Below are 55966 nucleotides of genomic sequence, written 5' to 3' on the forward strand. Positions count from 1 at the left end.
GGTCTCGCCGGGCAGCGCGAACTCCGGGTCGACGGGCCGTCGGTGGGCCGGGTCGTCCATGTGGACGAGGCGCACCTCGTTCTCCAGGTAGGCGCTGAACCAGGCGTGCGCGGCCGGATCCGCCGGGACGGCCTCGACGAGGGTGCCGAAGATCTCCACCGTGATCGTGCCGTCGGGCGCCGAGAGCTCGGGCACCTCGACGGTCAGCGGTTCGAGGCCGGGCGCGGACAGCGTGATCCCGCCGTCCGGCAGCAGCTCCGCGGACGCCAACGCCAGCCGCGCGTGCTGGCGTTGGGTCACGATCCTGCCCGCGGTGTCCACGACGACATAGCGACGGTCACCGGCCAGTCCCCATGGCTCGACCTCCGCCTCGGCGGGGGCGAAGCCGCGTAGTGCCTTGACCGGGTGGACATGGACGGAGCGCAAGACAGGAATCGACATGACGCCATCCTGCCAGTCGCCGTGCCGCCCCAGAAGGGCGGTCCCGTCCGCTCCCGTCAGTACCCGCGGCCCTGGTAGGGGCGGTTGTACGGGTCGTCGTACGGCGCGGGCGCGGGCGCCGGAGCCGGTCGCGGGGCGGCCGGGCGCATCGCCTCGTACCCGGTGGCCATCGGGCGCGGCGGCTGCGGCGCCTGCGGGGCCGGGTAGCCGCGCGGGGCGGCGGGCTGCTGCGGGATGTACGGCGCGGGAGCGTGCTGGAGCGGTACGGGCGCCATCAGCTGCGTCGCCGGGGCCATCTGCGCGGCGGGCGACATCTGCGGGACCGGTGCCGGGGCCATCTGCGGGGCGGCGGGCTGCGGGTAGCCGTAACCGCCGCTGTTGCCGTAACCGCTGTTGCCGCCGTAACCGCCGTTGCCTCCGTAGGACGGGGCGGGCGGCTGCGGGGAGGGCGCCGCCGGGAGGGCGGGCAGGGCCGCGGGCAGCGCCGGCAGGTACCCGCTGCTTCCGGAGAAGCCGTTGTTGGTGTCGTACGCGGAGGGCACTCGGATCGGGGCGATCTGAGGCGTGCCCCGCTCTGCGACGAGGGAGTCGTAGATCGGGGTGTCGGGGAACGACGGCGCGGTGTGGTAACCGCCTCCGTAGGAGGAGCGCGGGGAGGTCATGGCCATAAGTTAAGCCCACAATGTGCTGTGTGGGGAGTCCGGTAAGAGGGTTGTTTGACGGGTTCGTTGAGACCACCGAACGGCAATGTGAGCGAATCTGACAAAATCGGTCGCGCCGCAGGTCAGCGATCTTGAAAAACCCGAGTTCGGAAGGGGTTACCCACGGGTTGCAGAGGGTGACCGTGATGCCCGTTCCCTGTTTCCGCGTAAAGGAATCCTGACGCGTCGGCAGACGCGGTGCGCGGGAAATTGGCCTGATGTTCAAGAACGCGGATCTTCGAGAACGCGATGTTCAGGAACCCGGGTGAGTACCGGGCGCGGATTCCGGGCGGGCGTACGTCCGTCCCTTCCAGGCCGCACCCCGGCCCTGGTAGTGCCGCACCGCCGAGTCCACCGTCATGAGCAGATACAGCAGCGCGGTGAACGGCAACAGCGGTGCGAGCCGGAGCGGCTGACGGTAGTAGCGCAGCATCGGCAGGTACGTGAACGACATCACCGCCCACGCGGCCCCGCCGGCCCACGCCGCCGCGGCGTCCTCGCCGAGCAGCCCGGCCGCCAGCGTCACCGGCGGCGCCAGATAGACGAGCGCGAGCCCCGCGACCGTGCCGAGCAGCAGCAGCGGGTTGTGCCGCAGCTGCGCGTACGCGCTGCGCGCCACCATCCGCCACAGGCCGGCGAGACGCGGATACGGACGGATGCTGTCCACCCGGTCCGCGAGCCCCAGCCACACCCGCCCGCCCACCCGCCGGACCGCCCGGGCCAGCGACACGTCGTCGATCACCGCCTGCCGGATCACCTCCGGCACCCGCGCCCGCTCCGCCGTCTCGGCCCGCAGCAGCACGCAGCCGCCCGCCGCCGCCGTGGCCAGCGGGCGCCGCCGGTTGATCCAGCGGAAGGGATAGAGCTGGCAGAAGAAGTAGACGAAGGCCGGCACGATCAGCCGCTCCCAGCCGCTCGCCACCCGCAGCCGCGCCATCTGCGACACCAGGTCGAGCCGGTGCCCGGTCGCGGCGGTGACGAGGAGCCGCAGACTGTCCGGCTCGTGCGCGATGTCCGCGTCCGTCAGGAGCAGGAAGTCGGGCACGCGCGCGCGTGCCAGCGCCATCCCGTGGCGCAGTGCCCACAGCTTGCCCGTCCAGCCCGGCTCCGGCTCGCCCGGCCGGACCACGGTCAGCGGCAGCCCGCGCCCGCAGGCCGCCAGCTCCTTCGCGAGCCGCCCGGTGCCGTCGGTGCTCCCGTCGTCGACGAGGATCACCTCCGCGGGGCCCGGATAGTCCTGGGCGAGCAGCGACGGCAGGCTCAGCGGCAGCACCTCGGCCTCGTCGCGCGCGGGGACCACCACGACGACCCGGGGCCACTCCTCGGGCGGCCTCTCCGGGCGCGGCAGGCGCTGGTCCGTGCGCCAGAAGAATCCCTGGCCGAGCAGCAGCCAACCCCAGACGGCCAGGGAAGCGAACGCGATCCAGGCAAGCGGGCTCATTCGCCGCAGTCTGCCCCAGATCGCCGGGTAATCAAGGGTGGTCGGCTAGGGTGACCGGGTGAAGATCGCACTGATGGACTCCGGAATCGGCCTGCTCCCGGCAGCGGCGGCCGTCCGCCGCATGCGGCCCGACGCCGATCTGGTGCTCTCCTCCGACCCCGACGGCATGCCCTGGGGCCCGCACACCTCCGAGAAGATCGTCGAGCTCGCCCTCGCCGTCGCCCGCGCCGCCGCCGAGCACCGGCCCGACGCGCTCATCGTCGGCTGCAACACCGCCACCGTGCACGCCCTGCCGGCACTCCGCGCCGCGCTGGAGCCCCGCATCCCGGTGATCGGCACCGTGCCCGCGATCAAGCCCGCGGCCGTCGGCGGCGGCAAGGTCGCCATCTGGGCCACGCCCGCCACCACCGGCAGCCCCTACCAGCGCGGACTGATCGACGACTTCGCGAACGGCGCCGAGGTCACCGAGGTGCCCTGCCCCGGCCTCGCCGACGCCGTCGAGTACGACGACGAGGACGCCGTGCGCCGTGCCGTCGCCGCCGCGGCCGCGCTCACGCCCCCGGACGTCCGGGCCGTCGTCCTCGGCTGCACCCACTACGAGCTGGTCGCCGAACTCATCCGGGCCGCCCTGGACCGCGGCGGCGAACACCCGCCCGTCGTTTTGCACGGCTCCGCCGGGGCAGTCGCCGCACAGGCGCTGCGGCGGATCGGCGCCGGGGCCGACCCGGCCGCGGCCCCGACCGGCGGTCTGACCGTCCTCCTGAGCGGCCGGACCGGCGAGCTGTCGAAGGCCGCGCTGAGCTACGCCGAGGGCCGCTCCCTGGCGGCGGCGACCGTCACCGGCTGAGCCTCGCGGGGTCCCACCCCGATGGCTGCGCCGAGAGGCGTGACAACGGAACGTGCGTAGGCTGTCACCATGAGGGACCACTCTGTGAACCAGGGTCCCGAGGGACCCGCACCCCCGGTCTGGACCGGACGCGCGACCAACCGGATGCAATGGCTCCCGGCCGTCGCCGGGGTCGCCTGCATGGCGCTGGGCATCGCGCTCGCCGTCAGGTCGTCCTGGACGACCGGCATCGCACCGCTCCTCATGGCCGTCATCGGCTGCGTCGCCGCCGGACTGCTCGTGCTGTTCGGCACGCTCGCCTTCGTGCACGTCGCCGTCCGCGTCGACCAGCGCGGCATGGAGGTCCGCTGCGGCCACATCGGCGTACCGCGCCGCCGCATCCCGCTCTCCCACGTCGTCGACGCCGACTTCGCGCCCTCCGTCACTCCGCGCCAGTGGGGCGGCTGGGGCTACCGCTGGCGTCCCGAGAAGGGCACGGCCGTCGTCGTCCGCCGCGGCGAGGCACTCGTCCTGCGCCTCGGCGACGGCCGCACCTTCACCGTCACCGTCGACGACGCCGAATCCGCCGTCCGCGCCATCCGCGCCCTCCTCCGCCCGGCCGGTCCGCCGGCGCCGACGGGCCACGCGAGCGCCTGAGCAGGGGCGCGGGCGCGCGGGCCGGCGGGTGTGCGGGCCCGGGGCGCTCGGGCGGCCGGACCGGAGGGCAGCTTGAGGCCGCCCGGAGGGTCGAGGAGGACGCGTGAGGGGTACGCGCCGGGCTCGCGTTCTGCCGCGGAGGCGGGAGTCCGCGCGCCGGCCGGGCCGGCGGAGGGCCGGCCGAGCCGCACGGTGCTCGCGGGCCGGGGCGTGAGGGGCGCGACCGAGGGGCTGGTTCCGGACATTGCAGGACCGCGCGCGACGCCCGGCCCGGCGGCCCTTCGGCCCGGGGCGCCCCGCCCCGCGCGGGAGGCGCCCCGCCCCGCGCGCGGCGAGGGGGCGCGCGAATTCGCACCGCGCTCCTGCCGGGCGCGCCGCGCGCCGTAGACTCCGGCACGTGAGCACCACCATCGCCCCGGCCGACGTGCCCGAGTCCCCCGTCCCCGCCGCAGCTCGCGCGCGGGGCCGTGGCCTGCGGCGCCTGCTGCGCCCGGGCGCGGCCGCGCTGTCCGGACTGCTGCTGTTCCTGAGCTTCCCGCCCCGGCCCCTGTGGTGGCTGGCCCTGCCCGCCTTCGCGCTGCTCGGCTGGACGCTGCGCGGCCGCCGGCTCCGGGCCGGCTTCGGCCTCGGCTACCTGGCCGGCCTCGGCTTCCTGCTGCCGCTGCTCGTGTGGACCGGCGAGGAGGTCGGACCGCTGCCGTGGCTGGCGCTGTCCGCCGTGTCGGCGCTGTTCATCGGGGTCGTGGGCCTCGGCATCGCCGCCGTCTCGCGGCTGCCCGCATGGCCGGTGTTCGCCGCCGCCGTCTGGATCGCCGGCGAGGCGGCACGCGCGCGCGTGCCGTTCGGCGGCTTCCCCTGGGGCAAGATCGCCTTCGGCCAGGCGGACGGCTTCTTCCTGCCGCTCGCGGCCGTCGGCGGCACCCCGGTGCTCGGCTTCGCCGTCGCGCTGTGCGGCTTCGGCCTGTACGAGGTGCTCCGCCAGGTCCTGGCCCGGCGCGCCGCCGCCCCGACGCAGGAGCCGGCCCCGGCCCCCCGGCCGCGCGGTCCGCTGCTCGCCGCCGCCCTCGCCGTCCTCGTACCGGTCACCGGCGCGCTCGCCGCGCTGCCGCTGGTGTCGGACGCGCCGGAGGACGGCACCGCCACCGTCGCCGCCGTGCAGGGCAACGTGCCCCGCCTCGGCCTCGACTTCAACTCCCAGCGCCGCGCGGTCCTCGACAACCACGCCAACCGCACCAAGGAACTCGCCGCCGACGTCAAGGCGGGCCGCAAGCCGCAGCCCGACTTCGTGCTCTGGCCGGAGAACTCCTCCGACATCGACCCGTACGCCAACCCCGACGCGTTCGAGGTCATCAGCGAGGCCGTGACGCAGATCGACGCGCCCACGGTGATCGGCGCCGTGATCGCCCCGCCGACCGGCCCGCTGCGCAACACCCTCATCGAGTGGGACCCGAAGAAGGGACCGGTCGCCGAGTACGACAAGCGGCACGTGCAGCCCTTCGGCGAGTACATCCCGATGCGGTCCTTCGTGCGGATCTTCAGCAGCGACGTCGACCGGGTCCGCCGCGACTTCGGCCCCGGCCACAAGGTCGGCGTCTTCGACCTCGCCGGTACGAAGGTGGGTCTCGCCACCTGCTACGAGGCGGCCTTCGACTGGGCCGTCCGGGACACCGTCACGCACGGCGCCCAGATGATCACCGTGCCCAGCAACAACGCCACCTTCGGCCACAGCGAGATGACCTACCAGCAGCTCGCCATGTCCCGGGTGCGCGCCGTCGAGCACAGCCGCAGCGTGGTCGTGCCGGTCACCAGCGGCGTCAGCGCGGTCATCCGGCCCGACGGGACGATCGTCGCGCAGACCAAGCTGTTCACGCCCGACGTGCTGGTTGAGAAGGTGCCCCTGCGGTCCTCGCTGACCCCGGCGACCCGGATGGGCATCCTGCCCGAGATGCTGCTCCTCCTGGTCGCGGCGGGCGGCCTCGGCTGGTCGGTGACGCGCTCCGTGCGCGCCCGCCGGAGCCGCACCGCCTGACCGGCCCGAGCCGCCTGAACCGTCCGATCCGCCTGACCGGGCCGATCCGCGTGACCCTCAGATCCGCCCGGCTCGATACGTCCGGCCCGTCCGGCCCGTCCTGCCCGTCCGGGCCGCCGGTCCGGGCGACGGGTCCGGCGACGGGTCCGATCCGGGCCCCGGCGGAGATGATCTAGGGTCGAGTCATGGGCACCCCTGACTTCATCCGCGACCTGCGCGTCTCCGCCGGCCACCAGCTGCTCTTCCTGCCCGGCGTGTCCGCCGTCGTCTTCGACGACTGCGGACGCGTGCTGCTCGGACGCCGCGCGGACACCGGGATGTGGGCCGTCGTCGGCGGCATCGTCGAGCCCGGCGAGCAGCCCGCCGCCTGCGCCGTCCGCGAGGTGTACGAGGAGACCGGCGTGCGCTGCGAGGTGGAGCGGATCGTGCTCGTCCAGACCCTGCGCAAGCCCGTCGTCTACCCCAACGGCGACCAGTGCCAGTTCATGGACGTCTCCTTCCGCTGCCGGGCCGTCGGGGGCGAGGCGCGGGTCAACGACGACGAGTCCACCGAGGTCGGCTGGTTCGAACTGGACGCGCTGCCCGAGATGAAGCGCTTCTCCCACTTCCGGATCGAGCAGGCCCTCAAGGACGAACCCACGTGGTTCGACACCACGGCACTGGGCTGAACTGTGTGTCCGGCGCACATCGGTCGGGGGTGAGCGGCTCCCTAAGGTGCGGAGCATGAGCGCCCCCATCACCACAGGCCCCGCGCCGGACCCGGCCCCCGCGCCCCGGCCCGCCGCCCGCACCGTCCCCGGGTCCGACGGCCCCGACCTCTCCGGGCGCACCGCGCTCGTCACCGGCGCGGCCGGCGGCATCGGCCGCGCCTGCGCGCTGCGGCTCGCCGCCGCCGGGGCCCTCGTCAGAGCCGTCGACCGGGCCGCCGAAGGACTCGACGCGCTGACCGAGGCCGCCCGCGGACTGCCCGGCCGGGTCGAGCCACGGCTGCTCGACCTCACCGACCTCGACGCCGCCGAGGCCAGCGCCGCCGGCACCGACATCCTGGTGAACAACGCCGGACTCCAGCTCGTCCGCCCCATCGAGGACTTCCCGCCGGACGTCTTCCACACCGTCCTCACCGTGATGCTGGAGGCACCGTTCCGCCTCATCCGGGGCGCGCTGCCCGGGATGTACGAGCGGGGCTGGGGCCGGATCGTCAACATCTCCTCCGTCCACGGACTGCGCGCCTCCGCCTACAAGTCGGCGTACGTGGCCGCCAAACACGGACTGGAGGGCCTGTCGAAGACCGCGGCCCTCGAAGGCGCCCCGCACGGCGTCACCTCCAACTGCGTCAACCCCGGCTACGTGCGCACGCCCCTCGTCGAACGGCAGATCGCCGACCAGGCCGCCGCCCACGGCATCCCCGCCGACCGGGTCCTGACCGACGTGCTGCTCAAGGACTCGGCGCTGAAGCGGCTGATCGAGCCCGAAGAGGTCGCCGAGGCCGTGCTCTACCTCTGCGGCCCGCACTCCTCCTTCGTGACGGGCGCCTCCCTCACCCTCGACGGCGGCTGGACGGCCCACTGACACCCGGACGCCGCCGCGATCCCGGCCGACGCCCCTCCCCGTTGTCCACAGGCGGTTGTCCACAGGGCTGGTGCGACCCCCCGTACGACAGGTATCCCTGTGACCATGACCCACGAACAGGCCGCCTACCTGGAGCTGCTGGCCCGCGGCGCCCCGACCGAGGCGTACGACCGCCCCGTGCTGCTCGCCCGCGCGGGCGGCGCGGGGCCCGCGGAGCTGGCCGAGCTCGAGCGGGCCAAGCAGCTCGCCCTGCGGGTCCGGGCCGAGCTGGAGGGCCGGCGGCGGCGCGAGGCCGAGCTCTCCGCGCTCTTCGAGACCGCGCACGACCTCGCGGGCCTGCGCGACCTCGACGACGTGCTGCGCGCCATCGTGCAGCGCGCCCGCTCCCTGCTCGGCACCGAGGTGGCCTACCTCAGCCTCAACGACCCGGTGCGCGGCGACACCTACATGCGGGTCACCGAGGGCTCGGTCTCGGCCCGCTTCCAGCAGGTCCGGCTCGGCATGGGGGAGGGGCTCGGCGGACTCGTCGCCCAGACCGCCCGGCCCTACGTCACCGACGACTACTTCCAGGACGGCCGCTTCCAGCACACCGAGGCCATCGACAGCGCCGTCGGCGACGAGGGCCTGGTCGCCATCCTCGGCGTCCCGCTCACCCTCGGCAGCCAGGTCATCGGCGTCCTCTTCGCCGCCGACCGGCGCGCCCGCGTCTTCGAACGCGAACAGGTCGCGCTGCTCGGCTCCTTCGCCGCGCACGCGGCCGTCGCCATCGACACCGCCAACCTGCTCGCCGAGACCCGCTCCGCCCTCGCCGAGCTGGAGCGGGCCAACGGCATCATCCGCGAGCACAGCGGCGTCATCGAGCGCGCCTCCGAGGTTCACGACCGGCTCACCGAACTGGTGCTGCGCGGCGGCGGAGTGCACGACGTGGCCGCCGCCGTCTCCGAAGTCCTCGGCGGCGACGTCCAGTTCGCCGAGGAGCGCCCCGGCCCCGCCCGGATCTCCGCCGGGCACGCCACCCGCGACGGCGACGACTGGGTGGCCGCCGTCTCCGCCGGCGGCGAGACCTTCGGCGCCCTCGTGCTGCGCGAGCGGCCCGACCTCGACCCCGTCGACCTGCGCACCCTGGAGCGTGCCGCCCTCGTCACCTCCCTGCTGCTGCTCGCCCGCCGCTCCGCCGGCGAGGCGGAGCAGCGGGTCCGCGGCGAGCTGCTCGACGATCTCCTCGACGCGCCCGATCGCGACCGGCGCCTGCTGCGCGAGCGCGCCGCCCGGCTGCGCACCGACACCGACGCTCCGCACGTGGTGCTCGCCGCCCGCATCGACCGGGCCGGCGCCGGGACGGAGCCGGACGCCGGGGGCCGGGAGAGCGCCGACCGGCAGCGGCTGCGCTCGGCCGCCTCTCATCTGGCCGCCACCCGCCAGGGCCTCGCCTCGGCCCGCGACGGCGGTACGGTCCTGCTGCTGCCGCTCGGCCCCGGCGAACGCGCCGCCGATCTGGCCCGGCAGACCGCGAGGCACCTGGGCGGCGCGCTGCGGGAGCCCGTCACCGTCGGCGCCTCCGCACCCGTCACCGCACCCCTCGCCCACCCCGAGCGGGTCGCCCCCGCCTACGCGGAGGCCCGCCGCTGCCTGGACGCGCTGCGCCTGCTGCACCGTCAGGGCGAGGGCGCGGCCGCCGAGGACCTGGGATTCCTGGGCCTGCTGCTCGCCGACGCCCGCGACATCGAAGGCTTCGTCGAACGCACCATCGGCCAGGTCGTCGCCTACGACCGGCGCCGGGGCACGGACCTGGTGCGCACCATGGACGCCTACTTCGCGAGCGGCATGAGCCCCGCCCGCACCAAGGACGACCTGCACGTCCACGTGAACACCGTCGCCCAGCGCGTCGACCGGATCGGCCGGCTGCTCGGCCCCGACTGGCAGTCCCCGGCCCGCGCCCTGGAGATACAACTCGCCCTCCGCCTGCACGCCCTGTCGGACGCCGTCATACGCTGAACCGGCGTGTGAAGGGCCTGGCGGCGCCGCACCCCGGCTCCCGGAGCCCGCATCGCCCCCGCACCGCCCATGGAAGGCCGCCCCGTGAACGCACCGCCCGCGCAGCCCGCACAGGATCCGCTGCCGCTCGCCGGCATCACCGTCGTCAGTCTCGAACAGGCCGTGGCCGCCCCCTTCGCCACCCGCCAGCTCGCCGACCTCGGCGCCCGCGTCATCAAGGTGGAGCGCCCCGGCGACGGCGACTTCGCCCGCCGCTACGACACCACGGTGCACGGCGAGTCCAGCTACTTCGTGTGGCTCAACCGGTCGAAGGAGTCGATCACCCTCGACCTGAAGACGGACGGCGGGCGCGCGGTCCTGGAGGAACTGCTGGGCCGCGCCGACGTCTTCGTCCAGAACCTGGCACCCGGCGCCGCCGACCGTCTCGGCCTCGGACCGCAGGCCCTGGCCGAGCGGTTCCCCTCGCTGATCACGGCGGGCCTGTCCGGCTACGGCACCAGCGGGCCGTGGTCCCGGCGCAAGGCGTACGACCTGCTCGTGCAGTGCCAGACCGGTCTGGTGTCGCTGACCGGCAACGAGCACGGCACGGCCCGCGCCGGGGTGTCGGTCGCCGACATCGCCGGCGGGATGTACCTGTACAGCGGCATCCTCACCGCCCTGTTCACCCGCGCCACCACCGGCGTCGCCCGCGCCGTGGAGGTGTCCCTCTTCGAGGCGCTGGCCGAGTGGATGCACCAGCCCGCCTACTACACGCGCTACGGCGGCACCCAGCCGCCGCGCATCGGCACCCGGCACGCCACCATCGCGCCCTACGGGGCGTTCACCGCCGCAGACGGCAAGGAGGTGCTGTTCTCCGTCCAGAACGAGCGCGAATGGGCCGCCCTGTGCGGGCGGTTCCTGGAGCGGCCCGAGCTGGCCGACGACCCGCGCTTCGCCACCGGCTCCGACCGGGTCGCCCACCGCGACGAGCTCGACGCCCTGGTCGCCGAGCGCTTCACCCGACTCGACAGCGCCGCGGCGGGCAAGCTCCTCGACGAAGCGGGCATCGCGAACGCGGGCGTGAACGACATGGCGGAGTTCCTGGCGCACCCGGTGCTCGACGCCCGCGAGCGCTGGCGGGACGTCGCGATACCCGGCGGCGCCCAGGTGCCCGCCCTGCTGCCGCCGGCCGACCTGTCCGGCACCGCCCCGCGCATGGAAGCCGTGCCCGCCGTCGGCGAGCAGACGGAGAGCATCCTGGCGGAGCTGGGCCGCACGGCCACCGAGATCGACGCCCTGCGGGCCGCCGGAGCGATCTGACCGCCGGTCCCGTGACCGGGCCTGGGCTCGCGCTCGTCCCGGCCCGGCCCGTCAGGCCGTGCGGTACAGGCGACCGCGCCGGGGTTCCCGCTCGTCCCGGCGCGGCCCGTCAGGCCGTGCGGTACAGGCCGGTGAGCAGTTCGATCACCGCCTGGGTGGCCGGGTGCGGGTCGTCGCGCCACCAGGCCAGGCGCACCGCGACCGGCTCGGCGTCGCGCACCGGGCGGTAGACGACACCGGGCCGGCGGTACTGGTTGGCGGTGGCCTCGGCGCTCATGCCGATGCGGCGGCCCGTGGAGATCGCGGTGAGCCAGTCGTCCACGTCGTAGGTCTCCTCCGTCGCCGGCCGGGCGTCGGGCGGCCACAGGTCCGGGGTGGTGGTGCCGGTGCGCCGGTCGATGAGCAGCGTGTGCCCGCTCAGATCGGCGAGCCGTACGGAGCGGCGCCGGGCCAGCGGATCGTCGGCGGCCATCACGCACAGCCGCCGCTCCAGGCCCACGATCGCCGAGTCGAACCGCCGGTCCTCGACCGGTCTGCGCAGCACGGCCAGGTCGCAGGAGCCTTCGGCGAGCCCGGCGCTCGACGTGTTCACCCGGACCAGCTGCACCTCCGTGCCGGGGTGCGCGACGGCCCACAGCCGCTGGAACGCCGGGGTGTGCCGGCCGAGCGCCGACCAGGCGTAGCCGATCCGCAGCGCGGGCTCCCCGGACGTGGCCTCGCGGACCAGCTCGTCCGCCTCGGCCAGGACGCGCCGGGCGTGCGCCACCACCCGTACGCCCGTGGCCGTCGGCGTCACCGAACGGGAGGTGCGGCGCAACAGCCGCACGCCCAGCGCCCGTTCGAGAGCGGCCAGGGTCCGGGACACGGCGGCCTGGGACACGCCGAGCGCCAGGGCGGCATCCGTGAAGGTGCCCTCGTCGACGATCGCGACCAGACAGCGCAGCTGCCGCAGTTCCACATCCATACGTCAAGCGTATAGATGTCTTCCGCGCATGCATTTTGTGCAAGGGGGAGGCGGGAGGACGATCCTGGACATGCCCACAGCCCCCACCACCGCCACCGGGCCGGTCACCACCGCCGGACACCCGCACCGCACCTCCCCGGCCGGTGTGGCCGCCATGCTCGGCAGCGGCCTGTCCACCCAGATCGGCGCCGCGACCGGCTCCCTCGCCTTCCCCGTGCTCGGCCCGGTCGGGGTCGTGGCGGTCCGCCAGTACGTCGCCGCGATCGTCCTGTTCACCGTCGGCCGCCCCCGGCTGCGGGAGTTCACCCGGCACCAGTGGCGGCCCGTGCTCGCCCTCGCCGTCGTGTTCGGCACCATGAACCTCTCCCTCTACACGGCCATCGACCGGGTCGGCCTCGGCCTCGCCGTGACCCTGGAGTTCCTCGGCCCGCTGGCCATCGCGCTCGCCGCCACCCGCCGCCGGGTCGACGCGTGCTGTGCCGTGCTCGCCGCCGCCGGGGTCGTCACCCTCATGCGGCCGCAGCCCACCACCGACTACCTCGGCATGGGCGCCGGTCTCCTCGGCGCCTGCTGCTGGGCCGCGTACATCCTGCTCAACCGCACCGTCGGCAGCCGTATCCCCGGCGCCCAGGGCAGCGCCGCCGCGGCCGGGATCTCCGCCGTGATGTTCCTGCCCGTCGGCCTCGTCGTCGCCCTGCGCCACCCGCCGACCGCCGCCTCCCTCGGCTACGCCGTCGCCGCCGGCGTGCTCGCCTCGGCCGTCCCCTACCTCGTGGACCTGTTCACCCTGCGGCAGGTGCCCCCGGCGGCCTTCGGCCTCTTCATGAGCGTCAACCCGGTGCTCGCCGCGCTGGTCGGCTGGATCGGCCTCGGCCAGCACCTCGGCTGGGCCGACGCGGCGGCCATCGGCGCCGTCGTCACCGCCAACGTCGTCAGCATCGCCACCTCGCCACGCTGAGCGGTCCTCCCGGAGGACCTCTAGGAGGACGTTAGGAGGACTCGTCCTCCGGGCCCTCCGCCGGGCGTTCCTCCGGGCCCTCCGCCGGGCGTTCCTCCGGGCCCTCCGCCGGGCGTTCCTCCGGGTCCTCCTCCTCGGCACCGTCGTCCGACTGGCCGGCGGCGTCCTCGGCCAGGGCCCGTTCGGCGGCACGGGCATCCCGCAGGGCGGTGTACGCCGACCACACCACCGACACCATGGGCACCGCCACCACCGCGCCCACGATGCCGGCCGCGATCGTCCCCGCGACGACCGAGATCGCCACCACCAGCGGGTGCAGCCGCACCGCCCAGCTCATCACCAGCGGATGCAGCAGATGCCCCTCGATCTGGCCGATCACCACGATCAGGACGATCACGATCGCCGCCACCAGCGGCCCCTTCGACGCCAGCGCGACCACGGCCGCGACGGCGAGCGCGACCGGCGAACCGAACAGCGGGACGAACGCCGCCACGAACTCGAGCAGCGCGAGCGGTACGGCGAGCGGCACCCCGAGCACCCACAGCGCGATCCCGACGAGGAGTGCGTTCGTCGCCGCGACGAGCACGATCCCGTGCGTGTACCCGGTGAGCGTCCGCCACGCCGCCCGCGCCCCCAGGTCGGCCCGGCCCTGCACGGAAGCCGGCAACTGGTCCCGGAACCACGCCCACTGCCGGTCACCCGAATGGATGAAGAACACCGAGGAGAAGAGCGCGAGCACGAGCGTGGCCAGCACGGCGATCAGCCGGCTCGCCCCGCTCAGCGCCTGGCTCAGCAGCGTCGCGCGGTGCGACGACAGGAACTCCCCGATCCGCGACTGCACGTCGGAGAGCGCCCGCGGATTGAGGCGGAACGGGGGCCGCTGCAACCAGTGCTCGATCCGTCCCACACCGTCCCGGAACTCCCGCGCCAGCGTCGTGCTCTCGCCCGCCACCGCCTCGCCCACCAGGGTGAGGATCCCGAGCACCAGCGCGATGCTGCCCAGCAGGGTCAGCGCCACCGCGAACGGGCGCGGCAGCCCCTTCGCGACGATGTCGGCGACCGGACGGAGGAGTGCGGTGATCACCAGGCCAAGGAAGAGCGCCACCCCGACCTCGTGGAACCGCCCGAGGATCGCGAACAGCGCGTAGAAGAGCACGCCGACGACGAGCAGCCGCCACGCGTACGCGGCGGCCGTACGGAGGAACGGGGCGACCGCGGGAGGAGTGCCTGGCTGCATGGCCTCGACGTACCACCGGGACGCGCCCGCCCCACGCCCCGGCCCCGACATTCCCCCGACCGGGTCGCGCCCCCACCGGCGTCCGGCCGGGGCTCGTCCGCTACACCCAGCGGTAGGTGGCGTCCGTGACGGCGGGCAGCGCCGCGTCGGTCACGGTGGTCCGGGGGCCGAGCCGGGCCAGTCGCGGCCCGATCGGCGGGAACAGCGGCAGCTCCGCGACCGTCCGGTGGTCGCGCCACACGATGTGCCCGGTCTCGTACGAGCCGTCCGGCAGCTCGTCCAGCTCCTCCGTGGCGAGCCCGGCCCGCACCTCCGGGCCGATCCGCAGCCGGTAGATCAGATGCAGCTTGCGCGGCGGGGGTGTCGGCCCGGGCCGGCTGACCCGCTGGTCGCCCGTCCACACCAGCTCGCCGCCCTGTGCCCGCCCGACGTCAAGGCCCAGCTCCTCCCGGAGTTCGCGGGCGAGCGCCGCGGGCAGCTCCTCGCCCGGCTCGACGTTGCCGCCCGGCAGGGTGAAGTGGACGGAGCCGGCGCGGTCGCGGCGGATGAGGGCGATGTCGTGGCCGCAGTAGACGAGGGCGGCGACCCGCAGCTTCAGCCGGGTGAAGGGTGTCATCCGGTCACCGGCCCGGGGCCGCGGCCAGGTCCGACGGGTCGGTGTTCGCGCCGCAGAGGACCACGCACACCTTCTCGCCCGGGGCCGGGCGGTAGTCCGGGCCGGGGGCGGTGAGGGCCGCGTAGGCGGTGGCGGCGGCGTGCTCGACGGCGAGGCGGTGGGTGTCCCAGAGGGCGCGGCGGGCGCGGACGATCTCGGCGTCCGGGACCAGGACCGAGTGGACGCCGGAGCGGCGGGCGGCGTGGACGGCCGCGGCGGACGCGCGGCGGGCGCCGAGGGAGTCGGCGGCGACGGAGTCCACGGGCACGTCCACGGGCCCGCCGGCGGCGAGCGCGGCGTGCAGCGCCCGGCAGTTCTCCGGCTCGACCGCCACCGTACGGACGCCGTGGTGTCCAGCGGCCGCCGCGACGCCCGCGAACAGCCCGCCGCCGCCCACCGACACGACGACGGTGTCGAGACCGGGGACCGCCCGGTGGATCTCCTCCATCAGGGTGCCGGCGCCGGCGGCGACGAGCGGATGGTCGTACGCGTGTGAGGCGAGCGCCCCGCTGCCGGCCGCGAACGCCTCGCAGGCGGCCAGCGCCTCCGCGTACTCCGTGCCGACGAGCCGGACGTCCGCCCCGTAACCGCGCAGCCGGTCGACCTTCACCCGAGGCGCGGTCTCGGGCAGGAAGACCGTCGCCCGCACGCCCTGCTCCCGCGCCGCCCAGGCGCAGGCCAGGCCCGCGTTGCCGCCCGAGGCGATGGTCACGCCGGCTTCCGGCAGGGTGCCGGACTCGGCGTGGGCGCGCAGGAAGTTCCGCGCGCCCCGGGCCTTGAAGGAGCCGGTGTGCTGGAGGAACTCCAGGGCCAGGAACACCTCCGGTCCGTCGCCCGCGTCCGCCGCGGGCACGACGGCGACGCGGCGGACGAGACCGGCGATCCGCTCGGTGGCGCGCCTCACCTCGTCGTATGTCACAGGCGTCACAGGCGTCACAGGCGTCACAGGCGTCACGGACGGGACGGTCCGGGGCTCGGTGTGCACGGTGTTCCTCCCGGGAGGGCTGGGGACGGTCGCTCGGTTCGTGCCGGTCCAGGACGTTGATCATGTCACCGCCCCCGTCTCGACAACCACCCCGACCGTTGCGGTCGCACACACGATTCGGCCGATCAAGCCACCTGACGAGGGGAGTTGCACTATCTTCCTCTCCCGTGGACCAGTTGACCGCCGAAGATCCCACCCGCATAGGCCCCTATCGCCTCATCGCCCGCCTGGGCGCCGGCGGCATGGGCCTGGTCTACCTCGGACGCTCCGAGGCCGGGCGCACCGTGGCCGTGAAGGTCGTCCAGGCCGAATACGCGGGGAACCCCGAATTCCGCAGACGTTTCGCCCGCGAAGTGGCCGCCGCGCGGCTCGTGGGCGGCGCGTGGACGGCGGCGGTGCTCGACGCCGACCCTGAGGCCGCCGTGCCGTGGGTCGCCACCCAGTACATCGCGGGACCCGACCTGCACAGCGTCGTGGCCGAGGACTTCGGTCCGCTGCCCGAGCCCTCCGTGCGCGCCCTGGCCAACCGGCTCGCCCTCGCGCTCGGCGCGGTCCACGCGGCCGGCCTGATCCACCGCGACCTCAAGCCGTCCAACGTCCTGGTCACCGTCGACGGCCCGCGCGTCATCGACTTCGGCATCGCCCGCGCCATGGACAGCCTCGCCGGGGACAGCCTGCACACCCACACCGGCATGCTGATCGGCTCGCCGGGCTTCATGTCGCCGGAACAGGTCCGCGGCCTCGAACTCACCCCCGCCAGCGACGTGTTCTGTCTCGGCGCGGTCCTCGTGTACGCGGCGACCGGCCGCCATCTGTTCGGCGCCACCGACACCGGGCTCAACGCCCACCTGTTCCGCGTCGCGGAGGAGGAGCCCGACCTCACCGGCGTACCGGAGTCGCTGCTCGACCTCGTACGGGCCTGCCTGGCGAAGGACCCGGCCGCCCGGCCGACGCCCCGGGAGGTGGCCGAGCGCACGGCCGCGCAGCTGCCGGCGGAATGGCTTCCGGACTCGGTGCTGGCGCAACTCGGCCGCCACGCGGCCCAGTTGCTGGACTTCGCGCCGCCGGTGCCGCCGGGCGTCCCGGCGCAGCCCGACCCGCGTCTCGCGCTCGCGCAGCAGCAGCCGGTGCCCGCCGTGCCCCCGCCGCCCGCGTACGCGCCGACCGCCCCGGGGTACGGCGCGGCCGCCTACGCCCCGACGGCTCCCGCGTACGGCGCCGCTCCCGGCGCCGGCTGGCAGCCGTACGACGCCGAACCGCCCTACCCCAGGCGCTGGTGGGCCCTGACCGTGGCCTGCTTCGTGACCTTCCTCGTGCCCTTCGAGGCGACGCTGCTCAACATGGCCTTCCCGAGCATCCAGAGCGACCTCGGCCTGGCCTCCGGGGGCATGAACCTGATCTTCTCGGTCTACGCCGTCGTCCTCGCCGGGCTGCTGCTGCTCGGCGGGCACCTCGCCGACCTCGCCGGGCGCAAGGCGATCCTCGTCGTCGGCCTCGCCGGGTTCATGGTGGCCTCGGTGCTCACCGGCGCGGCCGTCGGCGAGGGCATGCTGATCGCGGCCCGCGGTCTCCAGGGCGCTTCCGCCGCGCTCCTGAGCCCGGCCGCGCTGTCCCTGGTCGTCGCCGCCTTCCCCGACGGCAGGCCCCGCCGGACGGCCTTCGGCGTGTACGGGGCGGTCGTCGGCACCGGGGCGCTGGTCGGCTCGTTCACCGGCGGCACGTTCCTGGAGCTGGCCTCCTGGCGGCTGGCCGAGTACGTGGGCGTCCCGCTCGGCGTCCTCGCCCTCGTCGGCGTGTTCACCCTGGCGCCCGAGCGCCCCGCGCCCGGCGGCGGCGCCCGTCTCGACCTGCCCGGACTGCTGCTCGGCTCCCTCGGGCTCGCCGTCCTCGTCTACGGTGTCGAAGGCGTCGCCTCGAACGGCTGGACCGACGTCCTCGCCCTCATCCTGGCCGTGGCCGGCGTGGCGCTCCTCGCGGGCTTCCTGTGGCTGCAGACGAGCTCCTCGGTGTCGCTGGTGCCCGCCCAGGTCCTGAAGGACCCGCGGCACGCCGGTGCGCTCGGCGCCCTGCTTCTCCTCGGCGTCGGCCTGCCCGTCATGTACACGGCGCTGCTCTTCCGGCTCCAGGCCGAGTTCGACAACACGCCGATGCAGGCCGGACTCATGGTGCTGCCCGCGGTCGCCACGCAGGTCGTCGCGGCCACGGCCGTCGCCTCCCGCGTGCGGGCCACCCAGGGCGTCCTCGCCGCCTCGGGCGCGGTGCTCACGGCCGTGGCGATCGCGCTGTTCGCGGCCCTCCCCATGGGCTCGGACCTCTTCGTCCTGCCCGTCCTGCTCCTCCTGGGCTTCGGCATCGGCCTCGCCCTCGTGCCGCTGTACGCCGCCGCCACGGAGGACGTCCCGCGCGCCCACGCGGGCGGCGCCGCCGGCGCGGCGGTCGGCGCCGCGCAGGTCGGCAGCTCCCTCGGCGCCGCCGTGACCGGCGCCGTCCTCGCCGCCAGCTTCGCCGGCCTGACGGAGAACGAGGCGGCCTCGGGCGTGATCAGCCGGGTGATCGACGCCCACACCACGAGCCTGTGGTGCGCGGTCGGCGCGGTGCTCCTCGGCGCGCTCATCGGCGGCCTGACGCTGGGCGGCAGCCGGACGCCGTCCGGGTCGGCCGCGGCGGGCGGGCCCGGAGGGCTGCCGACGGGCCGGTGAGGCCGGGGAGCCGGGGCGAGAGGGCGCCGTTGTCCGAGTGCCCCGCGCCCGGCCGCCCCGGAGCCCCCGCGCGACCGTCCCGGAGCCCCCGCGCCCGGCCGCGGCGCCGAGGAGGTCAGGCGCGCGGCCCGTCCCTCAGGCCCTCAGGCTGATCCACGGTCGCGTGCCGTGCTCCGCCGGCGTGCCGTCCAGGATGCGGGCCTCGCGGGTGGCCGGGGTCAGGAGGATCGTCGCGAGGCTCGCCCAGCGGCTGCCCAGCGGGGCCGTGGGAGCCGGTACGCAGGTGACGGGGGGCTCGTCGGGCCCGGTGATCAGCTGGTGCAGCAGTGCGTCGCCGGCCAGGGGCGCCGGCCGGCCGCCGGTGAGCCGGTCGCGCAGGAAGGCGAAGCGTTCGCCGGAGTCGGGCTGGTAGAGCCAGGTCTTCTCGCGGGCGGCCGGGGTCTCGGTGAGGAAGTGGTTGGTGCGGAGGTGGAGGCCCTCGGCGATCCGTGGGGCCTCGAAGACGCCTGCCGGGCTGAGGTCGAGCAGCGCCGTGCCCGACGCGTCGAACAGCATGAACGAACCGGATGACGTGATCGGGGCGGACTCGATCAGTTCCCGCGCGTGCCCGACGCCGTCGGCCTCCTCCAGGACGAGCGCGGCGAGGACGTGCACGGGGATGCCGCCGACGCGGTCGTCGCGGTGGCCCAGGATGTTGAAGTGGAGGGCGAGACCGGCGCTGTTGACGCCTATCTTGGCGACGATGCCGTGCTCGGTGAGGCCCACGTAGCGGTGCCGTGCGCCGCTGGACTCCAGGGTGTGCCAGTACGGGCCGAGCTCGACGTGCCAGTCCCAGGTCTGTACGCCGACGGGGGAGCCGCCGGCCTCGCTGACGATCGTGGAGCACTCGCCCGGCGGCACGGCGGCGGACCGGGCCAGGATCTCGGTACGGGCGTTGAGCGCCGCGATCCGCCACGGCTCGACCGCGGCCCCCTCCGCGAGGCCCTCGATCTGCTCGCGCAGCGCCGGGCGGAACGCGTCGATCGCGTCGAGCGCCCGCCGGGCGTCGTCGCGGACCGCGCCGGGCGTGATGCCTCCGAGGGCGAACAGCCGGTCGTACGTGTCGAGCGCGCCGTTCAGCCTGGCGGCGGCCAGCAGCCGGCCGCGCTCCCGCCCGCGCAGGCGCGGATCGGGGCCGGAGACGGCCACGTGCGTCCGCCGCTCGGGCCGGGGGAAGGGGAAGGGCGGCGGGGAGGACTCGGGGGAGGACTGAGGGGAGGTCACTTCGGGCTCCAGGAGCGGTCGTACGGGGGCGGGGGTGGTAGCCGGTGTCAGTCCCGGGCGGTCAGGGTGGCGGTCGCCGCGGCCAGCGTGCCGAGCGCCCGGGAGAGCGCCCAGTACAGGGCGGCCGAGCCGAGGACACCGACCGGGACGGCGAGATTGAGGCCGTCCATCCGGGCCGAGACGGGGCCGGCCCAGAAGGTGGAGCTGGCGCACAGGGTGGCCGCGCCGGCGCCGAGCAGGGTGGCGAGGACGCCGGCCTGGTTGACGCCGCCGCGGTACCAGAAGGGGCCGGTGCGCCGCTGGTCGTGCAGGGCCTCGCCGTCGTAGCGGTTGCGGCGCAGCAGGATGTCGGTCGCGTACACGGCCATGCAGGGGCCGGTGATGATCACGACGAGTTCCATCATCGCGTTGACGGCGGTCAGGAAGTCGAAGACCAGGATCGCGAAGAGGGTCATGGCGGTGCCGATGAGGCCGACGACGAGCACGGCGGCCACGCGCGGCAGCCGGACGCCGATCGACTGCATGGACAGGCCCGCGCTGTAGGCGGTCATGCCGTTGTCGGCGATGGTGTTGAGGACGACGCCGATGACGAAGACGGGCGCGAACCAGCCCGGCATCAGGCTCTCCAGGGCGCCCTGCGGGTCGCTCATGTCGAGGCTGGTGGCGGCGAGCGCGCCGACGGTCGTGAAGACGACGCTCGGCAGGAAGGCCCCGGCCGCCGTCCACAGGGTGATGGCGGTGCCACTGGTCGTGCGCGGCAGGTAGCGGGCGAGGTCGGGGCTGTTCGCGTACGAGAGCGGGGCCGAGGCGACGATGGTGAAGCCCGACGCGAGCGCGACGAGGTGGCCGAGGCCGGTGAGCGGCTGCTGCGGGGCGTAGGACCAGTCGGCGTGCGTGACGACGAGCGCGGAGACGACGACGAAGACGAGGGTCAGCAGGACGGTGAGGGCCGAGTACAGGCGGACGATCGTGGCGTGCCCGTAGATCGCGACGAGGACGGTCGCGCCGGCGATCAGGCAGATCACGGCCGCGTCGAGGGCGGCGGAGCCGGGCAGGCCGAGCCGCCCGGTGAGGCCGATGCCCGCGACGGAGGCGGCCGACCAGTTGAGCGCCAGGTACAGCGCGGAGATCAGCCAGCCGGTGAGGGCGACCACCACCTTGTTGCCGACGACCCCGTAGATCGCCCGGGAGACCACCGAGCCGGTGGTGCCGGAGGCCTTGCCGCTGACCGCGACGAAGCCGGTGAGCAGCCAGAACAGGTTGCCCGCGACGATCACGGCGAGCGCCTCGCCGAGGGACAGGCCGATCAGGACGAGGGTGGCGCCGACCACGAAGCTCAGGTAGCTGACGTTCGGCGCCGCCCAGATCGCGAAGAGCTCGCGGGCGGTGCCGTGCCGCTCGGCGTCGGGCACGCAGTCGATGCCCCGGGTCTCGACCTGGCCCGCGCGGTCGACTCCCGAGGGGTGGCCGGAGCCGGGGCCGGACACGTCCGGGGAGGTGGAGGTAGGTGCCATGAGGGGTCCTTCGCTGAGACGGGGAGCGGGGGCGTCCTCGCCGCCGCCGTGTCCGAGGAGGTGCGCCGGGTCCTTCGCGCGGTGCCGGGTTCGCCGGTCGTGAGGCGCCGGGCGTTCGCCCGGCGCTATTGGTTGAGAAACCAATAGCTTGTTGGTGCGCCATCCAATAGTCTGTTCGGTGTGACGTCAACCCCCCGAGGCACCCGAATCCGCAAGGCCCCCGCCGAGCGGCGGGCCGAGATCCTCGACGCGGCGGCCCGGCTCGCCCTGGAACACGGCCTGGAGCGGGTCACCATGCAGCAGGTCGCCGGTGAGCTCGGCGTCCGGCCAGGCCTGATCAGCCACTACTTCCCGACGATCGACGGCCTGCTGTGCGAGGCGTTCGCCCGCGCCGTCAGCCGCGAGCGCGCCGCCCTGCTCCCGGCCGCCGAGCAGGAGCAGCAGCCGGCCCGCCGCCTGGCCCGCTTCCTGTGCCGGATCGACGACCCGGGCTTCGCCAATCTCGGCCGCCTCTGGCTCAACGCCCGCCACCTCGCCCGCTACCGCCCCACCCTGCGCGCCGTCGTCGCCGAGCAGGAGGCGGACATGCGCGGCATCCTGACCGCGCTCATCGAGGACGGGGTCCGCACCGGCGACTTCGTCACCGGGGACCCGCTGGAGGCGTGTGTGGTCATCCTGGTGACCATCGACGGCCTCGACTCGTACACGAACGCCGACGAGGCGGCGCCCCACCCCGTCCTCGACACCCTGGTGTGGCGGGTCGCCGAACGGGAGCTGGGAATGGCCCGCGGGAGCCTGCGCGCGGAGCTCTGAGGCCCCGGGGCCCGCGCGGGCCGCAGTCGGGTCAGAGGCCCGGCGGGCAGGCCACGAGCAGCGGCAGCAACGGCGCCGCCAGGGCGAAGGAGACCAGCGAGCCGCGCAGCGCCGGATGCGGCGAGCGGCGCGGGCCGAGGACGCGGCGCATCCGCAGGAGCGCCGTCGGGCCGCCCACCGCGAACGCCCCCTTCGGCGCGCGGGCGGCGGCCATCTCGTACATGGCGGTGGCGACCACCTCGTACGGATGGGAGCGCAGCGAGCGGTCGTCCGCGACCATCTCCAGGAGCACGGCCAGCTCCGCGCGGGCGTGCCGGGCCAGCGGCAGCCACGGGAAGACGGTGGCGAAGGCGTCGGCGAGGGCCAGCGGCAGATGGTGGCGGCCCGCGACGTGCGCGCGCTCGTGCTCCAGGACCGCGTCCAGCTGCTCGTCGGTCAGCAGCCGTACGGCGGCGTCGCTGACCACCACCCGCGAGCGCAGCCCCGGCAGGCACCAGGCCGCCGCCGTGCGGTGCGGCAGCACGGTAGCCCCGAGCCGCGCCGAGCGCACGCCCACCTTGTCCAGGCGGTCGCGGTGCCGGGCGCGCAGCCGGCCGGCGCGGGCCAGCCGGAAGAGGAAGGCGCCCGCGAGGCCGCCGAGCACGGCGAACGGCGCCACGACCGCAGCGAGCGGCGGTGCCGCGACACCGTCGAGCGGGGTGGTGAGGGCGCCGAGCGTGCCGGGATCGGCGAGGCGGTCGAGACCGCAGGCGTGCAGCAGACCGAACAGGCCGGTGTGCAGATGACCGCTGGGCATGGCCAGTTGGGCCGTCACGAGCGCGACCGCCAGCGTGAAGGACAGCATCAGCGCGGTCCACACGGCCGCGCCGAGGGCGGGCGCCCGGTGCGGCCAGGCACTGCGCAGCAGCACCCGCGGGCCCACGAGACCCACACCGGCCGCGTACGCCAGCAGGGCCGGCGCCGCGTTCACCGGGTCACTCCGGGGCCTGGGGCCGGCGGCCGACCGTGCGCAACGCCGTGCGCAGCGCGGCCAGTTCGCCCTCGTCGAGGTTCTCCACGAAGCGGACGAGCGCGGCCGGCCGGTCCTCGCTGGCGTCCAGGCCGTCCTCCATCAGCGCCGCCGCGTACGCCTCGCGGGTGGCCGAGGCCCGGTACACCCAGACCCGGCCGTCGCGGGCCCGGGTGAGATAGCCCTTGTGGAACAGGATCGTGGTCACCGTCGTCACGGTGGTGTAGGCGACGTCCCGGTGCAGGTTGATGTCGTCGACGATCTCGCGCACCGTGGCCGGGCGGTTCCACCGCCAGAAGCGGTCCATGATCTCCGCTTCGAGATCCCCCAGCCGACGCATGGGCCCGTTTTCCTCTCCGCTCCACCGACTTCTCGCGGGGTTCATAGTAGACGCCGCAGCTCAAGGGGGCCGGAGCCGGCCGGGACCGGTCAGCCGATGCGGACGCCCCACATGAAGGGCATGCCGCTGCGCGCGATGGACTCGTAGCGGACCTGGGCGCCGGGCTTCGGCGCGTGCAGGATCTGACCGTTGCCCGCGTAGAAGCCGACGTGGCTCAGGTCCGTGCGCATGATGATCAGGTCGCCCGGCCTGAGGTCCGAGAGGGAGTTGACGCGCGTCCCGACGTTCGCCTGAGCCTGGGACGTCCGGGGCAGGGACACGTTCGCCTGGCGGAAGGCCCACGAGGTCAGCCCCGAGCAGTCGAACGAGTTCGGTCCGCTCGCGGCCCACACGTACGGCATGCCGACCCGGCTCTGCGCGGCGGCGAACGCGGCCGCGGCCCGCTGGGAGGCACTGGCCTCGTTGCCGAGGCTGACGCGCGTGCTCGCCCGGTTGGCCCGGTCCTCGTCCGCCGCGATCCGCTCCCGCTCCTTGGCGGACAGCGTGTCGAGCAGCCGGCGTGCCTCCCGCAGCTTGCCCTGGATCTCGTTCTTCCGGCTCCCCAGCTCCTTCTGCGTGGAGCCGAGGTCGGCCAGCTTGTCGGCGGCCAGGCGGCGCTGCTGCTGCAGCGCCCGCTGCCGGCCGAGGAACTGCTGCAGCACGGCCGTCTGCCGGTCGCCCACCCGGTCGAGCGCGGACGCGCGCTCCAGATACGAGTCGGGGTCGCCGGACAGGAAGAGCTGGAGGGACGGGTCGAGGCCGCCGGAGCGGTACTGGCCCGCCGCCACGGTGCCGATCCGCTCGCGCAGCGCGTTGAGTTCGCCCTGCTTGCGCGCGGCGGCGTCCTGCAGCGCGGCCACCTCCGCGCGCAGCCCGTCCGCCTTCTCCTTCGCCCCGTTGTACTTCTCCGTCGCCTGGGTCGCCTGCTCGTAGAGGCGGTCCACCCGGGCCTGGACGCCCTTCTTGGCGGGGTCGGGCAGCGGGTCGGCGGAGGCCGACTGGGTGGACAGGGCGACGGCGGCGGCAGCGGTGGCGGTGACGACACCGGCGTAGCGGGGGGTGGGCGGCTTGGGGCGGCGGTGGGAAGCCACGGGCGGCGCTCCTTCTGGGTGGGCCGGCGGTCGGCGTGCGGGCGCTGGTTTCGAGGATTCTAAGCTTCTTAGAGAATTAGGCTCAATGGGGGGCCTGGGGCGCGCCCGTGGGTGGGTGTTCGGGGCCGGTTCGGGGTGAGGTCAGGGCCGGTTCGGGGGCCGGTTCAGGACGTCGACTCCCAGGCGGTCAGCAGGCCGTCCAGCCAGGCCGGCGGCAGTTCGGCCGCGTCCCACTCCTCGCGCAGCGGCTCGGGGTCGGTGACCAGGCGCTCCAGGACGGCGATGCTGGTGGGGGAGTGGAAGAGGGTGTAGCGGCCGTGGATCGCGATCGGGCTGCCCGGGCCGAACTCCGCGTACATCCGCTCCACATGGGCGCGGTGCGCCGAGACGAAGCGGGTGAGCCGCCCGGCGTGACCGGCCCGCAGGCGCGGGGTCATCGTGCCGAGGACTGCGGTGAGGATCTGCTCCGAGACCTCGGGGTCGAGGTCGGACTCGGCGGTGAAGGAGAGGTGGAGCGGTCCGACCACCACCTTCGCACGCTCGACCTCCATCCGCGTGACGCGCGAACGGGGTTCGGGGGCGGCCGTGGACGGAGCGGGGCCGACGGTCGCGCCGAGGGTCCGCTCGGCGAGCGCGGCGAGACGGCCGGTGGCGGCGGAGGCGCCGTCGAGCCAGCCGGAGGTGTAGGGCTCGCCCTTGCCTTCGGGCGCGCCGCTGGTGAGTGCGTCGAGCTCGTCGTGGGCGAGCGTGAGCGCGCCGGCCTCGATGAGCCCGATGAGCTGTTCCGCGTCGCCGGAGTAGACCCCTGCCCGGGCGAGCAGTTGGACCAGGGTCTGCTTGGCGTTGAGGACGTCGACCGCGTCCAGACGCTGCTCGGCTTCCTCGGTGGCGTTCATGGGGTCCTCCTCGTCGCATGGGCCGCGCCGCCGTGAGCCTACGTGGCGCCGGGCGGTCAATGTGACGGGGCACACGGTCGGGGCGGGTGCTGGACAGGTTCGGGAGCTATGTCTACCCTCGTGCACACCTATTCAATTTATTGACTACCACTGCACATTGCGGTGCGGAGGCGTTCGAGCGCCTCCGCACCGCCGGACCGGAGCGAGCATGCACCCCTTCCGCAAGGCCGTAGAGGACCGCGACGCCGCCGCCATCGAGGCGCTGCTCGCCGAGAACGTCGTCTTCACCAGCCCCGTCGCCTTCAGGCCGTACCCCGGAAAGGCCATCACCGCGGCGATCCTGCGCGGTGTGCTGCGGGTCTTCGAGGACTTCACGTACGTCCGCGAGATCGCCGACCCCGGCGGCCGCGACCACGCGCTCGTCTTCACCGCCACGGTCGGCGGACGGGCCATCCAGGGCTGCGACTTCCTCCACTTCGACGAGGAGGGGAGGATCGACGACTTCACGGTCATGGTCCGCCCGCTGTCGGCCGCGCAGGCGCTCGCCGAGGCGATGGGGGCGCAGTTCGAACGGATCGCGAGCGAGGCGGCGCGGGCCGGGGAGGCGGGAGCTGCGGGAGCGGCGGGGGAGGCGGGAGCGGCGGGAGCGGCGGGGGAGACTCCGGGTCGGGGCTGACGGGTGGGAAGGCGGATCCCCGGCGTGAACGGAGGACCGCTCCGTAGGCTGGAGTCATGATCACCGACCTCCACGCCTACCTCACCCGGATCGGGGTTCCCGGAGAACACCGCCCCACCGTCGACACACTGCGCGCCGTCCACCGCGCGCACGCGCTGGGCATCCCCTTCGAGAACCTCGACCCCGTCCTCGGCGCCGCGCCCTCGCTGGCGCTGGAGGACCTGGAGGCCAAGCTCGTCCGCGGCGAGCGCGGCGGCTACTGCTACGAGCACAACACCCTGCTCGCCGCGGCCCTCACCGCGCTCGGCTTCCGGGTCACGCTGCTCGCCGCGCGCGTCCTCGTCGGCGCGAAGCCGGGCGAGATCCGGCCCCGTACGCACATGCTGATGCTCACCCACGCACCGGACGAGCCCCTGCCGTTCGTGACGGACGTCGGCTTCGGCAGCATCGGCGCGCTCCTCGAACCGATCCCACTGATCGCCGGCGCCGAACTGTACGACCAGCCGCGCCACCACCGGATCGTCCAGGAGCCGGACGCCGGCCCGCTGGAGCTGTGGAAGCTCCAGGCCCACCGGCCGCTGGACGACACCTGGGAGGACCAGTACTCGTTCACGGTCGAGCCCTTCGAGGCGCCCGACTACGAGGTCATCAACTGGCACATCGCCACCAACCCCCGGTCCCCCTTCGCCCGCGCCGTCTACGCCCAGCGCCCCCTCGCCGACGGCACCCACCTCTCCCTCGCCGGCCGCCGCCTCATCTCGACGGCCCCCGACGGCACGCCGACGGCACGCGAGCTGGCCGACACGCAGGAGGTGCTGCGCGTGCTCCGCGAGGACTTCGGCATCGCCGTGCCGGAGGGAACGCGGCTGCCGGAGTGAGGCCCGGGCGGCCGGGCCGTCAGCGCGCGGTCCGGTACGGCTCCCGGGGCACCGCCACGACCCGCACGTCGTCCTCGTAGACGATCCGGCCCGGATCCGACGACTCGGCGCGCACGCACGGAACCCCGTGCGCGGCGAGCAGGTCCAGACAGCCCGGCACCCGGTCGATCAGGTGCCGGGCGGTCACCCGGCTCCGTTCGGAGCGGCGGCTTCGGGGCGAGTCTGCCGCCCAGGTGAGGCCGGCCGGCAGCGGTGAACGAGGCACCCGATACCCGGGTGAAGAGCAGGTGAAACCCCTGGTAGATTAGTTCTTGTCGCCGCGGGGACAAGAACCCCGCGAACGGCACACACCTAGTCCGGGTGGCGGAATGGCAGACGCGCTAGCTTGAGGTGCTAGTGCCCTTTATCGGGCGTGGGGGTTCAAGTCCCCCCTCGGACACGACAGGTTCGTCTTCGAAGTGGTGGTCGGGTATCGCACCCGCCCACCACTTCGCGTTTTCGGGCCCGGTCAACCCCCACGGCGGCTTCCGCGTCCTTCCCCTCGCGAACCGACCGAGCAGCACCACGACGACCCAGCGAGGAACAGGACCAGCCATGAGCGAGCAGGCCCGCGCCCTCTTCGACGCCCTCGACCTGGAGCGGGACGGCACCCTGACCCGTACCGAGGTCATCCGCGCCCTCCGCGACAAGGGCCCGACGCTCGTCGCCCAGGGCATGATCCCCGCGTGGGGCGTGGGTGACGCCGACGACTCCTCGGCGCTCTTCGACGAGGCCGACGCGAACGGGGACAAGGTGCTGACGTACGAGGAGTTCGCCGCGGTCGCCGACCGCCGCTTCGGCTGGTGACCGTACCGGCCGGCTGAGCCCGCACGCGCCGGCCCACCCGCACCGCGCCGGCCCACCCGCACCAGCGCTGGCCCATTTGCATCGTGCCGGCCCCGCACCGTGCCGGCCCCCGCACCGTACAAGGCCCACCGGCGCCGCGCCGGCCCACCTGCGCAGGCCGGCCCACCCGCGCCGGGCCGTCAGGCCTCGTCCGCCCAGAGCGTGGTGCGGCCGTCCGGCTGGACGTGGATGGTCTGCGACATCTCCCGGTACTCCCACGACGGCGCGTCCGGCATGACCACCCACGCCTTCGCCTGGAAGGCGGTCGCCGGCAGCTTCGGCACGGTGCACGCCGTCAGCGGGCTCGTGATGCTCCGGCCGGGCGCCAGGGTGACCTCCACGCCACCGCCCCACAGACCCGGACAGACGTGGGCGACGCGGGCGCGCACGTACGCCAGCCTGGCCTTGACGGTGACCGGATCCGGCCCGGTGTTGGTCAGCCGTACGGCGAAGGCGAGGCGGGTGGGCTCGGCGAGGGTGCACGGGGTCCAGGCCAGGCCGTTGACGTAGCGGACGCGACCGCACCGGCTGTCGCCGCCGATGCCGGCGGTCTCCTTGCCGCGCGGCGCCGTGCCGGGTGAGGCGGGCCTGACGACCGCGTCCGGCGAGGCGGAGGCGGCCGCGGGATCCCGCGTCGTGAGGTGGCGCGCGCCGAGGCCGAGCCCGCAGACGGCGACGAGACCGGCGACGGCGGCCAGGCCGCGGGTGAGACGCCGGTTGACGGCGCGGCGGGGTGGCGCGGCGAGGGGCGCTGTGCCGGCCGGCGGCGGAGTGGGGGACGGTGTCACGGCCGAAGGGCCGTGGGGTTCGTGAGGTTCGTGGGCCGGATTGTGGTGACGGTTCGCCACAGGGGCCGGGCGTTCGTGGCGGGCCGCTTCCGGGGCCGGAGGTCCGTGGCGGTCCGGTTGTGGGACCGGGGGTCCGTGGCGGTCTGGATCCCGGGCCAGGGGTCCGTGGCGGTCCACGTCCGACGTCCGAGGTTCGTGGTGGTCGGCTTCCGACGTCCGAGGTTGGTGGCGGTGGGCTTCCGGCGCGCGAGGTTCGTGGTGGTCGGCTTCCGGCGCGCGAGGTTCGTCGTGGTCCGCGTCCGGGGACGGAGGCTCGTCGGGTGCCGGTGACGGCGGGGCGAGTTCGGTGCGTACGGCGTCCCAGCGGGCCGTCCAGTCGGCGACCGCGCGCTCGGTCCGCGGCCCGTCGGCCTTCGCGTAGGCCTGGCAGGCCCGTACGTACGCGAGCACCACCTCCAGCGACGGCAGCGTGTGGCCCCGCGCGGCGGTCGAGAAGGTGGTGTCGGAGTACGGGGAGCCGACCTTGCCCGACCAGGTCGCCAGCTCCCGATAGGTCGGCTGCCCGGATCGCGCGCGCAGCCGGCGCAGCTCGATCGCGAACACCGCCAGTGGCCCGTTGGCCGGGTCGATCGGACGTTCCTGGCGTCCCTGCCGCCCGTGGTTGCCGGTCAATCCTCGCTCCTCGCGCCTGTTCTTGATGACCGGTTGGTGACCGGCGGCCTGCAGTGTGGCCGGTCATCAAGCCGTCGGCAAAAGTGCGGTCGTCGAACCGTCCGGCCGCCCGACCGGGCCGCCCGGGACCGGTTCGCTCCTCACGGACGTTCCTCGCGGACGTCCCTCACGGAAGGAATGCCGGTATGAACAACCTCCGCATCGTGGCGCCCGTGGTCGGCGCCCTCGCCCTGCTCGGCACGGGCGCGGTGACCGCCCCGGCGCAGGCCCAGGCGCCGGGCCGGACGCAGGCGCCGGCCGCCGCCTCCCTGGGGCGGGTGTGCATGTTCGAGGCCGAGCGCGGGGCGTACGGGGCGGGGCACGCCGCCTTCGCCGTGAAGGTGCGCGGGGAGAAGAACCACTGGCTGTACGGCTCGTTCGGCAGCAGCAACGACGGGCCGGTGGCCGGCTGGATCAAGGGCGGTACGTGGGAGAAGGCGCACCAGCACTTCGCCGGCGTGCCCGACAAGGACCACGGCGGCGCGAAGTACTACACGCGCTACCGGTGCGTGAACACCCGGGACGGTGACGTGAAGCGGGCGCAGTCCTGGTACGGGGCGGTGCAGAAGCGGGGCTACAACGTGGCCTCCAACAACTGCCTCCACATGTCGCTCGCCGTCTTCAAGGGCTACAGCGAGACGCTCCGCAAGGACACGCGCCTCAAGAGCGCCACCGGGAACACGCCGAACGACTACTACACCAAGGTCCTGCGCACGGCCCGCTGGGAAGGTTCACACCAGGTGTAGTCAACACGCCGGGGCCTCATCACCCGATGGTGAGGCCCCGGCTGCGCGACGCCCGGCGGCCCGGCGGCCGGCCGGGGTCAGTGCTCGATGTGCCGGAGCGTGAACTCGGGCAGCGCGTACGGGCCGGCCTGCGGCGCGGCCGGGTCGGCCGGGAGGTGCGCGTCCGGGACGGCCCCGGCGTGGTGCTCGGCGTCGTCCACGGGGACGTAGCCGAGCACCGACGGTTCGGGCAGCCGCCAGAAGCGGCGCGTGTTGGCGGACACGGCGTACGCCGTGGCGAAGCGGGTGCTCCGCGGGGCGGTCAGCGCGGCCCGGACGAAACCGACGGCGTCGCGCGGGCTCAGCCAGGTCGCCAGATGCCGGGCCTCGCCCGGCGCCGGCTCGAAGCTGCCGATGCGCAGACAGATCACCGAGAGCCCGAACTTGTCCGCGTACAGCTGCCCGAGGGCCTCCAGGGCCGCCTTGCTCACGCCGTACAGCCCGTCGGGCCGCACGGGGTCCTCGGGCCCGGTCGTGTGCCCGGCCGGATAGAAGCCGGTCACCCGGTTGCTGCTCGCGAGGACCACCCGGCCGATGCCGTGCCGGCGGGCGGCCTCCAGGACGTGGTGGGTGCCGAGTACGTTGGCTTCGAGGAGGTCCGGCAGAGGTGCCTCGTCCGGCACGCCGCCGAGATGCACCACGGCGTCGGCACCGGCGAGTGCCGCCGCCACCGCGGCGCCGTCCCGCAGATCGACCGTCCGCGCCTCCTCGTTCGCGGTCTCGGCGCGCAGCGGCACCCGGTCGAGCAGCACCAGCCGGTCCGCCTCCGTCCGCAGCGCCTCCCGCACCACGGTCCCGATCCGCCCCGCCGCACCCGTGATCGCGATGGTCCCGAGATCCATGGCGTCACCCCCCGTTCGTCGACAACCCAGACTTCCCCGGTCCCGGCATTCCCGGTCCAGGCATTCCCTGTCCGGGCATTCCCGGTCCAGGCAACTCCGGTCCCGGCCTTCCCGGTCCAGGCATCCTCGCCGCTGGCGCTCCGGTCATCAAGAAGTACCGGTCGAGGAGCTGGGGCAGATAGTCCGCGCCCGGGCCGAGCCGCTCGGCCGCTGCCGACGACGGTACGAACGCGAGCGCGTCCAGCTCCGGTTCGGCCGCCGCGTCGCCGCCCGGCGCGGACAGGGGCGCGGGCGCGTGGGCGAGGGCCGCGTGCGTGCTGCGGACCAGCGCTTTCGGGAGCGGTGGCGCGAGGAAGTGGAAGCCGAGGCTGCCGAAGCGCCGTCCCCGGGTCAGACCCCACGGTTCCAGTTTCTCGCCCGGCACCTCCACCCCGGTCTCCTCCACCAGCTCGCGCGCGGCGTGGCCGCGAAGTGCGGTCATGTCCAACGCCTGGCCGGCCGGCGGCGGTTCGACCGCCCCGCCCGGCAGCGTCCACCGCCCCGGCGCCGCCGTCGCCGCCGACCCGCGCCCGACCACGAGCCCGACTTCGCCGCCCTCCTCACCGTCGCCCTCGCACGGCAGCAGCACGGTCACGAACAGCGACCCGGGCACCCGCTCGGCCGCCCGCAGCGCCCGCAGGCCCCGCATCCGGTACGGCACGGCCGCCCACCGCACCACCAACGGCCCGGCCGCGTGCCGTTCGACGCCGAGGCTCGCGACCACCTGCCCGTCGAACGCGGCGGGATTGCGCGCCGTCGTCTCCGCCCAGAGCCGGTCCACCCCGGTCCGTTCCCCGGGCGTGAGCACCGGCGCGGGATGCTCGACGAAGTCGATGCCGTCCGGGTCGAGGAACTCGACGGCGGGGCCGGTCACGGGGTCCTCGGCGGGGCGAGCTCGGTGACGGGCCGGGGCGCGGCCCGCGGGATGCCGAGGCGTTCGCGCGCGTCGTGGACGGCGGCGAGCAACTGGCCGGCGGCCGTGGGGCCGTGGTCGAACAGGGCCGCGGCCTGCTCGGGGGTGGCGAGGATGCGGGTGTCCTTCCCGGTGGGGCCGGCGTCGGGGCCATGGCCGGGGCCGGAGTGTTCGTGGTGGGTGAGGGGCGCCGCGAAGAGCGCGTGGGCGTACGGGCCCGCCGGCTCGGTGAGGTGGCCGACGGGGATGGCGGCCGTCGCGTTCCCGAGCGGGGGCATCGAGGCCGCGCCCGTGGCCGGGTCGAGGAGGACGAGCAGGCAGGTGGGCCGGTAGTCGACGTGCTGGACCAGGACCCGGCCGCGGACGTCCGTGACGAGCACGGAGGTGCCGGCCCACAGGGCCGCGGCGGCGCGGGCGGCGCCGTATTCCCCGTCGGATGTCGCGCTTGTGGTGGTCACGGGACTCTCCCCTCGCGAAGTGGCCGGTCCATCGTGGCCCCCGAGCCGCTCCCGCGACCCCGGCTCACCGTATCCCGCCACCCGATCGAGCGGCGCGGGCCGCCCTCCGGCCCTTCGGGACCGCCCGGACGGTGTCCGCTATGGGGTGACATCGCGCCGCTATGTGCCGACTTGAGGGGGCCGCAGGTTCCTGCAGCGATGCAGCTACCTGGGGGGTGAGGCGCTCTTGATCGTCCACTTCCAGCCCGCCTAAAGTCATATCGAGCCGAAAACGAAAGCGCGAACTACGGGGGTTTGTGTGGCTGTCGAGGAACCGGAAGAATTCGGGAATACCGTCTCCCTCCGCCGCAGGCTGGCCGAGGACGAGCCCTACGGTTCCGCCGGGCGAATTCGGAACCGCGCCCACGCCACCTATCAGTTCCTGGCGCAGATCGGCTCGGAACGGATTCCCGGGCGGGTGGGTGAATTCCTCGGGCCGCTGTCCGTGGAGGGCGCCCCGGCCGGCCGGGTGCTGCACGACACCGTGCTGCGCCGCCGCGTCGACCAGGCGCGACTGACGATGGCACGCAGCCGCACGGTCGACTGGGACGAACTCGGCCGCCGCATCGAGCCGTTCGTCGACACCTTCGCCCACGACGCCGCGGGGGCCTTTCCGCGCCCCGGATTCGCGCCGCTCGGCGACACCGGACTCGAGATCCTGGTGGATACGGATTTCCGTGACCCGTGGCTGAACGAGTTCCATGAGATATTCCTCGCCGGGCTCACCCCGGACGGCACCGCCGAGCATTACGACATCGTGGGAATGAGCCAGGCGGAGGCGGAGACCGCGGCCGCCGGCTGGGGAATTCTCCGGGAATACGTGCCGGAACTCGTGCAGAGCATTCGACCGCATTTCTCGCTGCTCGCCGCGGTCGACGGCGAAAGGCCGTTCTTCAGCGCGTCGACCAAGGACGTGCCTTCCGCGGTCTTCGTGTCGCGCGGCTGTCTCACCGACCCGCTGCGCGCGGCCGAGGCGCTGCTGCACGAAGGCGTGCACAGCAAGCTCTACGACATGTACGTCGGCTTCTCGATCCTGGGCGCCGGCTACGACAAGGACACCATCGCGCACGTCAAGCCGGCCTGGCACGACGGCCGGGAGAGCTGGCCGTTCGACCGGGCGCTCGCGGCGTACCACGTCTACGTGCACCTGGCGGTGTTCTACTCCACGCTGGCCGCACTGCCCGACGACAGCGCCCTGTGGCGGGACTACACGCGCGGCCAGGTCGAGGAGTCGGCCCGGTCCTGCGGGGAGCGGGCGCGGTTGCTCGGGGCCGATCTGCTGCCGCTCGGCGAGGCCCACGCCGGTGGATCCGGCGTCGCCTTCCTGCGGTGGCTGGACTCCGTACTGACCGACCACCTCGAGGCCCGGAGCGCGGCATGAACCAGGTCTACCAGCACAACCGCGTGATCACCCGGCCCGTCCCCGGCGAGCACAGCCTGCTCGTCTACACCGAGGACCAGCCCAACGTCTTCCTCCTCAACACCAAGACCTGGCTGATTTTCGCCCTGTGTGACGGAGCGACGTACCAGGAGGTCGCTGACCAGTTCGTCAGCGCCGTCGCCGCCACACAGACCCAAGACCAGGCCCTCGGCGATCTCGAAGAGGGTCTGAACCAGCTCGAGCAGAAGGGGCTCGTGCGCAGGATCAGCACCACCACCGGCACCACCAGCACCACCTGAGGCCGGGTCACGCACCCGGTACACCCCAGGAAAGGAGGTGATAGTCATGAGCCGTACCCTCATCGAGGAGCTCAAGGCCGCCCTCGCCGGCGCCACGGACGCCGACCTGCTGGTCGACGCGATCGAGCCCGACGGTACCCCGCAGGTCGCGCAGTACGCCGCGATGCCTGCCCCGCAGACCCCCGAGGTCTGATGACACGGGCGCACCCCGTGTGCGCCTTCCTGGCACCGCCCCTTCTGCTCGGGCACCAGGGGGAGACTGGACCCCCTCGGCCCGCACGCGTCCACCGCTCACCCAGCGACTCCGATGAATGAAAGCGTGCACCGGTCATGCTGTTGAAGACGAAACGCGCCCTGCTGGTCAATCCGCCGCTGTGGAACGCGTACGCCCCCCATCTCGCCGTCCCCCTGCTCACCGCCTGCATGCGCGAACGCGGACACCGGGTCAGCGCCTACGACCTCGGCATCGAGTCCGTGAACTGGCTCCTCGGCGCCGACGGGCTGCGCGCCATGGCCCCGCGCATCCAGCGCGACTGGGCCGGCGACGAGGAGCAGCGCCGTACGCAGGAACGCGCCCGGCTGGTCCTGGAACCCACGATCGAACTCATCGAAGAGGCCAAGCGGGTGCTGCGCGACGAGCACGCCCTGCACGACGAGGCCCGGCACGCGCAGGCCCGGCTCGTCGTCCGCAACGCCATGTGGTGCGTCTCCGCCGCCTTCCCCGGCCACGAGTTCGACCTCGTCGCCAACGACCTGTACTACTCGGCGCGTTCCTCGCAGCAGGTCCTCGACGCCGTCGTGGACCGCGAACGCAACGTGTACCGCTGGGCGTTCGAGCACTGCATGCCGCCGGACCTGCTCGACGACCCGGACCTGGATCTGGTCGGCGTCAGCGTCTCCGCCGACACCCAGCTGATCGCCGCGCTCACCTTCGTCAAGATCCTGCGCGAACAGCGCCCCGACATCCGGGTCGTGCTCGGCGGCAACTACACCACCCGCATGATCGACCGCTGGACGGAACGCCACCCGTTCTTCGACATGGTCGACTACTTCGTGCACAGCGAGGGCGAGGACGCCCTGCCCATGCTCTTCGAGGCCGACGGCCCCGAGGCGCTCGCCAAGGTCCCCGGCCTGGTCTGGATGGACGGCGACCGGCTGCGCAAGAACCCGCCGCGCAAGGTGCGCATCGAGCAGCTGCCGGCGCCCGACTACGACGACTACCCGCTCGACAAGTACTTCGCCCCCGGCCCCATCCTGCCGGTCTTCGCCTCCCGCAGCTGCGCCTGGGAGTGCGCGTTCTGCGCGATCCCGTTCGCGTCCGGCAAGTACCGGGGCCGCAGCGCCAACACCACCGTCGACCAGATCGAGTGGCTCGCCCAGCGGCACGGCACCCGCTACTTCATGTTCGTCGACGAGATCCTCACCCTGCGGTCGCTCGGCACCGTGGCCGACGAACTGATCAAGCGCGAGACGGACATCAACTGGTACGGCGAGACGCGCTTCGCCCGCGGCCTCGACGAGGACCTCGCCGAGCGGCTCTACGCCTCCGGCTGCCGCCGGATGAACTTCGGTCTGGAGTCGCACGTCCAGCGGGTCCTGGACCTGATGAAGAAGGACACCGAGGTCGGCGCCATCGACACCACCGTCGAGGCGATGCTCAAGGCCGGCGTGCCCGTGCACCTCTTCGTCATCCACGGCTTCCCCGGCGAGACCGAGGAAGAGGCCCGGCACACCGTGGAGTTCGCGGAGACCACGATCCGCCGCGCCACCGACGAGTTCGGCGTCAAGCACTGCACGTGGGGCGGCTCGCCCTTCGTCCTCGACGCCTTCTCGCCGGTCGCGTCCGACCCGGAGAAGTTCGGCGTCCGGGTCATCCTGCCGCCGGAGTCCGACGACCTCGCCCTGACCTACGACTACGAGGTCGAGCGCGGCATGGACGCCCGCGAGAGCGTGCTCTTCGGCCGCGACGTGCAGCGCCCGCTGGAGGTCTCCGCCCAGCAGTGGTTCCGTCCCGGCCGGGCCGCGGCCCTCACCGGCGTGGAGGAGTACACCTTCGTACGGGCCAGCAACGGCGCCGAGGCCGCCCAGCTGCTGCCCAACGGCGGCCGCGACGAGATCCCGCTCCTCCCCGGGGAGCCACTGACCCTCGCCCCGCACACCGAGATCCGCCGGCTGCCGTGGACCGGCGCGGAGGGCGAGGCGGGCGAGCTGGTGCGCTGGGGCCTGTACGCCGCCATCGGCGACCGCTTCGTCGAACTGCACACGCCCGCCACCGTCGACCTGGAACTCCTGCGCACCACCACCCCGGCGGAGGAGCTCGCCGCTCTCTTCGAGCGGGACGGCGTCGTCGGCGTCACCGTCACCGGCGCCGAACTCGTCGCCCTCCTCGTCCGCTTCGGCTTCCTGGCCGGCGAGGCCACGCACTCCGTCCACCCGGCGGCCTGGCCGGACGCCCTGGCCTCGGCGGGCACGGCGGTCTCCGAGAACCCCGTCTTCGTCCGCGAACCCGGCGTGCACGAGGTGGAGGAGGACACCACCATCGTGCTCAGCTCCACCGTGACCGGCCACGCGCTGCGTCTCGGCCGCCTCGGCCGGCTGCTCTGGCTGGCCTGCGAGGAGGGCCTCGGCCTGGCCGGCGGCCACGACCCGCACGGCGTCTGGGACCTGGGCCTGGTCGCCGAGACCGAGCGGATCCTCGCCAAGCTGGAGATGTACGGTTTCGTCCACCGGCGCGCCCATGCCGCCGATCTGGAGCCCGCACGTTGACATCCACGCACGACGAGCACGACACGCACGAGACGGACGCCGCCCCGGCGCCGGCCCGGCCGCTCAGCGCCGAGTTCCGCAAGCTCTGGGGCGCGTTCGCCGTCTCCGGCATCGGCGACGGCATCCGCATCACCGCACTGCCCCTGATGGCCGCCGCCCTCACCGGCGACCCGCGACAGGTGGCGCTCGTCGCCACCTTCGAGCGGCTGCCCTGGCTGCTCTTCGCCCTCGTCGGCGGCGCGGTCGCCGACCGGGTGGACCGGCGCCTGCTGATGATCGGCGTCGACGTGCTGCGCTTCGCGCTCGTCGCGGGCTTCCTCGCCCTCGCGTTCACCGACGCCCTGACGGCCGTGACGCTGTATGCCGTCGCCTTCCTGCTCGGCGTCACCGACACGTTCTACGACACCGCGTCCCAGGCGATGATCCCGTCGACCGTCGCCAAGGACTCGCTGGAACGCGCCAACAGCAAGCTCTTCGCCACCAGCGTCGTCAACCTGAGCTTCGCCGGACCGGTGCTCGGCGCCTGGCTGTTCTCCTTCGACCGGCACTCGCCCTTCCTGGTCGACGCCCTCAGCTTCCTGCTCAGCGCCGCCCTGCTGCTGCGCATCCCGGCCGGCCCGCGCGGCTTCCGCCCCGAGCCGCGGCCCGGCACCGAACCGGCCGGCTGGCTCGGCCAGATCCGCGCCGGCCTCTCCTTCCTCCTCCACCACCCCGTGCTGCGCATCCTCACCCTGATGGTGACCCTGCTCAGCCTGGCCGGCTCCATGGCCGTCTCCGTCCTCGTCCTCTACGCGACCAGGACCCTCGGCCTGTCCGACACCGGCTACGGCTGGCTGATCGCCGGCTCGGCGGTCGGCAGCCTCGTCGGAAGCGCCGTCGCGAGCCGGCTCAGCGCCCGCTTCGGCTGGGGCGCCGCCCTGACCGTCTCGGTCTTCGGTGCCGGCGCCTCCTTCCTCCTCGCCGGCACGATCCGCAACCCCTTCGCCGTCGCCGCCTTCCTCGCCCTCAACGGCGCCACCGTCGTCATGTGGAACGTCCTCACCGCGGCCAAGCGCCAGGAACTCGTCCCCGACGAACTCCGCGGCAAGGCCGCCGGCGCCTACCGCCTCGCGGCCTGGGGCATCATGCCCGTCGGCTCCGCCACCGGCGGCTTCCTCGCCGCCCACACGGCCCTCGCGGTCCCCATGATGACCGGCGGCACGATCCTCCTGCTGGCCGGTGTGCTCTCACTCCGGCTCGGCGCGGCCGACCGCGCGGCGCGGACGGCCTGACCGACGGGCCGGTCCCCAGGGGGCGTCCCAGCCGAGTTCGGTGTACGCGCGGCCGGCCCGGATGCCGTCGATCGCGGCGCGCGTGTACGCGACCGTCGGCTCCGGCAGGGCGTCCAGCGGCCACCACTCCCAGGCCGTGCACTTCTCCGGCTCCCGTACGGCGGGGGCGCCGGACCAGCGGGACGCCGCGAAGAAGAGCTGGATGCGGGGCTCGGCATCGGCGCGGTCGAGCACGTGCACGGTGTGGACGAGGGTCAGATCGGCCGGTTCGACGACGAGGCCGGCCTCCTCCCACGCCTCCCGGACCAGGCACGCCCGCACGCTCTCCCGCTCCACGTGCGCGGCCAGGGCGTGCCACGTGCTGCCGGCGTCGGCGGGGTCGGGCGTGGTGGACATGGGGGCACCTTTCTCGGCGGGAGCGTCCGGGCGCCGCTAGCGGAGGGAGGCGCGCAGCAGCTCCTCCGCCTCGTCGAGGCGGTCGCGCAGCACGGCGGCGGCCCGGGTGCGGGCGCGGGCGTACGACTCCAGGGACGGGGTGACCGGGCCCAGGCCCTCGATCACCGTGTTCAGGGGGTAGACCGTGCAGCCCAGGTACGCGGCGTGGAGGCGGACCACGCTCAGCAACTCCGCGACCGGCACGGCCGGATGGAGGTCGTGGTAGACGGCGGCGAGACGGGCGAGGCCGGTGGGCCAGTCGGTGTGGGTGAGGACGGTGTGCGGGTCGAGAGCGAGGCGGCCCAGCTCCCACACCGGGCCGCGCAGGCCCGGCGGGGCGAAGTCGATGACGGCGGCGACGCGTTCGCCGCGCAGCAGCACGTTCGGGCCCGACAGGTCGCCGTGCACCAGCTGCGCGAGCATCCGCTCGGGCACCCGCTCCAGGAGCCGCCGCGTCGCCGGCAGCGCGGCCAGCCGCTCCCGGGCCGTCTCCAGGGCCCAGCGTTCGAATCCGGTGCGGGGCGGCTCCGCCTCGTAGCGCCGTACGAGCTCCGAGAGGCGGTCCCGGCCGCGGACCGGGTCGACGGCCCGGCCGCGTCCGGCCTGGCGGGGCGGGCCGAAGGGATGGCGGGCGAGGCCGCGGTGCAGCCGTCCGACCGCCTCGCCGACGGCCTCCCAGGCCCGTCCGGAGAGCCGCCCGTCGGCGGTCACCGCGTCGGCCACGTACTCCGTCACCGAGACCGTGACCCCGGCCCAGGAGGCGACGAGCCGGTCGCCGTCGAGCGTGGCCCGGGCACGCGCCACCGGCACCCGGCACAGCCGGGCGTACTCGCTGAGCCGGGCCGCGCTCTCCGCGCGCTCGGGATCCGTGCCGGCGGGATGGGTCTTGACGAACCAGCGGCGGGCGTCGGGCGTGGTCGCCAGGTAGTTGCGGGTCGCGGTGCCGGAGGGCCCCTCCTCGACCGCCTCGGGCACGAGGCCGAACCCGGCGGCGAGCAGCAGCAACACCCGCTCGATGGAGGGAGAAGCGGGGGAAGCGGAGGGGGACGGGGAGGCAGAGGGGGAGGAGAAGGGGGACACGTAGGTCATGACAGCACCTGATCCTCGCCCGGGACCAGACCGTCCCCGGACTGCGCCGGCACCACCGGGTGCCGCCGGGCGCACTGACGGGCCTGAGGCGGTTCGCCGCCCGAGAGGAGCTGTCCGGACGCGCAGGTGCCGCTGGGCGGGGTGGTGGTGCTGGCGGGCATCCGCGCCTCCGGCCGGTCGTCGTCGGGTGCTGCCAGGCCCAACGAGACCGCCGCCGATGTCGAACGCATGTATTTCGGACAGACTGTGAACCCCGCCCTCCCGGAGCCGCCGACGACCACGGCCCGGCCCGACGCCACGCGGTCCGCGCCGCCGCCCGGCAACCGGCCCGAGCCGTTGCCCGAGGTCAGCGAGGGGTGAGGAGGCAGAACTCGTTGCCTTCCGGGTCGACCAGAACCGTCCAGGAGAGGGCGGACTGGTCGATGTCGGCATCGCTGGCGCCCAGGGCGCGCAGCCGGGCCGCCTCCGCGGCGAGGTCGTCGCCCGGGTAGGGGCGGACGTCGAGGTGGACGCGGTTCCACCCGCTCTTGGTGTCGGGCGTGCGGATGAATTCCAGGTAGGGGCCCACGCCTTGGGCGGAGCGCATGGTCGCGTGGCCGTCGGTGACCTCGTGCACCGTCCAGTCCATGGCCTCGCCCCAGAACCGGGCCATCTCCCGTGGGTCGGTGCAGTCGACCACGACCGCGGCGACCGGCCCGGTGTTCCGGTAGACCGGACGGGGCTCCAGGACGCAGAACTCGTTGCCCTCCGGGTCGGCCATGACCGTCCAGGGGACCTCGCCCTGACCCACGTCGGCGAGCGTCGCGCCGAGATCCTTCAGGCGCGCGACCAGCTCCGCCTGATGGGCGGCCGAGGTGGTGGCCAGATCGAGGTGCACGCGGTTCTTGACCGTCTTGGGTTCCGGGCCGGCGACGATGTCGACGCAGACGGCCACGGGGTCGGGATAGGCGAAGCCCACGGGTTCGAGGTTGGTCACGCCGGGCCCCTCGCTGTCGACACCCCAACCGAGCGCCTCCGCCCAGAACCGGCCGAGCGCGGAGTCGTCCTGGGCCTTCATGGTGATCTGCACGAGTCGAGTTGCCATGCCGCGGATCCTACGGCCGTGTCCGGCCCGGGCCGGCGCGATCGCTCACGCCGCGTAGTCCCGCAGCGTGATGTTCTCGGCCGTCTTCCGGGCGATCCGCGCGGCCATGTTCTTGCCCGGCAGATACGGCATGACCTTGTAGTACCGGTTGAGGAACGAGGCCAGCAGGCGGCTCTCCGGCACCATCAGCCGGGCGACGCCGTCGCCCATCTTCCGGCAGCCCTCCGCGTACGCCCGCATCTCTGCCTCGTAGCGGGCGAAGGCCACGGTGTGGTCGCCGTCCGCCGCGGCCAGTTCGCCCGCCAGGACGTACGCGCCGACCAGGGCCAGGCCCGAGCCCATGCCGGAGAGCGACGACGGGCTGCAGGCGGCGTCGCCGACGAGGGCGACGCGGCCGCGGGTCCAGGAGTCCATGCGGACCTGGGCCACGGAGTCGAAGTAGAAGTCGGGCGCGTGCCGCATGTCGTCGAGGAGCCGGTCGCTCTGCCAGCCGGTGCCCGCGAACTGCTCGGCGAGGACGGCCTGTTGCCGCGGCACGTCCTTGCGGTCCAGGCCGAGGGCGGGCGAGCCGAAGTAGAAGACGGCCTTCGCCTCGGCGTTGTGGCGGGAGCTGTACATCGCGACGAGCCTGCCCGCGGTGCGGTAGGCGTGGCCTGTGTGGTCGAGGCCGAGGTGGTTGGCGGTGGTGAAGATCGCGCAGTACACGCCGAGGTGCTGCACGAACCGCTCCTCGGGCCCGAAGGCGAGCCGCCGGGTGTTCGAGTGCAGCCCGTCGGCGCCGATGACGAGTCCGAAGCGGCGGGGCGCGCCGCGCTCGAAGGTGACGGTCACGCCGTCCGGGTCCTCGGCGAGCGAGGCGATGGAGTCGCCGAAGACGTACTCCGTGTCGTCCTTCGTCGCGTCGTACAGGACCCGCGCCAGGTCGCCCCGCAGGATCTCCAGGTCGCCGGCGAACAGGTCGGCCGGCAGCGTGGCCTGCGGCCTGCCCGCCGCGTTGACGTACGACATGGAGCCGTTGCCGGTGCGGACCGCTTCGAGGGCGTCGAGCACGCCCATCCGGCGCAGCACCGACAGGTGCGCCTCGCCGCGGAAGTCGACGGCGTAGCCGCCGTCGCGCAGCGCCGGGGCCCGCTCGACGACGACGGGGCGGAAGCCGTGGCGGCGCAACCAGTAGGCGAGGACGGGGCCGGCGACGGAGGCGCCGGAAATGAGGACGTCACGGTTCTTGCGGAGGAGAGTGGTGTGGTTCGTCATGGCAGAGAGCTTGCCGAGGGACGCTCACCGCGGGCTCACCGCGCGCTCACCGCCCGGCTGAGTCCCGGTGAGCGGCGCCCGGTGAGCGGCGCCCGGTGAGCGGGGCCTGCCCGGTGGTCCCGTCACGAGTCCCGGGTGAGCCGGCCTGCCTGGCGGGCCCGTCACAGTGAGTCCGGGTGCTCGGGGGCTGCCCGGCGGGCCGGTCACGGTGAGTCTGGGTGGGCGGGGAGCTGTCCGGGGGGTCGGTCACGGTGGGTCCGGCGGGGTGGGGCATGCCCAGCGGGTCGGTCACGGTGAGTCCGGGTGAGCGGGGCCCGCTCGGCGGGTCGGTCACGGTGAGCCCCGGGTGAGCCGGCCTGCCCGGCGGACCGTCACGGTGAGCCCCGGATGAGCCGGGCTGCCCCGGCGGGCCCGCAACGGTGAGCCCCGGGTGAGTCCGCCCGGCGGACCGTCACGGGGAGTACGCGCCGATGCCGAGCCGCCGCAGTACGTCCGGGGCCGCGGGTCCCAGCCCCGTCGCGGCCCGCGCCGCCTCCGCGTACCGCTCGCGCGCGGTGGTGCGGTCGCCGCGGGCCTCGGCGACCCGGCCGAGGCCGGCGAGCGTGCGCACCAGGTTGCCGAGCGCCTTGATCCAGTGCCGGTCGACGCGCTCCAGCGCCTCCGTGTAGAGCCGCTCCGCCGCTGCCGTGTCGCCCGCCGCGAGCGCGAGATCGGCCTGGCCTCGCAGGGCGGCGGCGAGCCGGTCGGCGCTGCCGGCGGCGCCGGCCAGCTCGGCGGCGCGGGCGTAGTCGGCGCCGGCCGCGGCACGGTCGTCGGCGGCGCGCAGATCGCCCCGGTTGACCAGCAGGTCGGCGGAGTCCTCCAGGGCGCCGAGCTGTTCGGTGAGCGCGAGGGCCTCGTCGGTCAGCGCGATCGCCTGCGCCCGGTCGCCGCGCCCGCCCGCCAGGTCGGCGAGCGCGTCCAGGGCGAGCGAGGTGCCCCAGCGGTCGCCGAGCGCGCGAAAGCCCTCGGCGGCCTCGTCGAGGGAGCGTTCGCCCGCCGCGGTGTCGCCGTCGCCGAGGAACCCGTACGCCGCCACATAGCGGGCGACCGCGCGCGCCCACGGATCGGGGCCGTCGTGCTGGGCCGAGACGAGCGCGAACGCGGCCCGCAGGTCGGCGGGTGCGGCCTGCTCGCCCGCGTTCCGCATCATCCACAGCAGCAGGGCGACGGGATAGCGGCCCGCCCCGTCACCGGACCAGGCCGCTGCCAACTCCCGTGCGGCCGCGGCCCGGTGGCGCTGCCAGAGCGGCCCGGCGACGGGGCCGGAGGCGGCGAGCAGCACGCACACCGCGTACTCCTCGCCGAGGCCCGCGGGCGGCCCGGCGGCCCCGTCGCCGGTGTCGATCAGCTCCAGGAGCCCGGCGGCGAGCGGTGCGACCGCGCCCGCGCGCCCGCCGATCCACAGGGCCGTCGCGGCGGCCGCGAGCAGTTCCAGGGCCGTCACCGGCTCCCGGGCGGCGACCGCCCGGCGCACCGCCGCCAGCAGGTTGTCGTACTCGGCCGACAGGACCGGCAGCCAGCCGAGTTGTGCGCCGCTCAGCAGGTGGGGCGCCGCCGACCGCAGCAGGCCGAGGAGCCAGTCGGCGTGGGCCCGCTCGGCCGGCTCGGCCCCGCCCTCCGCCGTCAGCCGCTCGGCGGCGTACGCCCGGATCGTCTCCAGCATCCCGTAACGTCCGCGCCCGGGACCGTCGTCGGACCGGCGCAGGAAGGACTTGTCGTCGAGCGATTCAAGCGTCTCGGGATCGGTCCCGCACACCCGCGCGGCCGCCTCGGCGGTCGCGCCGCCGGCGAAGACCGCGAAGCGGCGGGCCGCCCGGCGCTCCTCCTCGGACAGCAGGTCCCAGCCCCAGGCGACGACGGAGCGCAGCGTGCGATGGCGTTCCTCGGCCGTGCGGCTGCCCCGCGCGGTGAGTGCGAGCCGGCTGTCGAGCCGGGCGTCCAGACGCTCGGCGAGCTCGTCGGCGTCCAGGGTGCGCAGCCGGGCCGCCGTCAGTTCGACGGCCAGCGGAAGGCCGTCGACGGCCGCGCAGATCCGCCGCACGAGGGCGGGGTCGGGGGCCGGGGCGCGCCGCACGGCGGCGGCCCGGTCGGTGAAGAGGCGCACCGCCTCCTCCTCGTCCAACGGGCCCACCGGCCACAGGTGTTCGCCGATCACACCCAGCGGTTCCCGGCTGGTGGCGAGCACGCGCAGCCGCGGACAGGCGGCGAGCAGCCGGGCGGCGAGCGCGGCGGCCGCGTCCACGACGTGCTCGCAGTTGTCCAGGACGAGCAGCAGCACCCGGTCGGCGAGGGCCGTGACGAGCCGGTCGTACGCGGTCCGTGCCCCGTCGCCCTGGAGCCCGAGCCCGGTCTCGCGCAGCCCGAGCGCCGCCAGCAGGGCCTGCGGCAGATCCGCGCCGTCGCGCAGCGGAGCGAGCGCGACGAAGCAGGTCTCGTCGGCGAGCCCGCCGGCGACCTCCGACGCGAGACGGGTCTTGCCGACGCCGCCGGGACCGGTGAGCGTCACGAGCCGGGCCACCCGCAACACGGCGGCGATCCCGGCCACGTCGCCGTCCCGCCCCACGAACGAGGTCAGCGGGGCGGGCGGTGCGACGGGTGACCGATCCGGACGGACTTCCAGCAACTCGCGGTGCAGGGCGCCGAGTTCGGCCGAGGGGTCGGCGCCGAGCTCCTCGGCCAGACGCCGCCTGGTCTCCTCGTACACGAGCAGCGCCTCGGCCTGCCCGCCCTCGGCGGACAGTGCCCGGATCAGCAGCCCCGCGAGGCGCTCGCGCAGCGGATGCCGTCGCACCAGCTCGCGCAACTCCGGTACGGACGCCCGGTGTTCGCCGAGGAGCAACGCCGCCTCGTACCGGTCCTCCAGCGCCGCCAGCCGCAGCTCCTCCAGGCGCACGGCGGCCGCCCGCACGCTCTCGCCCTCGGCGATCCCGTCGAGCGCGGGCCCCCGCCACAGACCGAGGCCCTCGCGCAGCAGCGCGGCCGCCCGCGCCGTGTCGCCGTCGGCCAGGGCCGCCCGGCCCTCGGCGGCGAGCCGTTCGAACCGGCAGGCGTCCACCGCCTCCTGGTCCGGCAGCACGATCCGGTAGCCGGCACCGGCCCGCTCGATCGCCGCGGCCGCGCCCAGCGCCGTACGGAGCCGGGAGACCTGCGACTGCAGCGCGTGCACCGACGGCGTGCCGCCCGGGTCGATCTCCTCGGCGAGCCGGTCGGCGGACACCACCGCGCCGGGCCGCACCAGCAACAGCGCGAGCAGCGCCCGGCGGACCGGCCCGCCGAGCGGCACCTCGGTGCCGTCGTCGTGCCACGCCCGCGTCTGGCCCAGGATTCCGAAGCGCATGCGGGCGATTATCCCCGTGCCGGGCGCGAGGTGATCATGCGCGAGCCCCCGCCAGCCCCCGCGAGCCCCGGGAGCGCAGGGCTCCCGGTTCCTGGAGTCCTGCGGGCACAGGGTTCCCGATTCCCGGAGCCCCGCGGATGCGGGAGCCGTGCCCGAGTGCCCGTGCCCAAGTGGCCCGTGCCCGCGTGCCCGTTCCCAAGCGCCCGTTCCTCAGTGCGCGTTCCTGAGTACGCGTGCTCATGCGCCCGCACCTGCCCGGCGGCCACGATGTGGCCGGAGGGTTCACCGCGAGGACGGGGGAGCGGCATGGGGCGTGCGAGGGGCGGGCGCACCGTCGGGCAGACGATCGCGCTGGTCGTGGCGCTGCTCGTGATCGACCTGGCGGTCATCGCCTGGCTGGTCTACGGGTACGGGATCACGGGGTGGGCCGACGGCTACGACCCGCCCGAGCAGGCCGAGGCCCCGCACGTGGCCGAGCAGGCCGCCTGGTTCCTGGCCGGTGCCGCGGCCGTCACCGGTGGCGGTCTGCTCCTCGCCCGCCGCCCCGGCGTGGGCCTCTTCCAGCTCGCCGTGCTGGGCGGCGCGGCGGCCCTCTTCGCCACCCTGGCCGCACGCTGACGTCTCCCGCGCCGGCGCGATGGTGAAGCTAGTACCACCATGAAGTCGGATACCGGCGTGGAGGTTTCTCCGCGCCGCGACGACGAAGCTCGAACACGTACCGAGGAGCGGGCGAAAGCCGCCCGCTCCCGCCAGTCGAGTGCGTGAGGGAGCCGGCAGCCATGTCCCCTGCCCAGCAGAACCAGCAGGTCCAGCAGACCCCGGAGACGGCCGGGGGCCGGGCCGCGCGGTGGACCGGTCCGGTCCTGATCGGGCTCGGGCTCGCGCTGATCCCGTGGGTGGTCTATCTGCACGTGGGCATGCCCGCCACCGCGCAGGAGGCACGCTGGGCCTGGACCTGGACCGGGCTCGACGCCCTGGAGGCGCTGGCCCTGATCGGCACGGGCCGGCTGCTGATGCGCCGCGACCCCCGGGCCTCCCTCACGGCCACGGCCGTCACCGCGCTGCTCGTCGTCGACGCCTGGTTCGACACGATGACCGCGAGTTCCGGCGAGGACCTGGTGTGGGCGATCGTGCTGGCCGTGGTCGCGGAGCTGCCGCTGGCGGTGGTCTGCGCGCGGCTCGCCTGGCGTGGGTTTCCCCACGTGAGGTACGCCGCCGGTGGCCACGCGTTGGTGCAGGGCGCGGTGTCCGTCCGGATATCGTGACGGCATGGCCCTGACATCCGGAATGCGGGCCCGGCTGGCCCGGGTCAGTGAGCGCACCACCTTCCTGACGGTCGGCGCGCTCCTCCAGCTCACCGCGTTCTGGCTGGCGTTGGCCGTGCTGCCGGTCCGCCCGCTGACCTCCCTCCAGCAGCTCCGGTTCCGGAGCATGCTCGGGGTGACCATCCCGCCCGCGACGACCCGCGAGGACGCGCCGCGCGGCCTACGCGACCGCCTCACCTCGTCGGTGACGCACCGCCAGCTGAGCTACCACCTGCTCGCCGGGCCGCTCGTGGCGCTCGGCACCGCCACGCTCCTCACGCTGTGGGCGGTCGGCTTCGCCACCCTCCTCGCCCCCGCCTGGATCTTCGCACTGCCACCCGAATCGAAGGTCGGCCGGCTCGCCGCCATGGGTGTGGACGGCTACCTCTGCGTGATCGGCCTCGTCACGCTGCTCGTCGTCATGTGGCTGACCGGGGTCCTGGTCCGCCTCGACGTCCTCGCCGCCACCGAGCTGCTCGGCCCGAGCCGCACCGAACAGCTGCGCCGCCGGGTCGAGGACCTCTCCGAGAGCCGGGCCGGCGTCCTGGACGCCGCCGACATCGAACGGCGCCGCATCGAACGCGACCTGCACGACGGCGCACAGCAGCGCCTGGTGTCCCTCGCGGTCAACCTCGGCATCGCCAAGGCCACCGTCACCGACCTGCCGAACGCGCTGAAGGTCATCGCCGAGGCCCACCGCGAGGCCAAGGACGCCATCACCGAACTCCAGGACCTGGTCCGCGGCCTGCACCCGGCCGTCCTGGAGGACCGCGGCCTCGACGCCGCCCTCACCGGACTCGCCTCCCGCGTCCCCGTACCGGTGCGGCTGTCGGTCGCGGTGGAGCCGCGTCCCACGGCGGCCGTGGAGGCCGTCGCGTACTACGTCGTGTCCGAATCGCTGACCAACGTGGTCAAGCACGCCCGTGCCTCCCAGGTGGACGTCCGGGTCGAGAGAAGGGGAGACCTGATGACCTTGACGATCGCCGACGACGGGGCCGGGGGCGCGGACCCGGCAGGCGGGACCGGCCTGGCCGGCCTCGCCAAGCGGGTCACCTCCGTCGACGGGACGTTCGTCATCGACAGCCCGGTCGGCGGACCCACCCGGGTGGAGGTGGAGCTGCCGTGCGCGCGGTGATCGCCGAGGACTCCGTGCTGCTGCGCGTCGGACTCGTCAAGGTCCTGGAGATGGCGGGCTACGAGGTCGTCGCCGAGGCCGGCGACGAGCCCGGGCTGCTCGCCGCCGTCGAGGAACACCGGCCCGACCTCGCCGTCACCGACGTGCGGATGCCGCCGGGACACAGCTCGGAAGGGGTACGCGCCGCCCTGGCGATCCGGGAACGCTGGCCCGGCACGGCCGTGCTGCTGCTCTCCCAGTACGTCGAGGAGCAGTACGCCGCCGACCTGCTCGCCAAGGAGACCGCCGGCCTCGGCTATCTGCTCAAGCAACGCGTCGCCGACGTCGAGGAGTTCATCGAGGCGCTGCACCGCGTGACCGCGGGCGGCACGGCCCTCGACCCGCAGGTCGTCTCGCAGCTGCTGCTGCGCCGCCGCAGGGACCCGCTGGAGCGGCTGACGGGACGCGAGCGCGAGGTCCTGGAACTGATGGCGTCCGGCCGATCCAACCTGGGCATCGCCCAGCAGATGGTGGTGAGCGAGAGCACCGTCGCCAAGCACATCAACAACATCCTGGCCAAGCTCGACCTGCCGAACGTCGACGCGGACCACCGCCGGGTGCTCGCGGTGCTGCGCTTCCTCGGCGTCTGACCCGGGGGCCCGGGCGGCGGCCGAGGCCCGGGCCCGGCCTGTGGATACCCGGCGAGGCCCGGCCTGGCCTGTGGATACCCGAGTGCGATTGTCGGTCGCCCGTGATAGTCACTACTCCACCGGGAGGGGTGATCACTGACCCCGCCCGATCGGACAAGCAAGGGGTGGGGACATGGCGTTGCTCCGTGACTGGGGGCGCACGCTGGCGAGACGGGCCGGGAAGCCCGCGCCGGCGCAGGTGCTGAAGGACTCGGGCGATCCCGACGTGTGGCGGGTCCGGGTGGCCGCCGAGGCCGCCGACTGGGAGACCGTACGGGCCGTGCTCGACGCGCGGCCCGAGAGCGCCGACCGGACGGACATGCTCTGGGCCGTGGGAGAGACCGCCGGGGTGGAGCGGTGGATCGCCGAGGTCCTCGAAGCGGAGCCGGACGCCCTGCTGCCCCGGCTCGTCGCCGGCTACCGGTACGTCAGCTGGGGCTGGGAGGCCCGCACCGGCGCCCGCGCCCAGAACGTGTCCCGCGAGCAGTTCGACGTGTTCCACGAGCGCCTGCGCCAGGCCGAGACATGGCTGTACGAGGTCGCCGAGCGCGAGCCCGGCTGGATCTCGCCCTGGTACGCCCTCCAGGTCAGCGGACGCGGCCTCCAGGTCGGCCAGGCCACCGCGCGCCGCCGCTTCGAGGCGACCGTGCGCCGCGCCCCGCACCATCTGCGGGCCCACCAGCAGCAGCTCCAGCAGGTCTGCGAGAAGTGGGGCGGATCGCACGAGCAGATGCACGCCTTCGCGCGCGAGTCCGCGTTCGGCGCGCCCGCCGGCACACCGCTCGGCCAGCTCGTCGCGATCGGTCACATCGAGCAGTGGCTCGACCTCGACGAGGGCGCCGACACCGCGTACATACGCCGGCCCGAGGTCGTCGCCTCCCTCCACGAGGCCGCCGACCACTCCTGCAGGCACCCGGACTTCGTCCGCCGCGGCCCGTGGCTCCAGGTCCTCAACACCTTCGCCATGGCCTTCTCGCTCGCGGGCGACGGCGCCGGCGCCCGCGCGTGCTTCGAGGCCACCGAGGGCAAGGTCACCGAGTTCCCCTGGTACTACCTCAACGGCTCCGACCCCGCGGCGGCCTACCAGAGGCAGCGCGCAACGGCCGGGCGCTGAGCCCACCCACGCCGAGGCCCCGGATCCCACGCCCCGGGCTTCGTGGCCCCGGGTTTCGTGCCCCGGGTTTCGTGCTCCGGTCCGGCCGCGACCTCCAGTCACGACGGCCGGTCGCGACTACCGCGCCCACCGGTCACGACTGCCGGTCACGACCGTCAGGCCCGGCTGCCCTGGCTCGCCCTCGCGCCCGTGGAGCCTCCGCCACAGCCCGTACGCCGCGCCCGCCCCCCGTACCGCCGCGCCCGCCCGCCCCACCACCCCGACCCGTCCCGCCCGCCGTGCCCACCGCGCCGGCGGGCCTGCCGAAAGACTTCGCCAGGTGTCCCATTCCGAGACCTCACAGACCGCCCACACCTTCCAGGTCGATCTGCGCGGCCTGGTCGACCTGCTCTCCCACCACCTCTACTCCAGCCCGCGCGTCTACCTCCGCGAGCTGCTGCAGAACGCCGTCGACGCCATCACCGCCCGCCAGGCGCTCGACCCCGGCGCGCCCGGCACCATCACCGTGCGCACCGGTGACACGCTCACCGTCACGGACACGGGCGTCGGTCTCACCGAGGCCGACGTGCACCGCTTCCTGGCCACCATCGGCCGCAGCTCCAAGCGCGCCGCCGACGGCGCCTTCGACGGCGCCGGTCTGGACGCGGCCCGCGGCGAGTTCATCGGCCAGTTCGGCATCGGCCTGCTCGCCTGCTTCGTCGTCGCCGACGAGATCACCGTGCTGAGCCGGTCCGCCGCCGACCCGGCCGCGCCCGCCGTCGAATGGACCGGCCACTCCGACGGCCGCTACACCCTGCGCACCCTGCCCGGCTCCGCCGTGCCCGAGCCCGGCACGACCGTGCGGCTCACTCCGCGTGGCGACAACGCCGAGTGGACCACCCCCGACCAGGTCGTCGCGCTCGCCCGGCACTACGGCGGACTGCTCCGCCACGAGGTCACCGTCGTCGGCCCGCGCGGCGAGACCCACCGGATCAACGAGACGCCCCCGTGGGAGCGGACCCAGCGCTCGCCGCTCGCCCGCAAGGAAGCGCTCACCGACTACTGCCGCACCCACTTCGACTTCACCCCGCTCGACACCATCGAGCTCGACCTCCCGGCAGCCGGACTGCGCGGTGTCGCCTACGTGCTGCCCACCGCCGTCAGCCCCGCCCAGCGGGCCGGCCACCGGGTCCACCTCAAGGGCATGCTCCTCACCGACCAGGCCCCAGAACTCCTCCCGGACTGGGCCTTCTTCGTCCGCTGCGTCGTCGACACCACCAGCCTGCGGCCCACCGCCTCCCGCGAGTCGCTGTACGAGGACGGCGCCCTGTCCGCCGTACGCGACGCGCTCGGCGACCGGATCCGCGACTGGCTCACCGGCCTCGCCGCCAGCGACCCCGCCCTGCTGCACCGCTTCATCGACACCCACCACCTCGCCGTCAAGGCGCTCGCCCGCTACGACGACGAGCTGCTGCGGATCGTGCTGCCGTGGCTGCCGTTCGAGACCACCGACGGCAACGTCACCCTGGAGGAGTTCGCCCGCACCCACCCGACGCTGCTCGTCGCCCGCAGCGTCGAGGAGTTCCGGCAGGTCGCCCCCATCGCCTCGGCCGCCGGGCTCGGCGTCGTCAACGGCGGCTACACCTACGACCGCGACCTCGTCCACCGGCTGCCCGAGATCCGCCCCGGCACGACCGTCACCGACCTCGACCCGGCCACCGTCACCGCCCACCTCGACGCCGTCGACCCGACCGCCGAACTGCGCGCCGCCGCCTTCCTCGCCGTCGCCCGCGAGACCGTCGGCGTCCACGACTGCGACGTCGTGCTGCGCGACTTCCAGCCCGTCACCGCGCCCGCGCTGCTCCTCGACAACCGCGAGGCACGCCACGAGCGCACCAGGTCCAGCCTCGCCGCCGACAGCGACGGCCTGTGGGCCGACATCCTCGGCTCGCTGCGCCACGAGACCCCCCGCGCCCAGCTCGTCCTCAACCACCTCAACCCGCTGGTCCGGCAGGCCATCACGATCACCGAACGCGGCCTCGCCGTCACCACCGCCGAAGCGCTCTACGGGCAGGCCCTGCTGCTCAGCCGCCGCCCGCTCCGCGCCAGCGAGAGCGCCCTGCTCAACCGGGCCTTCATCGGCCTGCTCACCCACGCCATGCACCACCAGGCCGAGCCCGGTCCCGAGTCTGCGAAGGACCTGTAAATGCTGGACACCCCCCAGGCCGTGCTCGAAGCGCTGCGCGAGAACCACGACCGCACGCACGGCCTGCACCGCACCGTCACCGCCGAGGAACTCGTCGAGGCCGCCGAGCAGGTCGACGAGCCCGGCAAGCCCGAACTGCTCGTCACCGCCCTCCTGGAGCTGATGACGGCGTACGAGTTCACCGGCGAGCACCGCAAGTCGCCGGTCGTCTTCGCCCGGCTGCTCAAGCTCTGGGACACCGTCCCCGACTCCTTCAGCCCGTACGAGGCCCACCAGGTCTTCTGGCGCTTCAAGTGGGTGGCGACCTCCCTGATCCAGGTGCCCGAGGTGCCGCTGGCCACCCTCGACGGCTGGATCGACCGGATGCGCGAGCGGTACGAGGCCGCCGGGCACGGCATGCAGCCGGTGGCCGCCATGCGCTTCCACGTCGCCGCGCACACCGGCACCGGCGTCGCCGACGCCCACGACCTGTGGGTCACCCGGCCGCGCACCGAGCTCAGCGACTGCGAGGCCTGCGAGACCCGCCACCTCGCCTGGCACCGGATGAGCTCAGGCGACGACGAAGCCGCCCTCGACAGCTGGCGGCCGGTCCTCGAAGGCGCCCAGAGCTGCAGCGAGGAACCGCAGATGAGCCAGGCGCGCGCCCTGCTGCCGCTGCTGCGCACCGGCCGCACGGACGAGGCCCGCTCGCACCACCTCACCGGCTACCGCCGGGTGCGCGGCAACACCGGCATGCAGGAGGAGGTCGGCCTGCACCTGGAGTTCTGCGCCCTCTCCCGCAACGAGGGCCGCGGCCTGGAGATCCTCGCCGAGAACCGGGCCCTGTTCGAGACGACCGGCGCGCCGCTGAACCACCTGGAGTTCCTCACCGGCGTCGAGGCGCTGCTCGCCCGGCTCGCCGAGGACGGCCACGCCGACACCGTCGTCGCCGGGCCGCCCGGCCGCACCTGGACGGCCGGCACCCTCCTCGCCCACGTCCGCGCCGAGGCGGACGGCCTCGCCACCGCCTTCGACGCGCGCAACGGAACGACGGCCGTCGGCGAGCGGCGCCGCGCCCGGCTCGCCCGGCGCCCGGTGCTCGACGAGCCGCTGCCGCTCGGCCTGCGCACCTCCGTCACACCGGGCACGCCCGGCACGGCCCCGCTCCCCGTCCCCGCTCCGGCCGCCGCCACGCAGCCGCCGGCCGACTTCGCCGAGCTCGTCCGCGAGGCCCGCCGCCTGGCCGCCGAGGGCCACCCCTCCGACGAGCGGCTGTGGACCCGGATCGACGAGCGGCTCGCCGATGGCTCCGCGACCCACGACGACCGCCTCGGACCCGAGGAACTGCTCCTGGCCGAGCTCGCCGAGCAGCGCGCGACCCTGCACCGCACGGCGGACGACGGGGACCGGTTCGTCGCCGAACTGGAGCGGGCGGACGAGCTGTTCAGCGGCCTCGGCATGCCCTGGCACGCGCTCTCCGTGCGGGCCCGCGCGCTCGCCTGGGGGACCGAGGAACACCCGGACGGGCAGGACGGGCGGGCCGGGCGGCCCGACGGCGCCGGGGCCGGGGCCGCCGACGACGCGGCGGCGACCTCCGCCGGCGTCGCCGCGCTACGGGAGGAGACCGAGCGCCTCAAGGCCGAGGTCCCGCTCACGGGCGAGGACCCGGCGGCCGGTGAGACCGCCGCCGCGACCGCGGCCGGACACGACGTCGGCCGCGAGCGCGCCCTGCGCTACCTGATCGTCCTCAACTCGCTCGCGTACATCGCCTTCCAGGAGGCCGCGCGGCACGGCCGCGAGCCCGAGGCGGCCGCACAGGCCCGCTTCGAGGAGTCCGCCGGCCTGCTGCGGGCCGAGGCCGGGCGGCTCGCCGCGCCGCACCAGGTGGCCATCGCCCGGCAGTACGCGGCCGACCTGGCCGGCCGGCGCGGCGACTTCGCGCTCGCCGAATCCGAGCTGCGCGCCGCCCTGCGCGACATCGACGCCGCCGGGCGGCCCTGGCGCGGCTCGCGGCCGCGCTGCCTGCTCGCCCAGTTCCTGCTCGGCCGGGGCGAGCCGGGCGAGGCGGCGGAGCTGCTGCACCAGGCGATCGCCGACGCCGTCCGCCACGACGACACGGACTTCCCGTTCGCGCCTACGTACGTGCTGCTCGGCCACGCCACCTCTCACCTGGGCGACGGCGCGGGCGCCGTGCGCCACCTCTCCGAGGCCGCCGCCCGCTTCGACCAGGCCGGCGAGCCCGGCGAGGCCACCGAGACCCGGCTCCAGCTCGCCGACGTGCTCGCCCGCTCCGGGCGGCAGGCCGACGCCGTCGCCGTCCTGGAGTCCGTCCTCTCCGACGAGGCGGTGGCCGCCCCGGACGAGCGCCTCACCGCCCAGGCCCGGCTCACGCTCGCGCGCGGGCTGCGGGACCTGGAGGAGTTCCTGCCGGCGGCCGAGGAGTTCCTGCGCCTCGCCGAGGCGGTGGCGGGCTGGGAGGACGACCGCGAGGTCCACACCCTGGTCGCCGCCGAGGCCGCCGTCACCCTCGCGATGGCCGAGCGCCACGACGCGGCCGCCGCGGCGTACGAGCGCGCCCTCGCCTCGCACGCCGAAGCCCCCAACCCGCCGCAGGTCCTCAACATGGTGCGCGAGTTCGCCCGCCTCGCCCTGCTGTTCCGGGGCGACGAGGGCATCGACACGGCCCTGGAGCACCTGACCCGCGCCGACGCGATCCTGGCCGCCGCCGAGGACGTCGACGCGTTCCCGCACTGGTACGAGAAGGGCCTCATCCACTACCGCCGCGCCCGCGTCCTCGCCGACGCCCAGCGCTTCCCCGAGGCCCTCGCCGAGGCGGAGGCGGCCGTCGCCGCCCACGACCAGGGCGGCGAGCCGGGCGAGGCGCCGCGCGCCGAGGCCGTCCGCATCGCCGCCCTCATCGAGGCCAACGGCCTCGACCGCCCGTCCGACGCCGTCGTCCGCCTCACGGCCGCGATCGCCCGCTGCCGCGCGGCCGGGCTGACGGAGGCCGTGGAGATCCTGGACGCGCTGCGGCAGGAGTACCTGGCGCGGTGACGGCGGCGGAGCGACGGGACGGAGAAGAGACGAGGAGCGGGGAAGTGACGGAGACGAACGCCACGGTGGCCGGTGCACGAGACCGGGCACCGGAGCCCGAGCAGGACACGGAGCAGGACTGTCCGCAGTGCGGGGCGCGGGTGCCGGTCGACCGGCGGTTCGTGGTCTGGTGCGCCGCCTGCGACTGGAACGTGGACCCCGCGCGCGGCACGGACGCCGAGCCGGAGGACGGCCCCGTCGAGCGGTTGCGGCGGGAGATGGCCCGGCGCCACGGCGAGCGGCTCTTCGCCGGCCTCGCGCAGGCGCGGGGCGGACCGGGCGAAGGGGGCGCGCCGGGCCCGGGCGGCGCGGCGGGCGTGCTCGCCGTGCTCCTCGCGGTGGTCGTGCACGGGCTCACCGCCGCCCTGGTGGCGTGCGGCCTGTGGCTGCTCGTCGCCGGCTGGGGCGAGGGGCTCCAGGCGGTGATCGGGGCGCTGCTGCTCGGCCTGGCCTTCGTGCTGCGGCCCCGACTCGGCAGCTACGCCGCGCTGCGGAAGTCCGACGAGCCGCTGCTCGAACGGGCCGACGCGCCCCGGCTCTTCGCCCTGCTCGACGACGTCGCCGCGGCGGTGGGGACCCGGGGCGTCGACACCGTCGTGGTCAGTGCCGATTCGAACGCGGGCGTCACGACGTACGGGTTCCGCCGGCGCCGGGTGCTGCGGCTCGGCCTGGGCCTGTGGACCGTGCTCGACCGGCAGGAGCGGATCGCCCTGCTGGGCCACGAGTTCGGCCACTACGCCCACGGCGACACCCGGCGCTCGCTCCTCGTCGACGGCGCGCTGCGGACGCTCGGGACCTGGCGATACATGCTCGCGCCCCAGCCCACCACCGCCCTGGTCGAGCACTTCGCCAACCTGCTGACCCTCGTCCCCCGCTGGACCGTGCACGGACTGATCGTGCTGCTCGACCAGACGACCCTGCGCGACTCCCAGCGGGCCGAGTACCTCGCCGACACCACCGCGGCCAGGGCCGCCGGGGCGGACGCCGCCGTCGGGCTGATGGACCGGCTGCTCCTCGGTGGCGCCACCGTGTCCGTGCTCCAGCGGGAGACGGTCGCCTCCCGCACCCGCATCGGAGGCGCCGCGCGGCGCGAGG

The 55966-nt window shown here is 74.6% G+C and carries 51 protein-coding genes and 1 tRNA gene (2 of these 52 only partly in view); 28 read left to right on the forward strand and 24 right to left on the reverse strand.

The annotated features are described in order from the left end of the window. The 3 genes from ACFYU9_RS15800 to ACFYU9_RS15810 all read right to left on the reverse strand — a co-directional run. A protein-coding gene (locus ACFYU9_RS15800; RefSeq protein ID WP_389345055.1) for an MOSC domain-containing protein crosses the window boundary here: on the reverse strand, window positions 1–441 show its 5' portion. 393 nt of this gene lie to the left of the window's left edge; 441 of the gene's 834 nt are visible here — the first part of the coding sequence; it begins with the start codon at window positions 439–441; its stop codon lies off the left edge, out of view. A gap of 56 nt (window positions 442–497) precedes the next feature. Next, a complete protein-coding gene (locus ACFYU9_RS15805) occupies window positions 498–1103 on the reverse strand; it encodes a DUF6643 family protein (protein ID WP_389345057.1) in 606 nt (201 codons plus the stop codon). A 292-nt stretch (window positions 1104–1395) separates the two neighbouring features. Then, entirely contained in the window at window positions 1396–2583 is a 1188-nt protein-coding gene (locus ACFYU9_RS15810; protein WP_389345059.1) for a glycosyltransferase, read from the reverse strand. 58 nt (window positions 2584–2641) lie between these two features. Between ACFYU9_RS15810 and ACFYU9_RS15815 the strand changes: the two genes are divergently transcribed. From ACFYU9_RS15815 to ACFYU9_RS15845, 7 genes are all read left to right on the forward strand, one after another. After that, a complete protein-coding gene (locus ACFYU9_RS15815) occupies window positions 2642–3430 on the forward strand; it encodes a glutamate racemase (RefSeq protein ID WP_389213229.1) in 789 nt (262 codons plus the stop codon). A 69-nt stretch (window positions 3431–3499) separates the two neighbouring features. Then, a complete protein-coding gene (locus tag ACFYU9_RS15820; RefSeq protein WP_389345061.1) occupies window positions 3500–4066 on the forward strand; it encodes a hypothetical protein in 567 nt (188 codons plus the stop codon). A 397-nt stretch (window positions 4067–4463) separates the two neighbouring features. Further along, complete coding sequence (gene lnt / locus ACFYU9_RS15825) at window positions 4464–6095, forward strand: apolipoprotein N-acyltransferase (RefSeq protein ID WP_389213235.1); 1632 nt, start codon at window positions 4464–4466, stop codon at window positions 6093–6095. Between the two features lie 185 nt (window positions 6096–6280). Then, the gene (locus ACFYU9_RS15830; protein ID WP_389345063.1) at window positions 6281–6763 is read left to right on the forward strand and encodes an NUDIX domain-containing protein; all 483 of its coding nucleotides are present in this window, start codon (window positions 6281–6283) and stop codon (window positions 6761–6763) included. A gap of 55 nt (window positions 6764–6818) precedes the next feature. After that, a complete protein-coding gene (locus ACFYU9_RS15835; protein ID WP_389345065.1) occupies window positions 6819–7664 on the forward strand; it encodes a 3-hydroxybutyrate dehydrogenase in 846 nt (281 codons plus the stop codon). Between the two features lie 105 nt (window positions 7665–7769). Then, a complete protein-coding gene (locus tag ACFYU9_RS15840) occupies window positions 7770–9659 on the forward strand; it encodes a helix-turn-helix domain-containing protein (protein WP_389345067.1) in 1890 nt (629 codons plus the stop codon). An 84-nt stretch (window positions 9660–9743) separates the two neighbouring features. After that, a complete protein-coding gene (locus ACFYU9_RS15845; protein WP_389213243.1) occupies window positions 9744–10958 on the forward strand; it encodes a CaiB/BaiF CoA transferase family protein in 1215 nt (404 codons plus the stop codon). A 109-nt stretch (window positions 10959–11067) separates the two neighbouring features. Here the strand turns inward: ACFYU9_RS15845 and ACFYU9_RS15850 are convergent, their stop codons facing one another. Continuing rightward, entirely contained in the window at window positions 11068–11922 is an 855-nt protein-coding gene (locus ACFYU9_RS15850; RefSeq protein WP_389345069.1) for a LysR family transcriptional regulator, read from the reverse strand. A gap of 70 nt (window positions 11923–11992) precedes the next feature. Here ACFYU9_RS15850 and ACFYU9_RS15855 point away from each other — a divergent pair, with 70 nt between their 5' ends. Continuing rightward, a complete protein-coding gene (locus ACFYU9_RS15855) occupies window positions 11993–12880 on the forward strand; it encodes a DMT family transporter (RefSeq protein ID WP_389213247.1) in 888 nt (295 codons plus the stop codon). A 31-nt stretch (window positions 12881–12911) separates the two neighbouring features. On the opposite strand, the gene ACFYU9_RS15860 is transcribed toward ACFYU9_RS15855, so the two are convergent. From ACFYU9_RS15860 to ACFYU9_RS15870, 3 genes are all read right to left on the reverse strand, one after another. Continuing rightward, a complete protein-coding gene (locus ACFYU9_RS15860; protein WP_389345071.1) occupies window positions 12912–14117 on the reverse strand; it encodes an AI-2E family transporter in 1206 nt (401 codons plus the stop codon). 100 nt (window positions 14118–14217) lie between these two features. Continuing rightward, on the reverse strand, window positions 14218–14733 hold the full coding sequence (locus ACFYU9_RS15865; RefSeq protein ID WP_389213251.1) for an NUDIX domain-containing protein: 516 nt from the start codon (window positions 14731–14733) through the stop codon (window positions 14218–14220). Window positions 14734–14737: 4 nt separating this feature from the next. Continuing rightward, entirely contained in the window at window positions 14738–15700 is a 963-nt protein-coding gene (locus tag ACFYU9_RS15870; RefSeq protein ID WP_389345073.1) for a serine/threonine dehydratase, read from the reverse strand. A 224-nt stretch (window positions 15701–15924) separates the two neighbouring features. On the opposite strand from ACFYU9_RS15870, the gene ACFYU9_RS15875 reads away from it, so the two are divergent. Continuing rightward, complete coding sequence (locus ACFYU9_RS15875) at window positions 15925–18456, forward strand: MFS transporter (protein ID WP_389345075.1); 2532 nt, start codon at window positions 15925–15927, stop codon at window positions 18454–18456. Between the two features lie 135 nt (window positions 18457–18591). Here ACFYU9_RS15875 and ACFYU9_RS15880 read toward each other — a convergent pair whose 3' ends face one another. Continuing rightward, complete coding sequence (locus ACFYU9_RS15880) at window positions 18592–19719, reverse strand: C45 family autoproteolytic acyltransferase/hydolase (RefSeq protein ID WP_389345077.1); 1128 nt, start codon at window positions 19717–19719, stop codon at window positions 18592–18594. Window positions 19720–19766: 47 nt separating this feature from the next. Further along, complete coding sequence (locus ACFYU9_RS15885; protein WP_389345079.1) at window positions 19767–21233, reverse strand: purine-cytosine permease family protein; 1467 nt, start codon at window positions 21231–21233, stop codon at window positions 19767–19769. Window positions 21234–21413: 180 nt separating this feature from the next. Here ACFYU9_RS15885 and ACFYU9_RS15890 point away from each other — a divergent pair, with 180 nt between their 5' ends. Next, complete coding sequence (locus tag ACFYU9_RS15890; RefSeq protein ID WP_389345081.1) at window positions 21414–22046, forward strand: TetR/AcrR family transcriptional regulator; 633 nt, start codon at window positions 21414–21416, stop codon at window positions 22044–22046. 31 nt (window positions 22047–22077) lie between these two features. Here ACFYU9_RS15890 and ACFYU9_RS15895 read toward each other — a convergent pair whose 3' ends face one another. The 4 genes from ACFYU9_RS15895 to ACFYU9_RS15910 form a co-directional block, all read right to left on the reverse strand. After that, entirely contained in the window at window positions 22078–23016 is a 939-nt protein-coding gene (locus ACFYU9_RS15895; RefSeq protein WP_389345083.1) for a M56 family metallopeptidase, read from the reverse strand. A 4-nt stretch (window positions 23017–23020) separates the two neighbouring features. Beyond that, window positions 23021–23395: a BlaI/MecI/CopY family transcriptional regulator gene (locus ACFYU9_RS15900; protein ID WP_389213263.1), complete on the reverse strand. Its 375-nt coding sequence runs from the start codon at window positions 23393–23395 to the stop codon at window positions 23021–23023. Between the two features lie 89 nt (window positions 23396–23484). Beyond that, entirely contained in the window at window positions 23485–24525 is a 1041-nt protein-coding gene (locus tag ACFYU9_RS15905; protein ID WP_389345085.1) for an NlpC/P60 family protein, read from the reverse strand. Between the two features lie 164 nt (window positions 24526–24689). Beyond that, window positions 24690–25421: a hypothetical protein gene (locus ACFYU9_RS15910; RefSeq protein ID WP_389213267.1), complete on the reverse strand. Its 732-nt coding sequence runs from the start codon at window positions 25419–25421 to the stop codon at window positions 24690–24692. A gap of 208 nt (window positions 25422–25629) precedes the next feature. Here ACFYU9_RS15910 and ACFYU9_RS15915 point away from each other — a divergent pair, with 208 nt between their 5' ends. Continuing rightward, entirely contained in the window at window positions 25630–26097 is a 468-nt protein-coding gene (locus ACFYU9_RS15915; protein WP_389345087.1) for a nuclear transport factor 2 family protein, read from the forward strand. A gap of 56 nt (window positions 26098–26153) precedes the next feature. Then, on the forward strand, window positions 26154–26975 hold the full coding sequence (locus tag ACFYU9_RS15920; protein WP_389213271.1) for an arylamine N-acetyltransferase: 822 nt from the start codon (window positions 26154–26156) through the stop codon (window positions 26973–26975). 19 nt (window positions 26976–26994) lie between these two features. Here the strand turns inward: ACFYU9_RS15920 and ACFYU9_RS15925 are convergent, their stop codons facing one another. After that, a complete protein-coding gene (locus tag ACFYU9_RS15925; protein ID WP_389213272.1) occupies window positions 26995–27162 on the reverse strand; it encodes a hypothetical protein in 168 nt (55 codons plus the stop codon). A 167-nt stretch (window positions 27163–27329) separates the two neighbouring features. On the opposite strand from ACFYU9_RS15925, the gene ACFYU9_RS15930 reads away from it, so the two are divergent. Both ACFYU9_RS15930 and ACFYU9_RS15935 read left to right on the forward strand, forming a co-directional pair. Next, window positions 27330–27414: transfer RNA gene (locus ACFYU9_RS15930), tRNA-Leu, on the forward strand. Window positions 27415–27569: 155 nt separating this feature from the next. Continuing rightward, window positions 27570–27821, forward strand: a complete 252-nt coding sequence (locus tag ACFYU9_RS15935; RefSeq protein ID WP_389213274.1) for an EF-hand domain-containing protein — start codon at window positions 27570–27572, stop codon at window positions 27819–27821. 179 nt (window positions 27822–28000) lie between these two features. On the opposite strand, the gene ACFYU9_RS15940 is transcribed toward ACFYU9_RS15935, so the two are convergent. Beyond that, the gene (locus ACFYU9_RS15940) at window positions 28001–29320 is read right to left on the reverse strand and encodes a hypothetical protein (protein ID WP_389345089.1); all 1320 of its coding nucleotides are present in this window, start codon (window positions 29318–29320) and stop codon (window positions 28001–28003) included. A 185-nt stretch (window positions 29321–29505) separates the two neighbouring features. Between ACFYU9_RS15940 and ACFYU9_RS15945 the strand changes: the two genes are divergently transcribed. After that, on the forward strand, window positions 29506–30105 hold the full coding sequence (locus tag ACFYU9_RS15945) for a hypothetical protein (protein ID WP_389345090.1): 600 nt from the start codon (window positions 29506–29508) through the stop codon (window positions 30103–30105). A 77-nt stretch (window positions 30106–30182) separates the two neighbouring features. Here ACFYU9_RS15945 and ACFYU9_RS15950 read toward each other — a convergent pair whose 3' ends face one another. The 3 genes from ACFYU9_RS15950 to ACFYU9_RS15960 are packed head-to-tail and all read right to left on the reverse strand — an operon-like array spanning window position 30183 to window position 32396. Further along, window positions 30183–30986, reverse strand: coding sequence for an NAD-dependent epimerase/dehydratase family protein (locus ACFYU9_RS15950; protein WP_389345091.1), 804 nt, complete (start codon window positions 30984–30986; stop codon window positions 30183–30185). Between the two features lie 4 nt (window positions 30987–30990). After that, entirely contained in the window at window positions 30991–31899 is a 909-nt protein-coding gene (locus ACFYU9_RS15955) for an NUDIX hydrolase (RefSeq protein ID WP_389345092.1), read from the reverse strand. Beyond that, window positions 31896–32396 carry a hypothetical protein gene (locus tag ACFYU9_RS15960; RefSeq protein WP_389345093.1) on the reverse strand — a complete coding sequence of 167 codons (501 nt, stop codon included), beginning with the start codon at window positions 32394–32396 and terminating at the stop codon, window positions 31896–31898. The genes ACFYU9_RS15955 and ACFYU9_RS15960 overlap by 4 nt, the downstream gene beginning before the upstream one ends. A 298-nt stretch (window positions 32397–32694) precedes the next feature. Here ACFYU9_RS15960 and ACFYU9_RS15965 point away from each other — a divergent pair, with 298 nt between their 5' ends. The 5 genes from ACFYU9_RS15965 (at window position 32695) to ACFYU9_RS15985 (ending at window position 38152) form a co-directional block, all read left to right on the forward strand. Continuing rightward, entirely contained in the window at window positions 32695–33816 is a 1122-nt protein-coding gene (locus ACFYU9_RS15965; protein WP_389345094.1) for an aKG-HExxH-type peptide beta-hydroxylase, read from the forward strand. After that, on the forward strand, window positions 33813–34115 hold the full coding sequence (locus ACFYU9_RS15970; protein ID WP_389213288.1) for a PqqD family peptide modification chaperone: 303 nt from the start codon (window positions 33813–33815) through the stop codon (window positions 34113–34115). The genes ACFYU9_RS15965 and ACFYU9_RS15970 overlap by 4 nt, the downstream gene beginning before the upstream one ends. 46 nt (window positions 34116–34161) lie before the next feature. Continuing rightward, window positions 34162–34308 carry a hypothetical protein gene (locus ACFYU9_RS15975; protein ID WP_389213290.1) on the forward strand — a complete coding sequence of 49 codons (147 nt, stop codon included), beginning with the start codon at window positions 34162–34164 and terminating at the stop codon, window positions 34306–34308. 137 nt (window positions 34309–34445) lie between these two features. Further along, entirely contained in the window at window positions 34446–36881 is a 2436-nt protein-coding gene (locus ACFYU9_RS15980) for a B12-binding domain-containing radical SAM protein (RefSeq protein ID WP_389213291.1), read from the forward strand. After that, entirely contained in the window at window positions 36878–38152 is a 1275-nt protein-coding gene (locus ACFYU9_RS15985) for an MFS transporter (protein WP_389345095.1), read from the forward strand. Before ACFYU9_RS15980 ends, ACFYU9_RS15985 begins: the two co-directional genes overlap by 4 nt. Here ACFYU9_RS15985 and ACFYU9_RS15990 read toward each other — a convergent pair. From ACFYU9_RS15990 to ACFYU9_RS16015, 6 genes are all read right to left on the reverse strand, one after another. Next, window positions 38108–38548 carry an NUDIX domain-containing protein gene (locus ACFYU9_RS15990; protein ID WP_389345096.1) on the reverse strand — a complete coding sequence of 147 codons (441 nt, stop codon included), beginning with the start codon at window positions 38546–38548 and terminating at the stop codon, window positions 38108–38110. The genes ACFYU9_RS15985 and ACFYU9_RS15990 overlap by 45 nt on opposite strands. Before the next feature lie 36 nt (window positions 38549–38584). Then, window positions 38585–39676, reverse strand: coding sequence for a phosphotransferase enzyme family protein (locus ACFYU9_RS15995; RefSeq protein WP_389345097.1), 1092 nt, complete (start codon window positions 39674–39676; stop codon window positions 38585–38587). Continuing rightward, window positions 39673–39906 carry a hypothetical protein gene (locus ACFYU9_RS16000; protein WP_389345098.1) on the reverse strand — a complete coding sequence of 78 codons (234 nt, stop codon included), beginning with the start codon at window positions 39904–39906 and terminating at the stop codon, window positions 39673–39675. The genes ACFYU9_RS15995 and ACFYU9_RS16000 overlap by 4 nt, the downstream gene beginning before the upstream one ends. A gap of 116 nt (window positions 39907–40022) precedes the next feature. Then, entirely contained in the window at window positions 40023–40760 is a 738-nt protein-coding gene (locus ACFYU9_RS16005) for a VOC family protein (protein ID WP_389345099.1), read from the reverse strand. 45 nt (window positions 40761–40805) lie between these two features. Next, window positions 40806–42014 carry an FAD-dependent monooxygenase gene (locus ACFYU9_RS16010; protein ID WP_389345100.1) on the reverse strand — a complete coding sequence of 403 codons (1209 nt, stop codon included), beginning with the start codon at window positions 42012–42014 and terminating at the stop codon, window positions 40806–40808. A 451-nt stretch (window positions 42015–42465) separates the two neighbouring features. Continuing rightward, entirely contained in the window at window positions 42466–45393 is a 2928-nt protein-coding gene (locus tag ACFYU9_RS16015) for an ATP-binding protein (RefSeq protein WP_389345101.1), read from the reverse strand. Between the two features lie 306 nt (window positions 45394–45699). Here ACFYU9_RS16015 and ACFYU9_RS16020 point away from each other — a divergent pair, with 306 nt between their 5' ends. The 8 genes from ACFYU9_RS16020 to ACFYU9_RS16055 all read left to right on the forward strand — a co-directional run. Next, window positions 45700–46011: a hypothetical protein gene (locus ACFYU9_RS16020; protein WP_389345102.1), complete on the forward strand. Its 312-nt coding sequence runs from the start codon at window positions 45700–45702 to the stop codon at window positions 46009–46011. 161 nt (window positions 46012–46172) lie between these two features. Further along, on the forward strand, window positions 46173–46658 hold the full coding sequence (locus ACFYU9_RS16025; protein WP_389213306.1) for a hypothetical protein: 486 nt from the start codon (window positions 46173–46175) through the stop codon (window positions 46656–46658). Between the two features lie 4 nt (window positions 46659–46662). Then, the gene (locus ACFYU9_RS16030) at window positions 46663–47832 is read left to right on the forward strand and encodes a histidine kinase (protein WP_389213308.1); all 1170 of its coding nucleotides are present in this window, start codon (window positions 46663–46665) and stop codon (window positions 47830–47832) included. After that, window positions 47820–48461, forward strand: coding sequence for a response regulator (locus ACFYU9_RS16035; protein WP_389213309.1), 642 nt, complete (start codon window positions 47820–47822; stop codon window positions 48459–48461). The genes ACFYU9_RS16030 and ACFYU9_RS16035 overlap by 13 nt, the downstream gene beginning before the upstream one ends. A 172-nt stretch (window positions 48462–48633) precedes the next feature. Continuing rightward, a complete protein-coding gene (locus ACFYU9_RS16040; protein ID WP_389345103.1) occupies window positions 48634–49614 on the forward strand; it encodes a hypothetical protein in 981 nt (326 codons plus the stop codon). 319 nt (window positions 49615–49933) lie between these two features. Further along, window positions 49934–51799 carry an HSP90 family protein gene (locus tag ACFYU9_RS16045; RefSeq protein ID WP_389345104.1) on the forward strand — a complete coding sequence of 622 codons (1866 nt, stop codon included), beginning with the start codon at window positions 49934–49936 and terminating at the stop codon, window positions 51797–51799. After that, window positions 51800–54832 (forward strand): hypothetical protein, encoded by a 3033-nt coding sequence (locus ACFYU9_RS16050; RefSeq protein WP_389345105.1) that lies wholly within the window; start codon window positions 51800–51802, stop codon window positions 54830–54832. A 44-nt stretch (window positions 54833–54876) separates the two neighbouring features. Then, a protein-coding gene (locus ACFYU9_RS16055) for a M48 family metallopeptidase (RefSeq protein ID WP_389213317.1) crosses the window boundary here: on the forward strand, window positions 54877–55966 show its 5' portion. It continues 269 nt past the right edge of the window; 1090 of the gene's 1359 nt are visible here — the first part of the coding sequence; it begins with the start codon at window positions 54877–54879; its stop codon lies off the right edge, out of view.

It is taken from the genome of Streptomyces sp. NPDC004327 (assembly GCF_042873935.1).
Taxonomy (GTDB): domain Bacteria; phylum Actinomycetota; class Actinomycetes; order Streptomycetales; family Streptomycetaceae; genus Streptomyces.

What these genes read in the sequence shown, in the direction of transcription:
- ACFYU9_RS15805 (WP_389345057.1), bottom strand. Translation starts at nt 1,103, where the DNA reads ATGACCTCCCCGCGCTCCTCCTACGGAGGCGGTTACCACACCGCGCCG.
- ACFYU9_RS15810 (WP_389345059.1), bottom strand. Translation starts at nt 2,583, where the DNA reads ATGAGCCCGCTTGCCTGGATCGCGTTCGCTTCCCTGGCCGTCTGGGGT.
- ACFYU9_RS15820 (WP_389345061.1), top strand. Translation starts at nt 3,500, where the DNA reads ATGAGGGACCACTCTGTGAACCAGGGTCCCGAGGGACCCGCACCCCCG.
- ACFYU9_RS15830 (WP_389345063.1), top strand. Translation starts at nt 6,281, where the DNA reads ATGGGCACCCCTGACTTCATCCGCGACCTGCGCGTCTCCGCCGGCCAC.
- ACFYU9_RS15835 (WP_389345065.1), top strand. Translation starts at nt 6,819, where the DNA reads ATGAGCGCCCCCATCACCACAGGCCCCGCGCCGGACCCGGCCCCCGCG.
- ACFYU9_RS15840 (WP_389345067.1), top strand. Translation starts at nt 7,770, where the DNA reads ATGACCCACGAACAGGCCGCCTACCTGGAGCTGCTGGCCCGCGGCGCC.
- ACFYU9_RS15850 (WP_389345069.1), bottom strand. Translation starts at nt 11,922, where the DNA reads ATGGATGTGGAACTGCGGCAGCTGCGCTGTCTGGTCGCGATCGTCGAC.
- ACFYU9_RS15855 (WP_389213247.1), top strand. Translation starts at nt 11,993, where the DNA reads ATGCCCACAGCCCCCACCACCGCCACCGGGCCGGTCACCACCGCCGGA.
- ACFYU9_RS15860 (WP_389345071.1), bottom strand. Translation starts at nt 14,117, where the DNA reads ATGCAGCCAGGCACTCCTCCCGCGGTCGCCCCGTTCCTCCGTACGGCC.
- ACFYU9_RS15865 (WP_389213251.1), bottom strand. Translation starts at nt 14,733, where the DNA reads ATGACACCCTTCACCCGGCTGAAGCTGCGGGTCGCCGCCCTCGTCTAC.
- ACFYU9_RS15885 (WP_389345079.1), bottom strand. Translation starts at nt 21,233, where the DNA reads ATGGCACCTACCTCCACCTCCCCGGACGTGTCCGGCCCCGGCTCCGGC.
- ACFYU9_RS15900 (WP_389213263.1), bottom strand. Translation starts at nt 23,395, where the DNA reads ATGCGTCGGCTGGGGGATCTCGAAGCGGAGATCATGGACCGCTTCTGG.
- ACFYU9_RS15910 (WP_389213267.1), bottom strand. Translation starts at nt 25,421, where the DNA reads ATGAACGCCACCGAGGAAGCCGAGCAGCGTCTGGACGCGGTCGACGTC.
- ACFYU9_RS15915 (WP_389345087.1), top strand. Translation starts at nt 25,630, where the DNA reads ATGCACCCCTTCCGCAAGGCCGTAGAGGACCGCGACGCCGCCGCCATC.
- ACFYU9_RS15920 (WP_389213271.1), top strand. Translation starts at nt 26,154, where the DNA reads ATGATCACCGACCTCCACGCCTACCTCACCCGGATCGGGGTTCCCGGA.
- ACFYU9_RS15935 (WP_389213274.1), top strand. Translation starts at nt 27,570, where the DNA reads ATGAGCGAGCAGGCCCGCGCCCTCTTCGACGCCCTCGACCTGGAGCGG.
- ACFYU9_RS15945 (WP_389345090.1), top strand. Translation starts at nt 29,506, where the DNA reads ATGAACAACCTCCGCATCGTGGCGCCCGTGGTCGGCGCCCTCGCCCTG.
- ACFYU9_RS15950 (WP_389345091.1), bottom strand. Translation starts at nt 30,986, where the DNA reads ATGGATCTCGGGACCATCGCGATCACGGGTGCGGCGGGGCGGATCGGG.
- ACFYU9_RS15970 (WP_389213288.1), top strand. Translation starts at nt 33,813, where the DNA reads ATGAACCAGGTCTACCAGCACAACCGCGTGATCACCCGGCCCGTCCCC.
- ACFYU9_RS15975 (WP_389213290.1), top strand. Translation starts at nt 34,162, where the DNA reads ATGAGCCGTACCCTCATCGAGGAGCTCAAGGCCGCCCTCGCCGGCGCC.
- ACFYU9_RS15980 (WP_389213291.1), top strand. Translation starts at nt 34,446, where the DNA reads ATGCTGTTGAAGACGAAACGCGCCCTGCTGGTCAATCCGCCGCTGTGG.
- ACFYU9_RS15990 (WP_389345096.1), bottom strand. Translation starts at nt 38,548, where the DNA reads ATGTCCACCACGCCCGACCCCGCCGACGCCGGCAGCACGTGGCACGCC.
- ACFYU9_RS15995 (WP_389345097.1), bottom strand. Translation starts at nt 39,676, where the DNA reads ATGACCTACGTGTCCCCCTTCTCCTCCCCCTCTGCCTCCCCGTCCCCC.
- ACFYU9_RS16000 (WP_389345098.1), bottom strand. Translation starts at nt 39,906, where the DNA reads ATGCGTTCGACATCGGCGGCGGTCTCGTTGGGCCTGGCAGCACCCGAC.
- ACFYU9_RS16005 (WP_389345099.1), bottom strand. Translation starts at nt 40,760, where the DNA reads ATGGCAACTCGACTCGTGCAGATCACCATGAAGGCCCAGGACGACTCC.
- ACFYU9_RS16010 (WP_389345100.1), bottom strand. Translation starts at nt 42,014, where the DNA reads ATGACGAACCACACCACTCTCCTCCGCAAGAACCGTGACGTCCTCATT.
- ACFYU9_RS16015 (WP_389345101.1), bottom strand. Translation starts at nt 45,393, where the DNA reads ATGCGCTTCGGAATCCTGGGCCAGACGCGGGCGTGGCACGACGACGGC.
- ACFYU9_RS16020 (WP_389345102.1), top strand. Translation starts at nt 45,700, where the DNA reads ATGGGGCGTGCGAGGGGCGGGCGCACCGTCGGGCAGACGATCGCGCTG.
- ACFYU9_RS16025 (WP_389213306.1), top strand. Translation starts at nt 46,173, where the DNA reads ATGTCCCCTGCCCAGCAGAACCAGCAGGTCCAGCAGACCCCGGAGACG.
- ACFYU9_RS16030 (WP_389213308.1), top strand. Translation starts at nt 46,663, where the DNA reads ATGGCCCTGACATCCGGAATGCGGGCCCGGCTGGCCCGGGTCAGTGAG.
- ACFYU9_RS16040 (WP_389345103.1), top strand. Translation starts at nt 48,634, where the DNA reads ATGGCGTTGCTCCGTGACTGGGGGCGCACGCTGGCGAGACGGGCCGGG.
- ACFYU9_RS16050 (WP_389345105.1), top strand. Translation starts at nt 51,800, where the DNA reads ATGCTGGACACCCCCCAGGCCGTGCTCGAAGCGCTGCGCGAGAACCAC.